Annotated in this window: 46 protein-coding genes, 1 tRNA gene and 3 rRNA genes; 11 read left to right on the forward strand and 39 right to left on the reverse strand. The window is 64.7% G+C overall.

Features of this window, described 5'->3' with window-relative positions:
* Positions 1-65: 65 nt before the first annotated feature.
* From rrf to recJ, 14 genes are all read right to left on the reverse strand, one after another.
* A 5S ribosomal RNA gene (rrf, locus tag BN3789_RS08790) occupies positions 66-181 on the reverse strand.
* A gap of 98 nt (positions 182-279) precedes the next feature.
* Positions 280-3,258: ribosomal RNA gene (locus tag BN3789_RS08795) — 23S ribosomal RNA — on the reverse strand.
* Between the two features lie 373 nt (positions 3,259-3,631).
* Positions 3,632-5,139 (reverse strand): 16S ribosomal RNA (locus BN3789_RS08800).
* The 16S, 23S and 5S rRNA genes sit together here, the layout of an rRNA operon.
* Before the next feature lie 670 nt (positions 5,140-5,809).
* Positions 5,810-6,169, reverse strand: coding sequence for a 50S ribosomal protein L20 (rplT, locus tag BN3789_RS08805; RefSeq protein ID WP_066833112.1), 360 nt, complete (start codon positions 6,167-6,169; stop codon positions 5,810-5,812).
* A gap of 49 nt (positions 6,170-6,218) precedes the next feature.
* Complete coding sequence (rpmI, locus tag BN3789_RS08810; RefSeq protein ID WP_066833114.1) at positions 6,219-6,416, reverse strand: 50S ribosomal protein L35; 198 nt, start codon at positions 6,414-6,416, stop codon at positions 6,219-6,221.
* Between the two features lie 27 nt (positions 6,417-6,443).
* Positions 6,444-7,052, reverse strand: a complete 609-nt coding sequence (infC, locus tag BN3789_RS08815) for a translation initiation factor IF-3 (protein ID WP_066833116.1) — start codon at positions 7,050-7,052, stop codon at positions 6,444-6,446.
* A gap of 237 nt (positions 7,053-7,289) precedes the next feature.
* Entirely contained in the window at positions 7,290-7,631 is a 342-nt protein-coding gene (locus tag BN3789_RS08820; RefSeq protein ID WP_066833206.1) for an arsenate reductase family protein, read from the reverse strand.
* Between the two features lie 303 nt (positions 7,632-7,934).
* A tRNA-Leu gene (locus BN3789_RS08825) sits at positions 7,935-8,021 on the reverse strand.
* 36 nt (positions 8,022-8,057) lie between these two features.
* Positions 8,058-9,482 (reverse strand): transglutaminase-like domain-containing protein, encoded by a 1,425-nt coding sequence (locus BN3789_RS08830; protein ID WP_066833208.1) that lies wholly within the window; start codon positions 9,480-9,482, stop codon positions 8,058-8,060.
* A gap of 169 nt (positions 9,483-9,651) precedes the next feature.
* Complete coding sequence (gene fba, locus BN3789_RS08835; protein WP_066833210.1) at positions 9,652-10,518, reverse strand: class II fructose-1,6-bisphosphate aldolase; 867 nt, start codon at positions 10,516-10,518, stop codon at positions 9,652-9,654.
* 123 nt (positions 10,519-10,641) lie between these two features.
* Entirely contained in the window at positions 10,642-11,322 is a 681-nt protein-coding gene (locus tag BN3789_RS08840; RefSeq protein WP_066833213.1) for a hypothetical protein, read from the reverse strand.
* Positions 11,323-11,581: 259 nt separating this feature from the next.
* Complete coding sequence (locus tag BN3789_RS08845) at positions 11,582-12,289, reverse strand: MBL fold metallo-hydrolase (RefSeq protein WP_066833216.1); 708 nt, start codon at positions 12,287-12,289, stop codon at positions 11,582-11,584.
* Positions 12,290-12,322: 33 nt separating this feature from the next.
* Positions 12,323-14,710, reverse strand: coding sequence for a RelA/SpoT family protein (locus BN3789_RS08850; RefSeq protein WP_079989226.1), 2,388 nt, complete (start codon positions 14,708-14,710; stop codon positions 12,323-12,325).
* A gap of 13 nt (positions 14,711-14,723) precedes the next feature.
* Positions 14,724-18,035, reverse strand: coding sequence for a single-stranded-DNA-specific exonuclease RecJ (gene recJ, locus BN3789_RS08855; protein WP_066833219.1), 3,312 nt, complete (start codon positions 18,033-18,035; stop codon positions 14,724-14,726).
* A gap of 330 nt (positions 18,036-18,365) precedes the next feature.
* On the opposite strand from recJ, the gene BN3789_RS08860 reads away from it, so the two are divergent.
* Both BN3789_RS08860 and BN3789_RS08865 read left to right on the forward strand, forming a co-directional pair.
* On the forward strand, positions 18,366-19,385 hold the full coding sequence (locus tag BN3789_RS08860) for a bile acid:sodium symporter family protein (protein WP_066833222.1): 1,020 nt from the start codon (positions 18,366-18,368) through the stop codon (positions 19,383-19,385).
* A gap of 39 nt (positions 19,386-19,424) precedes the next feature.
* Positions 19,425-20,429: a bile acid:sodium symporter family protein gene (locus BN3789_RS08865; RefSeq protein ID WP_066833224.1), complete on the forward strand. Its 1,005-nt coding sequence runs from the start codon at positions 19,425-19,427 to the stop codon at positions 20,427-20,429.
* 370 nt (positions 20,430-20,799) lie between these two features.
* Here BN3789_RS08865 and BN3789_RS08870 read toward each other — a convergent pair whose 3' ends face one another.
* From BN3789_RS08870 to BN3789_RS08925, 13 genes are all read right to left on the reverse strand, one after another.
* On the reverse strand, positions 20,800-21,609 hold the full coding sequence (locus BN3789_RS08870; RefSeq protein ID WP_066833227.1) for an HAD hydrolase family protein: 810 nt from the start codon (positions 21,607-21,609) through the stop codon (positions 20,800-20,802).
* 112 nt (positions 21,610-21,721) lie between these two features.
* Entirely contained in the window at positions 21,722-22,342 is a 621-nt protein-coding gene (locus tag BN3789_RS08875; RefSeq protein WP_066833230.1) for a recombinase family protein, read from the reverse strand.
* A 147-nt stretch (positions 22,343-22,489) separates the two neighbouring features.
* Positions 22,490-23,506 carry a toxic anion resistance protein gene (locus BN3789_RS08880; RefSeq protein WP_079989228.1) on the reverse strand — a complete coding sequence of 339 codons (1,017 nt, stop codon included), beginning with the start codon at positions 23,504-23,506 and terminating at the stop codon, positions 22,490-22,492.
* A gap of 94 nt (positions 23,507-23,600) precedes the next feature.
* Positions 23,601-23,747, reverse strand: coding sequence for a hypothetical protein (locus BN3789_RS12790; protein ID WP_154018723.1), 147 nt, complete (start codon positions 23,745-23,747; stop codon positions 23,601-23,603).
* Positions 23,748-23,795: 48 nt separating this feature from the next.
* Positions 23,796-24,890 (reverse strand): hypothetical protein, encoded by a 1,095-nt coding sequence (locus BN3789_RS08885; protein ID WP_147569648.1) that lies wholly within the window; start codon positions 24,888-24,890, stop codon positions 23,796-23,798.
* On the reverse strand, positions 24,887-25,576 hold the full coding sequence (locus BN3789_RS08890; RefSeq protein WP_066833235.1) for a hypothetical protein: 690 nt from the start codon (positions 25,574-25,576) through the stop codon (positions 24,887-24,889). Before BN3789_RS08890 ends, BN3789_RS08885 begins: the two co-directional genes overlap by 4 nt.
* Before the next feature lie 10 nt (positions 25,577-25,586).
* Positions 25,587-27,332 carry a VWA domain-containing protein gene (locus BN3789_RS08895; protein ID WP_066833237.1) on the reverse strand — a complete coding sequence of 582 codons (1,746 nt, stop codon included), beginning with the start codon at positions 27,330-27,332 and terminating at the stop codon, positions 25,587-25,589.
* A gap of 155 nt (positions 27,333-27,487) precedes the next feature.
* Positions 27,488-28,174, reverse strand: coding sequence for a copper homeostasis protein CutC (locus BN3789_RS08900; RefSeq protein WP_324608435.1), 687 nt, complete (start codon positions 28,172-28,174; stop codon positions 27,488-27,490).
* 282 nt (positions 28,175-28,456) lie between these two features.
* The gene (locus BN3789_RS08905) at positions 28,457-29,158 is read right to left on the reverse strand and encodes an ABC transporter ATP-binding protein (RefSeq protein WP_066833242.1); all 702 of its coding nucleotides are present in this window, start codon (positions 29,156-29,158) and stop codon (positions 28,457-28,459) included.
* Positions 29,158-30,033, reverse strand: coding sequence for an ABC transporter ATP-binding protein (locus tag BN3789_RS08910; protein WP_066833244.1), 876 nt, complete (start codon positions 30,031-30,033; stop codon positions 29,158-29,160). Before BN3789_RS08910 ends, BN3789_RS08905 begins: the two co-directional genes overlap by 1 nt.
* Positions 30,026-31,114 (reverse strand): branched-chain amino acid ABC transporter permease, encoded by a 1,089-nt coding sequence (locus BN3789_RS08915; RefSeq protein WP_066833247.1) that lies wholly within the window; start codon positions 31,112-31,114, stop codon positions 30,026-30,028. The genes BN3789_RS08910 and BN3789_RS08915 overlap by 8 nt, the downstream gene beginning before the upstream one ends.
* Before the next feature lie 8 nt (positions 31,115-31,122).
* On the reverse strand, positions 31,123-32,004 hold the full coding sequence (locus tag BN3789_RS08920; RefSeq protein WP_066833249.1) for a branched-chain amino acid ABC transporter permease: 882 nt from the start codon (positions 32,002-32,004) through the stop codon (positions 31,123-31,125).
* Positions 32,005-32,094: 90 nt separating this feature from the next.
* Complete coding sequence (locus BN3789_RS08925; RefSeq protein ID WP_229254300.1) at positions 32,095-33,354, reverse strand: ABC transporter substrate-binding protein; 1,260 nt, start codon at positions 33,352-33,354, stop codon at positions 32,095-32,097.
* Positions 33,355-33,722: 368 nt separating this feature from the next.
* Between BN3789_RS08925 and BN3789_RS08930 the strand changes: the two genes are divergently transcribed.
* Positions 33,723-35,060: a homoserine dehydrogenase gene (locus BN3789_RS08930; protein WP_066833252.1), complete on the forward strand. Its 1,338-nt coding sequence runs from the start codon at positions 33,723-33,725 to the stop codon at positions 35,058-35,060.
* Between the two features lie 295 nt (positions 35,061-35,355).
* On the forward strand, positions 35,356-35,736 hold the full coding sequence (locus BN3789_RS08935; RefSeq protein WP_066833255.1) for a hypothetical protein: 381 nt from the start codon (positions 35,356-35,358) through the stop codon (positions 35,734-35,736).
* A gap of 24 nt (positions 35,737-35,760) precedes the next feature.
* Here the strand turns inward: BN3789_RS08935 and BN3789_RS08940 are convergent, their stop codons facing one another.
* From BN3789_RS08940 to BN3789_RS12795, 5 genes are all read right to left on the reverse strand, one after another.
* Positions 35,761-36,156: a metallopeptidase family protein gene (locus BN3789_RS08940; protein ID WP_222704302.1), complete on the reverse strand. Its 396-nt coding sequence runs from the start codon at positions 36,154-36,156 to the stop codon at positions 35,761-35,763.
* Positions 36,156-36,980 (reverse strand): alpha/beta hydrolase, encoded by an 825-nt coding sequence (locus tag BN3789_RS08945; protein WP_066833258.1) that lies wholly within the window; start codon positions 36,978-36,980, stop codon positions 36,156-36,158. The genes BN3789_RS08940 and BN3789_RS08945 overlap by 1 nt, the downstream gene beginning before the upstream one ends.
* Before the next feature lie 63 nt (positions 36,981-37,043).
* Positions 37,044-37,400 (reverse strand): hypothetical protein, encoded by a 357-nt coding sequence (locus BN3789_RS08950; RefSeq protein ID WP_066833260.1) that lies wholly within the window; start codon positions 37,398-37,400, stop codon positions 37,044-37,046.
* A gap of 65 nt (positions 37,401-37,465) precedes the next feature.
* Positions 37,466-40,483 (reverse strand): LuxR C-terminal-related transcriptional regulator, encoded by a 3,018-nt coding sequence (locus BN3789_RS08955; protein WP_066833262.1) that lies wholly within the window; start codon positions 40,481-40,483, stop codon positions 37,466-37,468.
* Positions 40,480-40,710: a hypothetical protein gene (locus BN3789_RS12795; protein ID WP_161938999.1), complete on the reverse strand. Its 231-nt coding sequence runs from the start codon at positions 40,708-40,710 to the stop codon at positions 40,480-40,482. Before BN3789_RS12795 ends, BN3789_RS08955 begins: the two co-directional genes overlap by 4 nt.
* A 205-nt stretch (positions 40,711-40,915) precedes the next feature.
* Here BN3789_RS12795 and BN3789_RS08965 point away from each other — a divergent pair, with 205 nt between their 5' ends.
* Together BN3789_RS08965 and BN3789_RS08970 are read left to right on the forward strand one after the other, a co-directional pair.
* On the forward strand, positions 40,916-44,659 hold the full coding sequence (locus BN3789_RS08965; RefSeq protein ID WP_066833266.1) for a phosphoribosylformylglycinamidine synthase: 3,744 nt from the start codon (positions 40,916-40,918) through the stop codon (positions 44,657-44,659).
* Between the two features lie 710 nt (positions 44,660-45,369).
* Positions 45,370-46,119, forward strand: a complete 750-nt coding sequence (locus BN3789_RS08970; protein WP_066833267.1) for a cyclase family protein — start codon at positions 45,370-45,372, stop codon at positions 46,117-46,119.
* Between the two features lie 481 nt (positions 46,120-46,600).
* Here the strand turns inward: BN3789_RS08970 and BN3789_RS08975 are convergent, their stop codons facing one another.
* A complete protein-coding gene (locus BN3789_RS08975; RefSeq protein ID WP_187119135.1) occupies positions 46,601-46,816 on the reverse strand; it encodes a helix-turn-helix domain-containing protein in 216 nt (71 codons plus the stop codon).
* Between the two features lie 492 nt (positions 46,817-47,308).
* Positions 47,309-47,794 (reverse strand): ATP-binding protein, encoded by a 486-nt coding sequence (locus tag BN3789_RS08980; RefSeq protein ID WP_079989230.1) that lies wholly within the window; start codon positions 47,792-47,794, stop codon positions 47,309-47,311.
* A 118-nt stretch (positions 47,795-47,912) separates the two neighbouring features.
* On the opposite strand from BN3789_RS08980, the gene BN3789_RS08985 reads away from it, so the two are divergent.
* Together BN3789_RS08985 and BN3789_RS08990 are read left to right on the forward strand one after the other, a co-directional pair.
* Positions 47,913-48,203: a type II toxin-antitoxin system RelB/DinJ family antitoxin gene (locus BN3789_RS08985; RefSeq protein WP_066833271.1), complete on the forward strand. Its 291-nt coding sequence runs from the start codon at positions 47,913-47,915 to the stop codon at positions 48,201-48,203.
* 2 nt (positions 48,204-48,205) lie between these two features.
* Positions 48,206-48,514 carry a type II toxin-antitoxin system RelE/ParE family toxin gene (locus BN3789_RS08990; protein WP_066833273.1) on the forward strand — a complete coding sequence of 103 codons (309 nt, stop codon included), beginning with the start codon at positions 48,206-48,208 and terminating at the stop codon, positions 48,512-48,514.
* A 688-nt stretch (positions 48,515-49,202) separates the two neighbouring features.
* Here BN3789_RS08990 and BN3789_RS08995 read toward each other — a convergent pair.
* The 4 genes from BN3789_RS08995 to BN3789_RS09010 form a co-directional block, all read right to left on the reverse strand.
* Complete coding sequence (locus tag BN3789_RS08995; RefSeq protein WP_202615111.1) at positions 49,203-49,964, reverse strand: Fic family protein; 762 nt, start codon at positions 49,962-49,964, stop codon at positions 49,203-49,205.
* 580 nt (positions 49,965-50,544) lie between these two features.
* Positions 50,545-52,575, reverse strand: coding sequence for a PTS fructose transporter subunit IIABC (locus tag BN3789_RS09000; protein WP_066833275.1), 2,031 nt, complete (start codon positions 52,573-52,575; stop codon positions 50,545-50,547).
* Between the two features lie 105 nt (positions 52,576-52,680).
* Positions 52,681-53,619, reverse strand: a complete 939-nt coding sequence (gene pfkB, locus BN3789_RS09005) for a 1-phosphofructokinase (protein ID WP_229254302.1) — start codon at positions 53,617-53,619, stop codon at positions 52,681-52,683.
* A gap of 16 nt (positions 53,620-53,635) precedes the next feature.
* Positions 53,636-54,397, reverse strand: a complete 762-nt coding sequence (locus BN3789_RS09010) for a DeoR/GlpR family DNA-binding transcription regulator (RefSeq protein ID WP_066833282.1) — start codon at positions 54,395-54,397, stop codon at positions 53,636-53,638.
* Positions 54,398-54,741: 344 nt separating this feature from the next.
* Here BN3789_RS09010 and BN3789_RS09015 point away from each other — a divergent pair, with 344 nt between their 5' ends.
* The 3 genes from BN3789_RS09015 to BN3789_RS09025 are packed head-to-tail and all read left to right on the forward strand — an operon-like array spanning position 54,742 to position 56,653.
* Entirely contained in the window at positions 54,742-55,488 is a 747-nt protein-coding gene (locus BN3789_RS09015; RefSeq protein ID WP_229254304.1) for an AzlC family ABC transporter permease, read from the forward strand.
* The gene (locus BN3789_RS09020; RefSeq protein WP_066833288.1) at positions 55,485-55,808 is read left to right on the forward strand and encodes a branched-chain amino acid transporter permease; all 324 of its coding nucleotides are present in this window, start codon (positions 55,485-55,487) and stop codon (positions 55,806-55,808) included. Before BN3789_RS09015 ends, BN3789_RS09020 begins: the two co-directional genes overlap by 4 nt.
* 32 nt (positions 55,809-55,840) lie before the next feature.
* The gene (locus tag BN3789_RS09025; protein WP_147569652.1) at positions 55,841-56,653 is read left to right on the forward strand and encodes an HD domain-containing protein; all 813 of its coding nucleotides are present in this window, start codon (positions 55,841-55,843) and stop codon (positions 56,651-56,653) included.
* 177 nt (positions 56,654-56,830) lie between these two features.
* Here the strand turns inward: BN3789_RS09025 and BN3789_RS09030 are convergent, their stop codons facing one another.
* Positions 56,831-57,622 (reverse strand): electron transfer flavoprotein subunit alpha/FixB family protein, encoded by a 792-nt coding sequence (locus BN3789_RS09030; RefSeq protein WP_229254305.1) that lies wholly within the window; start codon positions 57,620-57,622, stop codon positions 56,831-56,833.
* Between the last annotated feature and the right edge of the window lie 49 nt (positions 57,623-57,671).

Raw genomic sequence — 57,671 nt, forward strand, 5'->3', positions numbered from 1 at the left:
AATAAGGGGAGGGCCCCGTCGGAAAATCCCGACGGGCCCTCCCCTGCGACGAAGCGCCGTCCACCGGTCAGCGGCGCCCTGCTCTCCCACTGGGCTTCCTCGCAGTATCGTCGGCGCTGGCCGGCTTAGCTTCCGGGTTCGGAATGGGACCGGGCGTGCCCCGGCCGCCAGGACCGCTGACCGGTGGGCGGCGCTCCGCCCCGGGGGCGCCCGCGTGCCCCTGAGGGCCGCACAGCGAGTCTCGGGAGCGTCCGCGGTCCGATGCGGTCGGAGTGATGTGTTGAGAAGAGCTCGGGCGATTAGTACCCCTCGGCTGAGCGCGTCGCCGCGCTTGCACCTGGGGCCTATCAACCAGGTGGTCTACCTGGGCCCTTACCGAAAGGAGAACTGATCTCGGGAACGGCTTCCCGCTTAGATGCCTTCAGCGGCTTATCCGCGGCGAGACGCCGGTCGATCATGCCGTCGGTCGACAACCGGTTCACCGGAGGTCCGTCCACCCCGGTCCTCTCGTACTAGGGGCAGCCTCCCTCGATTCTCCTGCGCCCACGGAGGATAGGGACCGAACTGTCTCACGACGTTCTGAACCCAGCTCGCGTACCGCTTTAAACGGCGAACAGCCGTACCCTTGGGACCTGCTCCAGCCCCAGGATGCGATGAGCCGACATCGAGGTGCCAAACCTTGCCGTCGATGTGGACTCTTGGGCAAGATCAGCCTGTTATCCCCGGAGTACCTTTTATCCGTTGAGCGACGGCCCACCCACTCGGGGCCGCCGGATCACTAGAGCCTGCTTTCGCACCTGCTCGACTCGTGGGTCTCGCAGTCAAGCCCGCTTGCGCTCTTGCACTCAAAAGGACGGTTGCCGACCGTCCCGAGCGGACCTTCGCGCGCCTCCGTTACCCTTTAGGAGGCGACCGCCCCAGTCAAACTACCCACCTGGCACGGTCCCCGGGCCGGGTCACGGCCCCGGGTTAGGACGCCGGGCGCGCGGGGGCGGTATTCCAAGGTCGGCTCCGCCGGGGCTGGCGCCCCGGCATCTCAGCCTCCCGCCTATCCTCTACGCGCGCGTCCAGCGGCCAATGCCAAGCTGCAGTGAAGGTTCACGGGGTCTTTCCGTCCTTCCGCGGGTAGGTCGCATCTTCACGACCAGTGCAATTTCACCGGGTCCATGGTCGAGACAGCGCCCAAGTCGTTGCGCCTTTCGTGCAGGTCGGAACTTACCCGACAAGGAATTTCGCTACCTTAGGACCGTTATAGTTACGGCCGCCGTTTACCGGGGCTTGGCTTCGCCGCCTCGCTTGCGCTAACGGCTCCGCGTGACCTTCCGGCACCGGGCAGGCGTCAGACCCTATACGTCGCCTTGCGGCTTCTGCAGAGTCCTGTGTTTTTGGTAAACAGTCGCTTGGGCCTCTTCACTGCGGCCGGCCTCCGCTCCGGGGGCGAAGCCCCTTCACGTACGCGCCGGCACCCCTTCTCCCTAGGTTACGGGGCCATTGTGCCGAGTTCCTTGACCATGGTTGACCCGATCGCCTCGGTATGTTCTACCCACCCACCTGTGTCGGTTTGCGGTACGGGCGGAGGGGCCCCTGCCTAGGGGTTTTTCTGGGGACCTCGGGCTCACTCGCTTCGCTTGAGTCGCTTCGTCCGGAGCCTCGCCCTCGCGCGGGACGGATTTCCCTGTCCCGCGGGCCGCGCTCCATCACGGGGGCGTCCAGAACCCCGCCGAGCCACCCCGATCCGTCGCCCCGTCGGTCGTGACGGTTCCCCTCCGGTGCAGGAATGTCTGCCTGCTGCGCTTCGGCTACGCCTGCCGGCCTCGCCTTAGCCCCCGACTGACCCTGGGGGGATTAGCCTCGCCCAGGAAACCTCGGGTTTACGGCGGACGAGTTACTCTCTCGTCTCTCGCTACTCATGCCAGCATTCTCGCTCGCGCGCGGTCCACGGCCCGGTTCCCCGGCCGCTTCGCCCCGCGCGCGACGCCCCCCTACCGATGAACTTAGGTTCATCCCGCCGCTTCGGTACCGCGCTTAGCCCCGTGTATTGTCGGCGCGCGCCCACTCGACCAGTGAGCTGTTACGCACTCTTTGAAGGGGTGGCTGCTTCTAAGCCAACCTCCTGGTTGTCTGCGCGAGCGCACATCCTTTGCCACTCGGCGCGGATTTGGGGACCTTGGCGGGCGGTCTGGGCTGTTTCCCTCTCGAGCACACAGCTTAGCCCACATGCTCTGACTGCCGGGATCTGGGCCTGCGGCATTCGGAGTTCGGTTCGAGTCGGTAGGCGGCGAAGCCCCCTCATCGATCCGGTGCTCTACCTCCGCAGGCGAACTCCCGACGCTAGCCCTAAAGCTATTTCGGGGGGAACGAGATATCTCCGGGTTTGATAGGCCTTTCACCCCTATCCCCAGGTCATCGGGGCACTTTTCAACGTACTGCCGTTCGGCCCTCCACGGGGTCTTACCCCCGCTTCAGCCTGCCCAGGGATAGCTCACCCGGCTTCGCGTCCGCGGCACGCGACTGGAACGCCCTGTTCGGACTCGCTTTCGCTACGGCTCGCTTCCCAGCTTAACCTCGCCGCGTGCCAGCGACTCGCTGGCTCATTCTACAAAAGGCACGCCGTCACCCCGCGAGGGGGCTCCGACTGCTCGTGGGCGCGCGGTTTCAGGTACTGTTTCACTCCCCTCCCGGGGTGCTTTTCACCTTTCCCTCGCGGTACTCGTGCGCTATCGGTCACAGGAGAGTGTTCAGGCTTGGATGGTGGTCCACCCAGGTTCGGACCGGGTTTCACGTGCCCGGCCCTACTCAGGCGCCGCGTCCGCGCCCGACCCGAGGGTACGCCTACGGGGCTGTAACCCTGTGCCGCCGGCCGTCCCATGCCGTTCGGCTCCCCTGGATCGGTGCGCGCCGGGGGCGGCAGCCCCCGGGCGTCGCGGCCCTACAACCCCGGCGGCGCGAACGCTGCCGCGCGCATGCGCCCGCCGGTTTGGCCATGGCCCCCTTCCGCTCGCCGCTACTCGGGGGATCTCGCAGTTGATTTCTCCTCCTCCGGGTACTTAGATGTTTCAGTTCCCCGGGTTGTCCTCCCGGGGGCTATGGATTCGCCCCCGGGATGCCGGAACTCCTTCCGGCGGTGTTCGCCCATGTGCCCGCGAGGGCCGCGGGGCGAAGGGTGTGTGCCCCTAACCGCGGATTATCGCAGCTTGCCGCGTCCTTCATCGGCTTCCTGTGCCAAGGCATCCGCCGCGCGCCCGTGATATCTTCTCGTTGCCGTCTGATATCCGCGCCCCGGGGGCGTCCCCCGGGGCGGCGCGAACATACCGGCCGGGGCGGTATCCGCCCCGGCGACCAGATGCTCATTGCTACTACCCATATATAAGGATCGTTTCGATCAATCCGTGTACATGTCGCAGAATCGATATCCGTTCTTCACTCTGTCAATATCGCTATCGAATCGTATTTCGCTCTCGCCGGACGCCGTGTCGGCGTCCGGGCTCGCTATGCGGCTCTCAAGGTACGCGGGGCGACCCCGGGGACCGGACGCTGCGGGGAAACCGGGGAAGGCCGAGCGGGCACACCTGGCCGTAGCAATTGTGAGATATTCACTTCGTCTCTTCCCATGGAAGCTGTCTCTCCCTAGAAAGGAGGTGATCCAGCCGCACGTTCCCGTACGGCTACCTTGTTACGACTTCACCCCCCTCACCCTCCACACCTTCGACGCCTCCCCCCCTTGCGGGTTGGGCCGGCGGCTTCGGGTGCAGACGACTCGGGTGGTGTGACGGGCGGTGTGTACAAGGCCCGGGAACGCATTCACCGCGGCATGCTGATCCGCGATTACTAGCAACTCCGACTTCATGGGGGCGGGTTGCAGCCCCCAATCCGAACTGGGGCCGGCTTTCAGGGATCCGCTCCCGCTCGCGCGGTCGCATCCCGCTGTACCGGCCATTGTAGCACGTGTGCAGCCCAGGGCATAAGGGGCATGATGACTTGACGTCGTCCCCGCCCTCCTCCGGCTTGACGCCGGCGGTCCCGCATGGGTGCCCGGCACTACCCGATGGCAACATGCGGCGGGGGTTGCGCTCGTTGCGGGACTTAACCCAACATCTCACGACACGAGCTGACGACAGCCATGCACCACCTGTGTCGGCTCCTTCCGGCCACGGGGTCTCCCCCGCTTCACCGACATGTCAAGCCCTGGTAAGGTTCTTCGCGTTGCTTCGAATTAAGCCACATGCTCCGCTGCTTGTGCGGGCCCCCGTCAATTCCTTTGAGTTTTAGCCTTGCGGCCGTACTCCCCAGGCGGGACGCTTAATGCGTTGGCTGCGGCACGGGGGGATCGTCCCCCCACACCTAGCGTCCATCGTTTACGGCTGGGACTACCAGGGTATCTAATCCTGTTCGCTCCCCCAGCTTTCGCGCCTCAGCGTCGGTCTCGGCCCAGAGGGCCGCCTTCGCCACCGGTGTTCCACCCGATATCTGCGCATTCCACCGCTACACCGGGTGTTCCGCCCTCCCCTACCGGACCCAAGCCGCGCGGTTCGGGGGGCGGCCCGGGGTTGAGCCCCGGGATTTGACCCCCCGCCTGCGCGGCCGCCTACGCGCGCTTTACGCCCAATGAATCCGGATAACGCTCGCCCCCTACGTATTACCGCGGCTGCTGGCACGTAGTTAGCCGGGGCTTCTTCTGCAGGTACAGTCTCGTCTCGTCCCTGCTGAAAGCGGTTTACGACCCGAAGGCCTCCGTCCCGCACGCGGCGTCGCTGCGTCAGGGTTGCCCCCATTGCGCAAGATTCCCCACTGCTGCCTCCCGTAGGAGTCTGGGCCGTGTCTCAGTCCCAATCTGGCCGGTCGGTCTCTCAACCCGGCTACCCGTTGTCGGCACGGTGGGCCGTCACCCCGCCGTCTACCTGATGGGCCGCGGAGCCATCCCCCTCCACCGGAGTTTTGCCCGCGCCGGGATGCCCTGGCGCGGGGTCATCCGGTGTTCCCCGCCGTCTCACTCTTCTATCCCCGGGAGGGGGGCGGGTTCTCCACGTGTTACTCAGCCGTTCGCCACTCGCTTCCTTCCGGAGAAGGGTGCCGTTCGACTTGCATGTGTTAGGCGCGCCGCCAGCGTTCATCCTGAGCCAGGATCGAACTCTCCGTCCAATTCAAAGGCCCGCGCGAGGCGGGCCGATCAGGCCGGGGTGCCCGTCCGGCCGGCATGACGCCGATCGGATCCATCTCGTATGCGTTCGCATCTTCTGGAGTTAAAAGGAACTTCGCGGGGCCTGGCGTCAAGCCAGACCTCACTCGTCACTTGGTTCTTCTGGTACACGATCGCACCGGGATCGGTGCTCGTCTTCCCTAAAGTTCCTCGCAGTATCCGGTTCTCAAGGTGCCCGCCTGCGCGGCCCCGCCGCGCGGCAAGGAGTTAATTTAGCCGAATCGACTTGAGGCGTCAAGGAGTAACTCCATCTCCATATCCGCTCCACAACCCCGAGGCCGCTGCATCGCCGCTTTCGCGTGCGTCGCTCGCCCGGGTCGTGCGCTTCGGCGGGTTCATATATTAGGCATTTGTCCTGAATCCGCAAGGCCCAATCCTGAAAACATCCCGGACCCTTGGGCACGGGCCGCGCCCCGACCGTGTATCCCCTGCTTAAACCACCCGTTTATGCGCAGGGCCGCCCATGTGCGGCTGTGGAGGGAATGTGGAGCGGGGCCGGAAAGGAGATTCGGCCCTCCCCACAACCCCTGAGGAGCATGTCCGCGCTCATAAAAAACGGGACCCTATCCAGGATCCCGTTCATATGCCTCGATATATGTCGCTGGCGAGAGATTAGGCCTCGAGCGCCTTCTTGGCGATGGCGGCGAGCTCGTTGAAGGACTCGATGTCCTCGTAGGCCATCTGAGCCAGAACCTTGCGGTCGAGCTCGATGCCGGCGAGCTTCAGGCCGTGCATGAACTTGGAGTAGGAAAGGTCGTTCATGCGGGCAGCGGCGTTGATGCGGGTGATCCAGAGGCTGCGGATCTCACGCTTCTTGGCGCGACGGTCGCGGTACTGGTACTGCAGGGAGTGCTGGACCTGCTCTTTAGCATGCTTGTACGTACGCGAAGCGGCACCGTAGTAACCCTTCGCGCGGCTCATTACGGTACGGCGCTTCTTCTTGGCGTTCACAGCGCGCTTGACACGTGCCATATCTGATCAACTCCTAGTCGGTCTTAGTTGGTATAGAAGGAAAAACGGCTTAGCGGCCAGCGAGACGAGCGTTGACGAGCTTCTTGTCGGCAGCGTCGATCTCGGTCTCCTGGCGGAAATTGCGCTTACGCTTCGTCGTCTTCTTGGTGAGGATGTGGCTCTTGAACGCCTTAGCGCGCATAAGCTTGCCCGTACCGGTGCGGCGGAAACGCTTCTTGGTGCCGCTGTGGGACTTCATCTTAGGCATGAACTTCTCCTTAATCGGTTCCTACTACTATTTCTTGGTTGCAGCCTCGTCGCCCTCGACGTTGTCGAAAGCGCCCTTGATCGGGGCGAGGAGCATAAGCATGTTACGGCCCTCAAGCTTGGGGGCGGATTCGACCGTTGCGTACGGCTTCAGGTCGGCTGCCAGGCGCTCGAGGACATTCAGGCCCTGCTCGGGATGCGCCATCTCGCGACCGCGGAACATGATCGTGATCTTGACGCGCGCGCCCTTCTTGAGGAAGCGCAGAACGTGGCCCTTCTTGGTCTCGTAGTCGCCCACGTCGATCTTGGGTCGGAACTTCATTTCCTTGACTTCGACCCTCGACTGGTTCTTACGAGCCTGCTTGGCCTTCATGGCCTGCTGGTACTTGTACTTGCCATAATCCATGACCCTGCACACCGGGGGCTCCGCGTTGGGCGCGATCTCTACCAGGTCAAGACCCTGTTCGTCGGCAACGCGCTGAGCGTCGCGGATGCCGAAAAGGCCCAGCTGCGAACCATCGACGCCAATCAGACGGCACGTGGTCGCGGTGATCTCCCCATTGATGCGGGTGGCATCAGACTTAGCTATTGTCCCAACCTCCTTCGTTGCTGACACATGAAAATACCCGGTTGCCATGCAGACAGCAGCCGGGTACACCAAACGAAGAACAGGCAGCATTGTGCCCAAGATCTTATGTTGTGTGACCAGACAGCAGCCATGCAGGCGCCGAAAGGTGGGGGCGATTGCCCCGCTTTCGAAAACACACTGGAATCAGTGCGTTGGTTATACTAACACAACATGCATCGCTCGGCCGCGCTTCACGCTTTCACCACGAGTGGGAGCCCCGGGAGCCCGAACGATGTCATGCATCCCCTACTCCCAGCCCTTCCAGACATCGGGTTGATACCCGACCGTTGCCTTGCGGCCGTTGCGCACGATGGGCTCGCGCAGCACCTGCTGGTTCTCGAGGAGCTTGTCGAACTTCTGGCTTTCAGCGAGGTAGGTGATGAGCGAGACGGTATCTTGGTCTTTGGCCTTGGGGTCGATCACCTCATCGAGACCGCCGACTGCCTGGACGACGCTTTGCAGCTCGCCCTTGCTCATCTCCTTTTCCTTCAGGTCGATGAACTGGAACTTGATACGACGCTCCTTGAAGTAGCGCTGCGCCTTCTTGGTGTCGAAGCTCTTCTTGGTTCCGAAGATCTGGATGTTCATGGATCGCGTGCCTTTCGTCGCAGGGAGCTTCAATCATACCGGAAGACTCGAACTGCGGCCTGCGCACAGGAAGACCCCGTCGCCGGGGCCCTGGTTGCTCACTATGGCGCCGGGAAGAGAGCCGTCCGACCTCATCGAGCGCGACGCGGTCGTCTACTGGATCGAGAAGATGCTGAAGGAGAAAAACATAGCGGCCCTCGCGAGGTCCTTCGCTTCGCGCATCACGCTCACGAAAGACGGGCTCGTAAGAGCCGCTTTCAATGCAAACTACCAGGTCGGAAACGGTGTTTGCTTCGTTTCATCTGGTGCCCGAGGCGAGACTCGAACTCGCACGATGTCGCCATCGGTGGATTTTGAGTCCACTGCGTCTGCCAATTCCGCCACTCGGGCACAGCACGCGGACTAGTGTAGCATACGCGGCGGCGGTTATGCCTCGCGCATTTCAATCAGCTCGATGCCGCGGCGCATCTCGTTCTCGTCGCATCCGCGCCCATCGACGCTCGCTTCGCCCATCTGGTTGTCGAAGGGATCCCAGCGGACGCCGTCGCACGCCGGCTCGAGCTCCGCCTGGAACTGCGTGTTCGCCACCATGCGCCACGGATCGAGGTTGCCGAAGTAATGCAGGCGCCTGGCCTCGTCGCCCTCTCGACGCGCCGAGGACCCGAACGAGCAGTCGGCCCACAGCCAGCCGTACTCTTCGGTATAAAACATCGCCCAGTCATGCGGCCCCACATGGTCGGGCGCAACGTACAGGCCCGACTGCCAACGCGCGGGGATGCCGGCGATGCGGCACATCGTGATGAACGTGAGCGCCATCACGCCGCAATCGCCGCGCAGGGATTTCGCGCAGGTGTCGGCGATGCAATCGAGCTGGGCGTACGAGGGCTGGTAGCGGTAGTCGACGTTCTTGGTGATGTAATCGTAGACGGCGCGCGCCCGGTCGATGGGCCGCTCGATGCCTGCGACCACACGCTGGGTCAGCGTGACGAGATAGGGCGTGAACACGATATGGGGAGCGAGCTCGCACAGATCGGCATCGGTCACGGTATCGTCCGACACCACATGCTTCTCCGGAGCGGGCGCCAATGTGTCCACATACGGCGCGCGAATGCGGTAGGTGTACGTCGCCTCGAAGTCGTGATGCTCGCGCGAGCCCCAAAACGCCGTGCGGGAGGGCGCTCCCTCCTTCGCCACCAGCACGCCGGGGGTCCAATCGGTCACCTCGATATCGGACTGCTGGGGGCATGCGGTGGGAACCGGCAGCCAGGCGCGCAGCATCTCGCCCGGCTGAGCACCCGGAACGGAGATCGACGCCTTGAGCGTGATGACGCGCTCGGCGCCCCCGCGCTCATGCATGCCCTCGAGCATGGCGGAGCGGGCGGCGGTATCCACGGGATCCGCCGGCTTGAGACCAGGGACCTCCTTGGGATAGACGCGCAGCGAGTCGATGAAATTCTCGAGGAAGCGCTGCTCCCCATCGATATAGCGCCAATCGATGCGCCTGCGCGCGATCAGGCCGTCAAGCTGGCCCTCGGTGAACTCCGGCCACTCCCTGCGGATCGCCTCGAGCGCCGCGGCACGGGTCACGCAGAACTGCTGCGCGAGGCGTCCCATGCGATGCCGTTCGACGCGAAGGCAGGCCGCCATCTCCGACGTCGGGCTCTGCGCGAGCAACGCGTCGCAGGCCTCGATCGCCTGGGTGAGATGGCCCGCCGCCTTGAGCCGCTCGACCTCGGGCGGAAGCCCTATCACCAGATACGGATAATCCGCGTTGGAAACCTCATCCATGCAGCCCACGGGCCCCGACGTCACGAGCTTCCCCTCTTCTGGCCATACCGTTTGAACAGCCATGTTCTCCCCCTTATGCATGTGCGCCCCCGGCGCACGTATTCCTGACCGCCCCATTGTACGCAACGGATCTGAGCAACAACGACCCCGTCCCAAAAAGCGCCAAGAGACGAGAAAGGCCCGTCGGAAAATCCCGACGGGCCAAGATGCGAGCTCAACGAACAGGCGGAATCTACGCCTTGTTGACGGAACCGAACTCCTCCATGAGCTCCTTGGTGCGCGCGACGATCGCGTCGCGACCGGGCTTGAGGAGCTTGCGGGGGTCGTAGCCCTTGCCCTGCTGGTCCTTGCCGGCCTCGATGTACTCGCGCGTAGCGGCGGCAAAGACGAGCTGCAGGTCGGTGTTGACGTTGATCTTGGAAACGCCCATGGAGATGGCCTTCTGGATCTGGTCGACGGGGATGCCGGTGCCGCCGTGAAGGACGAGCGGCAGGTCGCCGACCTTCTCCTTGATCTCGGCCAGACGGTCGAAGGACAGGCCCGCCCAGTCGGCAGGATAGACGCCGTGGATGTTGCCGATGCCGCAGGCGAGGAAGTCGACGCCCAGGTCGGCGATCTGCTTGCACTCGTCAGGATCGGCGAGCTCGCCGTTGGAGGCCACGCCGTCCTCGACGCCGCCGATGCCGCCGACCTCGGCCTCGATGGAAATGCCCTTGGAGTGGGCGAGCTCGACGAGCTCCTTGGTGCGGTCGAGGTTGATCTGGAAGGTCTCCTCATGGGAGCCGTCGTACATGATGGAGGTGAAGCCCGCCTCGATGCACTTGAAGCAGTCCTCATAGGAACCGTGATCGAGGTGCAGGGCGACCGGGACGGTGATGCCCAGGGCCTCGACGGCGGCCTTGACCATGTCGGCGCAGACCTTGTAGCCGCCCATCCACTTGGCGGCGCCGCCGGTGCACTGCATGATCAGCGGGGACTTGGCCTCCTCGGCGGCGGCCAGGATGGAAAGCGTCCACTCCAGGTTGTTGGTGTTGAAGGCGCCGAGCGCGTAGTGGCCGGCCTCGGCCTTCTTGAGCATGTCTGCTGCATTGACGAGCATGTAAAACCTCCCTGTAGGTTTGCTCTGGTACTTCGATTGATTTTACCACTGTCCAAACTGGCCAGATATCGCAATTGAAGAACCAAGGACCGGATAACACCTACCATGTTGCGACCCGCCCCGTCAAGCGGCGACCTCTTTGGCCCGCATGCTCTCGTGGTACCTGCCCTCCACACCGATCACGTCGCGCACGAGGCGCATGTAGAAGCCGGCGAACTCCGCTTCGGGCTTGCGCAGGTAGTCCTCCGGATGCATCTCCCCCGGGCCGTCGGACTGGTACGCCGACGGGCTTGAGCGGTCGTAGAGGTACACCTGCCCGACCGCCTGCCACGCGCCGTCCACGCATGCGATCCGCACGCCGATCGACCCGTCGACCCAATGCTCCACCTCGCAGATATGGGGGTCGTACACGTCGTAGCGCCTGTCGGTCCGCACGTCCACAAGGACCACCATGCCCGTCTCGCGGTCCTTGTCCTTGATGGCGAAGCGCGAGAACAGCTGTGTCTCGTCGATCTGGCGCAGCACGTCGGCAGCGCCCGCGGGCGCGTCCGAGGGAGGCTCGTCGGCGAGCATCTGCAGCGGCGTCCTCCCCCGGCGCAGCGGACGCTCGAACAGGACCCATTCGGTGAAGCACATGTTGAGGTAGACGACGTCGCCCTCCGTCAGGCAATCCTGATAGCAGACGGCCGGATCGACGAACTCCATGAACTCCTCGTTGGCCTCGTTCAGAAACGTCCATTTCCGCTTGACCCACCACTCCGCAGCAAACTGAACGGCATCTTTGACATCTTGATAATTTCCCATGATTCGTTCCTTTCGCTTTGGATTAATTGGGTATCCAAAGCTTACGTGCCTGACGATGGAACGAACCGAGACTGGGATAATTAGGGATGTGGACGCTGACGCATCTCGCATGCATCCTTGCGCGCATCCGACCCGCATCCGACAAGGACCCTACAAGCGCGGGTCAGACGATGAGGCCCGGCATCTCGCAACCGAGATGCCGGGCCCCGCCTCATGGAACCTATCGAATCTGCACGCAGGCACAAAATGCCGGCGGCGGTCAGTAGCCCATGCTGAGGGCGCGCCGGACGAAGACGTTGTTCTCGAGCTCGGCGGACACGGTCGTGTTGTCGTTGTGGCCGACCAGGCAGAGCGTGTCGGGCGGCAGCAGGCGGAACATGTGCGCCAGCGAGTGCATGATGGTGGTCTCGTCGCCGCCGGGAAGGTCGGTGCGCCCGTGGCTGCCCGGGAACAGCGTGTCGCCGCAGAAGGCCACGTTGCCGGTCTCGGTCGCGGCGAACAGCACGATGCCGCCGGGCGTGTGCCCCGGGGTGGCGATGACCTGGAGGCGCACATCGCCGAACGCGACCACGTCCCCCTCGGCGAGCAGGCGATCGGGCTCCGGGGGCTGATCGGTCGCGATCCCCCACATCTCGCGCAGGGAGGCGGGATGCGTGGCGGCCGTCTCGACATCGTCCGCCGAGATCATGAAGGGGATCTTCTCGCCCAGGACCCGACGCAGCCCCGCCAAGCCCCCGGTATGGTCGGCATGGCCGTGCGTGCAGACGAACGCCACCGGGCGCACGTCGGGATGGCGCGCCGTGAAACGGCGCGCGAGCTCCTCGCCCTCCCACGCGGGATCGATGATCACCGCTTCGTCGCCGGAGATGACGAAGTACGTATTGGTCTGGATGGGACCGTTCACGACGCGCTCGACGGCAAGCGAGCCGTGCGGCGCCATATCGAGCTCGAACGGCGTGGTATCCATGGAAATCCTTTCTGATGGGACGACGCGGCGGCGCTACCCGCGGCGGCGCATGGTGATGTTGCCCTCGCCGGGCATGAGGCGGCGCACGTCGTAGACGCTTTCGACGGCGGAGATGGCGGAGAACAGCGGCTCCAGTCCGCTCGCGTCGGAAATCTCGACGAGGAAGCGCAGCGTCGCGATGCCCTCGCGGTCGGTGGCGGTCGCCGCCGACAGGATGTTGCCGCCCGAATCTCCGATGGCGATCGTCACGTCCTTGAGCAGCCCCATGCGGTCGAGGCACTCGACCACGATCTCGACCTGGAACAGGGCGTCGGCGTCGTTATCCCACGCCACGTCGATCATGCGCTCGGGATGCTCCATGAGGCCCTTGACGTTCGGGCAGTTGGCACGGTGCACCGACACGCCGCGACCGCGCGTGATGAAGCCCACGATGTCGTCGCCCGCCACCGGGTTGCAGCAGTGCGCCAGGCGCACGAGCAGGTCGTCGCCGTGCTCGCCCTTGACCACGACGCCGCTTTTGGACTTGCCGGCGCGGGGCTTGCGGTTGGAGCCGCGCGGGGGCTGCTTCACGGTCTCGGCGATGGCCTCGGCCTTGCTGACGGGCGCCTCGGGCTTGGGGTCCAAGATCTGCTCGACCTTGTTGCCCACCATGCGCACGGCGAGCTTGCCCGCGCCGATGGCGGCGAATATGTCCTCGGGGCGCTTGTAGTTGAGCTGCTCGGCGACCGTGTTGAGCGCGCGCGTCGTGCGCTGCGTGGAGATGCCGTAGCCGCGCTTCCGCAGGTCCTTCGCGAGCATGTCGCGGCCGGCCGCCGCGTCCTCGTCCTTGGTGACCGTCGCGAAGTAGCGGCGGATCTTGGACTTCGCAGACGGCGTGCGCACGATGTTGAACCAGTCGCGCGAGGGCTTGGCCGCCTTGTTCGTCATGATCTCCACGCGGTCGCCCGTCGTCAGCTTGTGCGATAGCGGCGCCACCACGCCGTTCACCTTGGCGCCGACGCAGTGGTTGCCGACCTCGGTGTGGACGGCGTAGGCGAAGTCGAGCGGCGTCGACCCGGCGCGCAGGCTCATGACCTCGCCCTTGGGCGTGAACACGAAGATCTCCTGGTCGTACAGGTCGGTCTTCAGCGTGTGCAGAAACTCCTTGGGGTCCTCGATTTCGTCGGAGGCGACCCAGTCGAGCGAATGGCGCAGCTGGTTGATCTGGTCGTCGAGGCGCTGCGCCTCGGAGGTCTTGGATGCCGACGAGCCGCCCGAGCGCTTGTACAGCCAGTGCGCGGCGATGCCGTACTCGGCCTGCTCGTGCATCTCGTAGGTGCGGATCTGGATCTCGAGCGGGCGCGCGGTGGGACCGATGACCGTCGTGTGCAGCGACTGGTAGTTGTTCAGCTTGGGCATGGCGATGTAGTCCTTGAAGCGCCCGGGCATGGGATGCCACAGGGTGTGCACGGCGCCCAGAGCCGAATAGCAATCGCCCACCGAGCCGGTGATGACGCGAAGCGCGACGAGGTCGTAGATCTCGGAGAACTCCTTGCCCTTGCGCTTCATCTTCTGGTAGATGGACCAGTAGTGCTTGGAGCGGCCGTTGATCTGGTAGCCGGTGAGGCCCACGCGCTTGAGCTCGTCATCGAGCGTCTTGATGGTGTCGGCCAGGAAGCGCTCGCGCACCTCGCGGGACTCGGCCACCATGCGCGCGATGCGCTGGTAGGCCTCGGGTTCCAGATAGAAGAACGACAGGTCCTCGAGCTCCCATTTGATGGAGGAGATGCCCAGGCGGTCGGCGAGCGGCGCGTAGACGTCCATGGTCTCGCGCGCCTTGAACAGGCGGCGGTCTTCGCGCAGGGCCGCCAGCGTGCGCATGTTGTGCAGGCGGTCGGCGAGCTTGACGATCACGACGCGGATGTCGTGGCTCATGGCCAGAAACATCTTGCGCAGGTTCAGGGCCTGCTTCTCGTCCATGGTGTCGACGTCGATGTTCGTGAGCTTGGTCACGCCGTCGACGAGCTCGGAGACCGTGTCGCCGAAGATGCCGGCCACGTCGGTGAGCGACGTCTCAGTGTCCTCGACCGTGTCGTGCAGCAGCGCCGCGCACACCACGTCGCAATCCATCTTGAGCTCCGCCAGGATGATGGCGACCTCGACGGGATGGTTGATGTACATCTCACCGCTGCGGCGCCGCTGCTTGGCGTGCTTCTCGGCCGCAAAGCAGTACGCGCGCTCGGCCTTGGCGCAATCCGCCTCGCTCATGTACTTGCGGCAGAGCTCAGCCAGACGGTCGTAGTTGTCCGCCATGATCTCGTAGGGCAGGTCGTCCGCATGGGTGTAGTGCACAAGTGCGGAGTTGGGCTGCAGCGAGCCCCGCTGGTTGGTGTGCTCGACCGGGCGCGCGCCCGTTGCCGTCTTGTTCGCAGAGGCGTCCATGGCGAATCCCCTCTTACATGGTTCGAGGCGTGATGGGTTTGTTCACTCGGTCAAGCATATCAGATGCAGGCGCGCTCAGCGCCCAACTCCTGAACGCGGCGAACTCCATGCGGGCATGGAGCCCCTCGAGGTAGCGGATCGAGCAGGTGAGGTCGACGCGCCCGGGATGCTCGGTCATCTGGATGCGCCGCCGCTCGTCGGCACCCGTCACGCGGGCGAAGCCGAGCTCCTCGAACACCGCGAGCCCGCACGACACCATCCGCTCCTCGACGGGGCGGCGGGCATCGATGGCGAGGCACATCTGGGCGATATCCAGATCGGACGCCTGGAAGCTGTCCTCGCCGGTGCGCGAGCGGTTCGCGCGCCACATGGTCTGCAGGGCGCGGTACAGCGTCACGAGCTCCTCGCGCTCGGGCGCCGCCGAGTCGAGCAGGCGCTCGTTGATGCGCGCGTCGCGCGTGGAATAGAGCAGGTGGATGCGCGCCGGCTTGCCGTCCCTGCCCGCACGGCCGCTCATCTGATTGAACTCGATCGACCCGAACGGCATGTGGTAGAGCACCACATGGCGGATGTCGGGGAGGTTGACGCCCTCGCCGAACGCGGAGGTCGACACGATGCAGGACAGCGCGCCGCTGCGGAACGCGTCCTCCACCCGCCTGCGGTCCTCGCGCGGAAGGCCGGCGTTGTAGAACGCGATCGAGGCGGCGAGCTCGGGGACGCGGCGGCGCAGCATCCGGGCAAGCGACATGGACTGCTCGCGCGAGTTGACGTACACCACGCACTTCTCGCCGGTCGCGACGATGGACACCAGCCGGTTCTCGCGGCTCGACAGGTCGCGCTCGTCCTCGAGCTCGAGGTTCTCGCGCACCGTGTCGTCCACGATGACCCGGTCGATGGGGATGAGACGGCGGATCTCGTCGCACACGCGGTCGTCTGCCGTCGCCGTCGCGGCGAGCACGGTGGGGCCGCCCATGCCCTTGAGGACTTCCGGGATGTCGAGATACGCGCTGCGCTCTCCCCCGCGGGCGAGCCCCGCGTGGTGCGCCTCGTCGATCACCACGAACCCGATGCCCGCGGCCTCGGCGAAGCGGCGGCCGTTGACAACCAGGAACTCCGGCGTCGTGAGGATGACGTCCACTTCGCGGCGCGCCAGGCGCGCGAAGGCGCGATCGCGCGCGGGACCCAAGGTCTCCCCCGTGAGCACGACGACCCTGAGCCCCAGGTCGGCCAAGGCCGAGATGAGGTGGAACGACTGGTCGGCGACGAGCGCGCGCAAGGGGTACACCAGCACGCTCGAGCGTCGGCGGGCCAGGGCCTCGCGGGCGGCGTGCACGTGGAAGATGAGCGATTTGCCGCGGCCCGTGCCCATCACGGCGAGCACGTTCTCGCCCGCCGCGAGGGCGTCGAGGGCCTCGACCTGCGCCCGATGCGGGCGCGCCGTCCCGATGAACGCATGGATGAGCGTGCGCGTGAGCTCGTCGTAGGAAAGCTGGGACAGGATGGAGCGCCGGTCGAGAGCCAAGACGGGGTCCGCCTCGCGGGGCGCCGCGTGCACGCGGCACGCCTCCTCGAGCCGCCGCTCCGTCTCCTCGTGCTCCGACGCGTCGGGGCTGTCGCACGAATGGCACAAGATGTCCTTCACCATGAGCTTGGGCTTGACGCGCCCCTGCCAGTGCTCGGCGACCGCCTCGAAGACCAGGTCGACCACCGAGTCGCAGCAGACGCGCTCGGCGATGTCGGGCACGCGGAACATGATGGCGGGCACGCTCGAGACGCCATCGGTCGCCGTAAAGCGCATGTGCTCTCCCCCGCGGCCGACCTGGGCGCGATCGCACATGGTCACGCCCGTGGCGGCGAGCAGAGGGACCTTGTTGCCCTGGCCGAACGGCTCGAGCCGGCCGATCTGCTCGATGGTGTCGATGTCGAGCTCGGACAGCGAGACCGTCGCGGCGACCTCGTGCTTGTCCTCGAAATCCTCCGCGGGGAGCCGGCCGAGCACGTCGGACAGGCGGGCGCGCAGATCGTCCAGACGGTCCGCCTCGACGGTGACGCCCACCGCGCCCGCATGGCCGCCGAACCGGATGAGCAGGTCGGAGCACTGCTCGACGGCGTCGAACAGGTTGACCGACCCCACCGAGCGCCCGGAGCCGCGCGCGACGCCGTCCGCGATGGAGAACAGCAGGACCGGCACGTGGTAGCGGTTGGTGATGCGGCTCGCCACGATGCCCTTGACGCCCTCGTGCCAGCCCTCCCCGCCCACGACGATCACGCGGCCGCCGTCATAGGTGCGCTCGACGAGCGCCATCGCCTCGTCGGTGAGCTTCGCCTCGATGTCGCGGCGCTCCTGGTTGATCTGCTCGAGCTCGGCGGCAAGGCGGCCGGCCTCGACGGCGTCGGTCGCGAGGAGCAAATCGAGCGCCAGCGTCGGGTCGGCCATGCGCCCCGCCGAGTTCAGGCGCGGGATGAGCGAGAACGACAGGGCGTCGGCCGTGATGGTCGCCAGGTCGGTACGCGAGATCCCGGCGAGCGCCAGGTAGCCGGGGCGCGAGGTGGCGCGCATGTGGGCGATGCCGTCGGCGACGAGCGCGCGGTTCTCGGGCGTGAGCGGCATCATGTCGGACACGGTGCCCAGAGCCGCAATCTCGGTATAGGAGCGCCACAGATCGGGCATGCCACGGCGCGCGCCGAGCACCTGCACGAGCTTGAGCGCCACGCCGGCGCCGGCGAGCTCGCGGCTCGGGCTTTCGGCGGCGAGCTTGGGGTCGGCCACCGGGATGCCGCGCGGGACGAGATCCGAGGGCTCGTGGTGGTCGGTCACGGCGATGTCGATCCCGAGCGCCGTGAGCTGCTCGACCTCCTCACGGGCGGCGATGCCGTTGTCGACCGTCACGATCAGCGAGGGGCGGCACTTCTCCGCCACGCGGGCGAGCGCGGCCGACGTGAGGCCGTAGCCCTCCTCGAACCGATGCGGGATGAACGGGTGGACCGTAGCGCCCATGGTGCGCAGGGCCTCGGTGAGAAGGCAGGTCGACGTGATGCCGTCGACGTCGAAATCGCCGAAGACCGCGATGGACTCGCGCTCGTCGAGCGCGCGCTCGATGCGGTCCGCGACCTCGGCCATGCCGGGGATGATGGCGGGGTCGGCCCAGTCGCGCTCAAGCGACGGGGTCAAGAACAGCCGACCCTCCTCGGGCGTGCGGATCCCGCGCGCGACCATGATGCGCGCGACGAGCGGCGCCACGCCGAGCTCATGGGAGAGTTTCTGCTCCAGGTCGGGATCGTTTTGGGCCACCGTCCAGCGGCGCGATGTCTTAAGCGATGCCATGGTTCACCGCCGATGGCTGAAGCGGCATGAACATGCCGCGCGACGAAAGCATGCTGTGCATGGGAACACGTCCTTGGAATATGGCCCGCTGCGGCAGGCCGTGCTGTTGAACGCCTTCCATTATACGCATGGCGCGGACAGCTGCGCCGCGCCTCCGGCCGGCGGTGCCTTTTGGGGCGGGGTCGTGCCCACGCCGGTCAAGCGGAGGCAAGAAAACGAACAGTTGAAAAATGTTCGCTGAGACAACACGGGGACGGCGCGTTCGCGGCAGCGGTGCGGTAGCATGACTCTTGCTGCCTTTTTTCGTTCATATGGAAAGGTCATCCGTCCATGGCAAACCGCTATCAGCAGCTGGGGTCGTTTCTCCAGAGCCACATGACGATCTGCGTGCCCGCATGCGTCGCCGTCGGCGTGCTGCTGCCGCAGGTCTTCGGCCCGGTTTCGGCCGTGGGCCCCCTCATGTTCGCCATCATGACGTTCCAGGGCTCGCTCAACAACACGTTTCTCCAGCTCATGCAGGTGTTTCGCCATCCTTTGCACCTGCTGATCATCCTCGGCGTCATCATGGTCCTCATGCCGGCGCTCGCCTTTGCGTGCGCGTCGGCGCTGTTCGCCGGCAACCCGGACCTCATCACCGGTATCGTGCTGGAATACAGCGTCCCCATCGGCGTGGTCAGCTTCATGTGGGTCGGCATGTACCGCGGCAACACCTCGCTCGCGCTGGCGGCGATCCTCGTCTCGACGGTCGTCTCGCCGCTCACCATCCCCGCCACGCTCTCGATCCTGCTCGGCGCCACCGTGCACATCGATGCGCTGGGCATGGTCGTGGACATGATCTTCATGATCGCCGTGCCCGCGATCGCCGGCATGGCCGTCAACGAGCTCACCCGCGGCTGGGGCCATGAGAGGCTCTCGCCCGCCATCAGCCCGGCGTGCCGCGTGCTCATGCTGCTCAACATCACGGCAAACTCCACCAAGATGAGCGCCTACGTGCTCGATATGAATCTGCAGCGCATCGAAGCCGCCTTGTTCGTGCTGGTATTCGCCACGTCCGGGTTCATGATCGGGCTCGCCATCGCCCGCCTGCTGCACGGATCGCAGGACCTGCTCGTCACCATGAGCTTTGACTGCGGGCTGCGCAACATCTCCTCCGGCGCGACGCTGGCGGCGCAGTATTTTCCCGGCGAGGCGGTCTTCCCCATCATGTGCGGCACGATCTTCCAGCAAGTTCTCGCGGCCACGTTCGGACGCACCATCGAACGCATCTGCAGCGAGGACACCGCCGAGCGCGACCGCAAGATCGGGATCGCCAAGGCGCTCGTGAGCAGGCACCGGCAGCAGCGTCGATAATCGAGAGCACGAACCCTACGAGAAAGGCGGATGGACCCAATGGAACAGTGGAAGCAGATGGGCGCGTTCATCGGCAGGCACATGGCATACTTCGTCCCGCTCTGCGTGATCGCTGGCGTCATGTTCCCCAGCGTGTTCGGGCCGCTGAAGGCCATCGTGCCGTTCATTTTCGCCGTGATGACGTTCCAGGGAGCGCTCAACAACACCTTCAAGCAGCTTGTTGCCGTATTTCGCCATCCCTTGCGCCTGCTGGTCATCCTCGCGGTTGCCGAGATCTTCATGCCGTGTCTGGCCTACCTGCTCGGCTCGCTGCTGTTCGGCGACAACGTGAACCTGCTGACCGGCGTCGTTTTGGAGTACAGCGTGCCGATCGCGGTCATCAGCTTCATGTGGGTCGGCATCTACGACGGCGACGGCCCGCTGTGCCTGGCATCCATCCTGGTATCCACCGTCATCTCGCCCGTCACGATCCCGGCCACCCTGTCGATCCTGCTCGGCGCCTCCATCCATATCGACGCGATGAGCATGGTCAGCGACATGGTGGTCATGATCGCCCTGCCCGCGCTCGCCGGCATGCTCGTCAACGAGTTCACGCGCGGCTGGGGCCACGAGAAGCTCTCGCCGGTGCTCAGCCCGGCAAGCCGGCTCATCACCATCGTGCTCATCACGGCCAACTCGACGTCTATGAGCGAGTACATGCTGAACATGAATTGGCAGCGCCTCGAGGTCGCCCTGTTTATCCTCGTTTTTGCCACGAGCGGCTTTTTCTGGGGCCTGCTCGCCGCTCGCATCCTGCACGGCTCCCAGCCGCTGCTCGCCACCATGAGCTTCACCTGCGGTCTGCGAAACATCTCGTCCGGAGCGGTGATCGCCGCGCAGTACTTCCCGGGCGAGACCGTGTTCCCGGTCATGTGCGGTACGCTGTTCCAGCAGATCCTCGCCGCCACGTTCGGCCACATCATCGAACGGCTGTGCGCGGAGGACACCGACGAGCGCGAACGCAAGGTGTCGATCGCCCAGCGCATCCTCAAGCGCAGGCGCTGAGGACGCGCCGTCGCCGACCCGAGACAAGGTCGGCGGCGCCGTCCTGCCCTCTATTGAGCCGGAGGGCCCCGGACGGCACCCTCTCCTGGGGAAAGTGGCTAGAAATTTCTGTTTTGCTGTTGCGGTGCCGCGCAATCGGGCCCAAAGACCGTCGTCGGCGCCGCCTCTCCCCTCGCCAGGGCCGTATCTGAGGCATTTGAGGTCATGCCGGGTGCATCATGAGCGGCCAATACAGATATACCGGTCAAAACGAACACCCTTATCCGAGCCGGCTGACAGCAGAATAGAAATTTTAAGCCACTTTTCCGGAGTGAAGATGCGGCCGGAGCGGCGCGAAGATCGCGGGTGCCCGCTCCGATACCGCAGGACATCAGATCAGGTCGAAGTGCTCCAGTGCACGGGCCAGCCCGTCGTCATCGATGTCGCCGCACACGTAGTCGGCGGCGGCGCAGGCGGCGGGATCGCCGTTGCCCATGGCGACGCCCGTCGCGACGAAGCGCAGCATGTCGGCATCGTTCTCGCCGTCCCCGAAGGCCATGGTCTCCTCGCGCGCGATGCTGTACAGGTCGAGCAGGGCCCTCATGCCCGCGACCTTGCCGCCCCGGGCGGGAACGATGTCGTACGCGCCGCGATGCCAGCGGGTCGCCTTGCAGCCGGGCAGACGGCGCATCAGGTCGTCCTCGCGCAGGGAGTCCTCGTAGACGATGGCCTTGAGCACCTTATGGCCCGGCAGCGGCACGTCGACGGGCGGCACGGGCGTGGACACCTCTTCCTCCACCCTGCGGACATGGTCGTTGATGAAATTGGCGTACATCCGGGTCGACTCGTAGAACAGGATGGGACGGCGCCGGGCGGAAAACTCCTCGAGCAGCACGTCCAGGTCACGTCCCCCGATGGGATCGGAGAAGACCACGTTGCCCCGGGCGTCTCGGGCCTCCTGGCCTCCGACCAGCACGTATCCGTCGAAGTCGAGTCCGTCGAGAGGAAGGAAACCGAATTCCGGCAGCGAGCGCCCCGTCGCCACGAAGACCTTGCACCCGCGGCGGTGCAGCTCTGCCAGAGCCGCCACGGTACTCGGCGGAACGCGCCCGGCGCGATGGGAGACGAGCGTCCCGTCGACGTCGAAGAACACGGCGCGGGGCGCCGGGGCCAGCTGGCACCGCTGTTCGTAATCGGTCATGAGACGGCCCTCCTGCCTGCTCGATCCTGTCGCTGCGCAGATTATAGCGTGCGCGCCGGGAACGTGCGCCGCCGTTCGCCTCGCCCCCTTGGCGGACATCCCGCGAACCGCGTCACGCCGTCGCCGGCCGAGGCGCGCGGTCGTCTTTGATCCAGCGGTCGAACGTGCTCACGCACACGCCGAGCTGCCCCGCGGCGGCCTGGCGCGTCGTCTCCCCGCGCAGATACGACGCCTTGACCGCCGTGTACGACGCGGGCCTCGCCTTCCTCGGCCTGCCGAATTTCACGCCGCGCGCATGCGCCGCGGCGATGCCTTCCGCCTGCCGTTGCCGGATGTTCTCGCGCTCCACCTGCGCCACGTAGGAGAGCAGCTGAAGCACGATGTCGGCGATCAGCATGCCCGTCACGCCATCGTGCTCGCGGCGCGTATCCAGAAGCGGCATGTCCAGCACCACGATGGCCGTGCCCTTCACGCGCGTGATGATGCGCCATTCGTCGAGAATCTCCTCGTAGTTGCGCCCCAAGCGGTCGATGCTCTTGATCACCAGCACGTCGCCGGGCTCCAGCGCGTCGAGCAACCTGCGGTAGGCCGGCCGCGCGAAATCCTTTCCGCTCGCCTTGTCCGCAAACACCCTCTCCTCCTCGACCCCAAACGCGCTCAGCGCGTCCATCTGCCGATCGAGGTTCTGCTCGCGCGTAGAGACGCGCGCGTATCCGTACACCCTGTCTGCCATGGTTCTTCCTTCCTTACGCGGTACACGAACAGGGGCGGTTGCTCGGCGTATTCGCCAAGCAACCGCCCCTGTGCAACAGCGTAGAAAGGGCACCTGCACTGGGTGGCATGGCAGTGAGGCAAAGGGATTGTCGCCCCGGCCGCTTGATTACTGGCCGGCGGCCTCGAGCAGGGCGGTCTTCAGGTCGGACTCGATCTGGCGCATACGGCCCGCGGCGTCCTCGCGGGCGGCGCGGCCCTCCTGCTGGATCTTGATCGTCTCGTTCAAGGTGTCGATCAGGCGCTTGTTGACCTCCTCGAGCGTCTCGATATCCACGCTGCCGCGCTGCGTGGCGCGCTCGGCGTCGACCGCGCCCTGCTGCAGCGCCTCGGCGTTGGCACGCAGCAGCTTGTTCGTAGTGTCATCCACATGGTTCTGCAGGTCGAGTGCGGCGCGCTGGTTGGCCAGGCCGAGCGCGATCACCATCTGGGACTTCCAGAGCGGAATCGTGGTCGAGATGGTCGTGTCGATCTTGTCCGAGATGCTCTTGTCGGCGTTCTGCAGCAGCTTGATCTGCGGCGCCATCTGCAGGCTCACGATGCTCACACGGTCCAGATCGTCCAGACGCTTGTCGAACCGGTCGAGCTTGTCCTTGAAGTCCTTCAGCACCTGCGCGCCCATGGCGTCGCCGGTGGATGCCGCCTCGGCCTCGAGCGCGGGGAGCTGCTCGGCGCGGAGATCCGCCAGCGCCTGGCGGCCGGCGGCGATATAGACCTTAAGCGAGCGGTACTGGTCGACATTGCGCTGGTACATGGTGTCGTACATGGCGATATCGGCGATCATCTGCGCCTGTGCGCGCTCGAGCTTCTCCACCACCTCGTCGACCTGCGGGGCCACCTTCTGGTAGGTCCGGCGCAGCTTGTCGATACCCACCACGACCTTGCCGATGATGGGGATCTGCTTCACGCCGGAAAGCTCGGCGCTCTCCACGTCGACCAGAAGCTCGCGCAGCAGCGCCCCGGCCTCGCCCGTAGCCTTGTTCGACGTCTTGGCGAGCACGTTGTCGGCGAAATCCGACATGGACCGCTGGGCGTCGCGCGCATAGGTGCTCTCGATGCCGCTCTTAGTGAAGTCGATCGTGGCGGCGAGCTCGCGGGCGCGCTGCTGGTCGGCAGGCGAGAGCACGACCGAGGGGGGTTGCCCTCCTGCCCGGCGGCCAGAATCTCGGCGGTCGTGGGCGAGGTCGTCTCTCCGTCCTCGTCCGCCCAGCCGCTGTCTCTTATACACATCTAGATGTGTATAAGAGACAGGCCGGCGGCGGGCCCGCACGCGCGGCCCCCTGCGAGGCCGCGATATCGGCCAAGCTGACCCTCTTTGCCGGCACAGCCTGCGCCTCGACGGGCATGACCTCGTTATTCGTATCCATAGCACTCCCCTTTCGCGAGAGGTTCTCCAGCGTATCGAAGCGGGCGCGTCACGACCCGCTGACCACCTCGATCAGGCGCTGCATGGCCGCGGGCGCGGGAAGCTCGACCGCCGCGGGCACGCGCTCGGCAATGCCTGTCACCTCAAAGCGCTCGGCGCCGTCGGTGCCGAGCTGGGACGCGCCGCGAAAACCGTGCCGTTCCCAGGCGAGCTTCTGCACCTCGTCGCTCATCAGAAACTCGCTGAGCTGCTCGCCCGCCTCGTCGAGCGCCATCAGCACGTGCGTCGACCAGACCGTAGGCGTGGTGTAGGCCACCACGAGCGTATCGGCCACCTGCTCGAACAGGTCCGGCTCGTTCACGGACAGGTCGAGCACCTGGCTCTCGTAGCCCACCATCATGGGTTTGGACCCCTCGCCCAGCGTGAGGAACTGGCGAAACGAGTCCTCTGAGCTCGTCTCCATCCAGCCGGATTTGGAGAAGACCTTGCGGATGGACTCCGCGTCGCGCTCGACGGTCTCCACCGTGGCGGGCTGCCCGCCGGCAAGCGAGTTGGCGATCAACGCCGCCCATTCGTTACCCGAGTTGGACTCGGCCGGATCGGTGCTGTCGATGCGGAACTGCCCATAGCCTGCGGCGTAGCCGAGGTCGACCCATGTCTTGTCGGCGAGCATGGCGGAAACCGCCGCGTCGACATCAAGCGTGTAGATGTCGCCGTCTTTGGCCATGATGCCGGAGCCCACCAGCGCGTCGGCAACGTCGCGATAGGTGTAGATCACGATGGGCGAGTTGAGCACGATCTGCTCAGAGACGGGCTCGATCCCCCGCTCGTGGCCGTACTCGACCGCCGCCTGCGACGAGGGGAGCAGATAGCTCATGCCCTCGATCGAAGCGTCCATCATGGCGAGCGAGCCCGCCTTGCGGTAGTCGATATCGAGCCCCGCAGCAGCTGCGAGCTCGGTAAACTGCGCGTCCTCAAACAGCGAGACCTTCTCGCCACCGAGGTATCCCGAAACCGTCGTGGGCTCCGCCACGGGCTCCGGTGCGGGCTGGGCCTGGCGCATGACGAACACACCGCCGATGATCGCCACCGCGGCGAGCACGCAGACCAGGCCGACGATCTTGCCCTTGGACCCCTTCATCATCTCTCCCCTCTGCCGGCACGCGCGGCCCCGGCAGCCGTATCGGTATCGCCTTTCACGTCGGCGCCGTCTGGTGCAGCCGGCTCGTCCGGGCGGTAGCCATCCATCTCCATCAGGCGTTTGATGGCCTCCGAGCTCGCCTCGAGATCGGCCGCCTTGGCGCCGGTCGCCCGCGCGAGCTCGCCTTGCGCCGCGCCCTGCAGCGCGCAGAGCGCCTCGATCGCGTCTTCGCGCGCACCGTGCACGAGCTCGGGCGTGGCCAGGCGCTCGACGCTCAGGTACCCGTCGAGCATGCGCACGCACTGCTCGCCGTAGGTAGACAGGAAGTGCGCGAGCCTACGGTAGGTCGCCGGCTGCTCCTCCACGCAGGCGATAAGCGCCTGGATATCGTGCTGCAGATCCTCGGTTTCGCGTCCGACCTGCGCATCGCAGATCTTGGCGCGACGCCGGCCGATCTGGCGATCGAGCTCGCGCGCCGCGTCGATGCGCTCCGTGGCGGCCTCGCCGTCGGGCAGCATGCTTGCCACCACGCCGCCGAGCTTGCGCTCGGGCTTCAGCAGTTGGCCCACGCCGACATAGAGCAGCGCGGCCGCGGCCAGACCGGCCACGATGCCGACCACGCCGCCCACCGCGACGATGCACGCCGCACCCGCGACAACACCCAGAAACGCCCCCAGTACGTACCCCACGGCCGCGTCCCTAGTTGTAGCCCTTGACCTGGCGGAACACATCGGCCAGGTCGCCCTCGCGCCCGTCGAACGTCCGCCCGTTGGTGAGCGTCGTCAGCTCGTCGAGCTGGGTGGGATCCGCTTCGCCGAACATGATGGAGAAGATCGGCACGTCAACGCCCGCCTGCTCGTAGGCGGACACGAACTCGTCGCGCGCGTATGTGTCCGACTGACCGTCGGTCATGAGCACAATCGCCACTGTGTAGCCACCGTCGGCCACAGCCTGGCGCGCCAGGTCGAGCGCAGTCGAGAGGCCCGAGTACATGTCGGTGCCGCCGATCGCCTCACGCGAGCGCGCGTAGTCGAGCAGCGCCGCCGTATCGGACCCGTTGGCGGTAATCGGGCTATCGACCACATGGGTGAACGGGATGAGCACGTTGACGTCGCCCTCGTTGGGCTGGATGAGCGCCTCGGCGGCAAGCGTCGGGTCGAGTGCCTGCTCAAGACCGGCGACGACCCCCTCCTTACCCGTGCCGAGCATCGAGCCGGAATAGTCGACCACCCACAGCGTGTAGGAGGGCTTCTTCAGGCCGGTCTGGTAGAGCGTGAGCGCCTGCGAGATCACCTCGCCCGCAGGCAGCGGGATGGACTTCAGCACACTCGCGTCCGGCACGATGCCCCATGCGGGGTTGAAGGCCGCCGCGACCTCGTCGTCGTCCGCGTGGACCACCTTGCCGCCCAAGCCGCAGCGCCTGCCCACGCGCTCGAGCTCGAGGGTCGCCGTGTCGTCGGCCAGCGCCTGCTGGATTGCGGAAAACGCCGCTTCGACCTGCTCGCCCTGCCCGTGTTCGACATAGGCGAGCGGACTGTCGGACACCGCGATGCCGTCGGCCGGGTACACCACGACCATCGGCTCGTGCCCGGCCTCCTTAAGCTCGCGATTCGCCTGTGACACGAGCGATTCGTAATTGACCATGGCCTGATGCGTGTCCGGATCGGCCACGACCATCTCCTTCAGCCAGTCGGAGGAGCCCGACGAGCGGTCCACGCCCGAAAGCAGGCTCGCAACCTGCCCGGTGAGCTGCCCGTTGGCGAGGTCCTCAGCGGTCAGCGGGCCGTCGGTTCCCGACAGCGCCGTCAAAAACGCTAGGTAGGCCGACGCGCCGCTGTTGGACTGCGTGGCCGATGTCATGGCAAAGGTGAGCTTGCCCTCCTGCACGGCGGCCAGAATCTCGGCGGTCGTGGGCGAGGTCGTCTCTCCGTCCTCGTCCGCCCAGCCGAGCTCGATCGCCTTCGATTTCGCGATGCCGAACACCACCGGCGTGGTCGAGGTCGACTGCGCGTCGCGCACGATATGGTGCGTGTCGCCCATGGTGATCCACATGGAGGACGCCGGCCACACCGCGTCGTAATCCTCGCCGCCCGCCTCGAGCACATCCATGATGTCGAGCGAGCCCATGTAGTGCATCTCGAGCGCCACGCCGGTCTTGCCGACCGCGTACTCGATGGCCCGCGCGGCCTCTTTGTTCTCCGATCCGGACGCGACCCGGATGCGCGTCTTCGCCGACCCATCGGCCGGTTCGAACAGCTGCACGGTGCCCGAGGTCTGCACGTCCACGTCGGCCACGTCGGCTTCCACCTCGTGCGTGGCCTCCTGCTCCGCAGCCTCGGAACCGCTCGTATCCGGCGCGCCCGAGCACCCGGTCAAAAGCCCCAGCGCCAGACAGAAGACGAACATGCAGGCAATGGCGACAATGCGCGATACGGACCGCTTCATACGAGACCTCCGAACGTTGTGGTCAGGCCATCGTATCAAACGCACATCAGGGCAATGTAAGCCGGCGTGACCGTAAGGCAGAGAAATAGTCACCCCGGGGCAGTCGGTTAGCCGCCCCGGGGTGACCCTTCCTCTGTCTTGCCGTCACGCCTCAGCTAGCGGATGTTGACGATCTTGGTTCCATGGGCCTCGGGCGCGCCGATACCGGAGACAACCTCGTCCACGTTCTCGTAGGTGATACCGGCACCCGGCAGGATGATGAGGCGGCCGGCTGCATACTCGGTGAGCTTGCGCAGGCGGTCGATGTTGCCCATGATGGGGGTTCCGGCCACGCCGCCGTGGGTGAGGATGCGCGTGACGCCGAGCTCGGCCAGCGTGTCGATGGCGGGCTTTTGCGCCTCAGGCGGCAGCGCGTCGAAGGCCATGTGGAACGTCACGTCGAGATCGTCGAGATCGAAGGCGTCGGCAGCGCTGGCAGCCACCGTCATGAGGCGCGCGCAGGCCTCCTCGTCCAGCCGGTAGCCGCCCTCCTCGTCACCAAGCAGGCAGCCGAACACGATGCCGTCCGCCTCGGCTTCGCAGGCCGAGAAGATGTCGGTCTCCATCATGGCGAGCTCGACGTCGCTGTACACGAAATCGCCGCCGCGCGGGCGGATCATGCACATGACGCGCGCGCCGTTCTCATGCGCATAGGCCACCGTCTGCTCCACGACGCCGAGCGAGGGCGTGGTCCCTCCCACCGCGAGATTGTCGCACAGCTCGATGCGGCGCGCGCCCGCCTCGATGGCGGCCGGCACGTCCGTGAAGTTCTCGGCGCAGAACTCGCGCAGGATGTCGCTCATTAGATCCCCTTTCATGGGCACGGCAAACGTGAACGCGGCGCGTCAGCGCGAATCGTCCGAATGGTCGGCAACCCAGCAAATCGCCCATGCGATCGTCAAGAACAGCCAGTACGGAACATCCATAGCGCCTCGCCCGCCTCTCCCCCACAGTGTACCCCCAGCGGACGCGAACAGAAACCCACCCGGGAAACATCGAGCGGCCTCCCTCGCCGCGAAAAAAGGCGAGGCCCCATCCGAGGCCCCGCCCGCCTTGCGCATATGAAACCCGGAACGACCGCGCGATCAGCCGCCGAGGTACGCCTTGCGCACGTCGTCGTTGTGCAAAAGCTCCTGACCGGTACCGGAAAGCATCACCTTGCCGGTCTCCATCACATAACCGCGCGTGGCGATCGAGAGCGCCGCCTGGGCGTTCTGCTCGACGAGCAGGATCGTGGTGCCCGCCTCGTGTAGCGCCTGGATGATCTCGAAGATCTGCTCAACGAGGATGGGCGCGAGTCCCATCGACGGCTCGTCGAGCATGAGCAGCTTGGGGTTGGCCATGAGCGCGCGACCCATGGCGAGCATCTGCTGCTCGCCGCCCGACAGCGTGCCGGCAATCTGGCGACGACGCTCCTCGAGGCGCGGGAAGTGCTCGTACACGCGCTCGAGGTTGCCGGCGATGGTATCGCGCGGCTGCGTGTAGGCGCCCATGTCGAGGTTCTCCTCGACCGTCATCTGCTGGAAGATACGACGGCCTTCGGGCACGTGCACCAAGCCGTGCTCCACGATCTTCTCGGCAGACATGTGCATGATGTCTTGGTCCATGAACTTGATGGAGCCCGAACGCGAGCGCAGCAGGCCCGAGAGGGTCTTCAACGTCGTGGACTTGCCGGCGCCGTTCGCACCGATAAGTGCCACGATCTCGCCGTCGTTGACCTCGAAGGAGACGTTCTTGATGGCGTGGATCGCCCCATACCACACGTTGATGTTATAGACGGAAAGCACTACGCCTCCACCTCCTTCTGCTTGCCCAGATAGGCCTCGATGACGGCGTCGTTCTGCTGAATCTCCTCGGGCGTGCCCTTGGCGATGATCTTGCCGAAGTTGAGCACGCAGATGCCCTCGCAGATGTTCATAACGAGGTTCATGTCGTGCTCGATGAGCATGATGGCGATCTGGAACTGGTCGCGAATCTTGACGATGTTCTCCATGAGCTCAGCCGTCTCGGACGGGTTCATGCCGGCAGCCGGCTCGTCGAGCAGCAGCAGCTTGGGGTTCGTGGCCAAGGCGCGCACGATCTCCAAACGACGCTGGGCGCCATAGGGCAGGCTTCCCGCCTCATGGTCGGCCAGACCCGCCATGTCGAAGATGTCGAGCAGCTCGAGCGCGCGCTCGTGGTAGTACTTTTCGCTCTTCCAGTGGTGCGGCAGACGCAGGATGGAAGTCGCCATGCCGCAGTGGTGCTGGTTGTGCAGGCCCACCGCGACGTTCTCCTCCACCGTCAGCGTGTTGAACAGCCGGATGTTTTGGAACGTGCGCGCCACACCCAGACGGTTCACGCGTGCCGGGTCGAGACCGGCCGTATCGTGGCCGTCGACCATGATGGTGCCGCGCGTGGGCTGGTACACCTTGGTGAGCAGGTTGAACACCGTGGTCTTGCCGGCGCCGTTGGGACCGATGAGACCGCAGATCTCGGTGCGACCGACGGTGATGTTGAAGTCGTCGACCGCCTTCAGGCCGCCAAAGTCGATGCCCAGGTGCAGGCACTCGAGCGCAGGCGCGCGGCCGAGATCGCGCTCGGGCATGATGGAGACGCTCGGCACCGGCACCATCTTGGTGCCCTCGCGGCGCTGCTTGGCGAAATCGGTGAACTTACTCATCTGCCTCACCGCCTTCCGCAGCCGCAACCGGCACCTTGGGCTCACGGCGCAGCTTGGAGCGCACGGCATCGGCCAGACGCTGGTAGATCTTGGTGTTGGGCACGACCATCACGAGGATGAGCACGACCGCGTAGATGAGCATGCGGTAGTTGTTGATGGGGCGCAGGACCTCGGGCAGCACCGTGAGGAACGCGGCCGAGACGATGGAACCGGAGATGTTGCCCATGCCGCCCAGAACCACGTACACCAGGATGAGGATCGACTGGTTGAAGTCGAACTGCGACGGCGTGATGGTCGAATAGTTCATGGCGTACAGAACGCCTGCGGCACCCGCCAGGGCGGAGGCCACGGTGAAGGCCATGAGGCGGTACTTGGTGACGTTGATACCCACGCTCTCCGCGGCGATGCGGTTGTCGCGCACAGCCATGATGGCACGGCCGTCGCGGCTGTGCATGAGGTTGAGCACCACGGCCACGGTGATGAGCACGAGCAGGATGCCCAAGGCGAACGTCGAGATCTTATCGATGCCGACGGCACCCTTGGGGCCGTTGATGAGGATGGTGCCCTGCGTCATGCCGAGCGACGAGCTGTCGGTCATCGAGAAGTGCAGGCCGGCGTCGTCCACGCCGATATAGAAGTTGTTCAGCAGGTTCTTGATGATCTCGCCAAACGCCAGGGTCACGATGGCCAGGTAGTCGCCGCGCAGGCGCATGACGGGGATGCCCACCAAAAAGCCGATGATGCCAGCCGCGACGGCACCGATCACGGCAGCCGCCACGAACAGCAGGATCTCGGACTCGACGCCCATGCGCGTGAGGCAGCCGGCGGCCACGACGCCCGTGAAGGCGCCGACGCTCATGAAGCCCGCATGGCCGAGCGACAGCTCGCCCGACACGCCGACGACGAGGTTCAGCGATACGGCGAGCGACACGTATGCACAGATGGGAACGAGCTGGCCGGACAGCGAGTTGGAAATGAAGCCCATACCGTCGAGCACCGTGACCGCGAAGAACGCAACGATCACGATGGCATAGGTGATGATCGTCGAGCGCGTCTGCGGCTTCAAAGCCTTGATACCCATAGTCTCACCTACACCTTCTCGTTCACGGGCTTGCCGAGCAAGCCGGCCGGACGGATGAGCAGCATGACGATGAGCACCGCGAAGACCACGGCGTCAGCGAGCTGCGTGGAGATGTAGGCGCGGGCCAGGATCTCGATGATGCCCAGCAGCACGCCGCCGAGCGCCGCACCGGGAATGGAGCCGATGCCGCCGAGCACCGCCGCCGTGAAGGCCTTGATGCCGGGCATGGAGCCGGTGGTGGGCATGAGCGTGGGGTACGCGGAGCACATGAGGATACCCGCAATGGCCGCGAGGCCCGAGCCGATGGCGAACACCATCGAGATGGTGGAGTTCACGTTGATGCCCATGAGCTGAGCGGCGTCGCGGTCCTCGGAGCAGGCGCGCATGGCCTTGCCCATCTTGGTCTTCGTGGTGAAGAGCGTGAGCGCGACCATGATGATCACGCACGCGAGGATGGTGATTACCGCGGTGGCGCTGATGGTGAGACGACCGTCAAAGAGCTGCAGCGCAGGCAGGGCGATGATGGACGAGAACGACTTGGGGTCGGAGCCCATGATGATGAGCGCCGCGTTCTGCAGAAAGTAGCTCACGCCGATGGCGGTGATGAGCACGTTCAGCGACGGGGCGTTGCGCAGGGGCTTGTAGGCGAGACGCTCGACCACGATACCGAGCACCGTGCAGCCGACGACCGAGAGCAGAACACCCGCGAGAGCTGGGAGCCCCAGGTAGCTCACGGCGCAAAAGCAGATGTAGGCGCCCACCATGATGACGTCGCCGTGCGCGAAGTTGAGCATCTTGGCGATGCCGTACACCATGGTGTAGCCCAAGGCGATGATGGCGTACACACTGCCCAGGCTCGCGCCGTTGATGATGTTGGCGAGAACTTCCATGGCCCCTCCTTTCTTCCAATTCATAAACCGAAAGCGGAGGCCGCCCTGCGGCAGGCAGCCTCCGCTCAATCCGTACGTATGCGTTAAGCCTTAGGCATCGAGCGGCATGTAGACGCCGTCCTGAATGACCATGCCCATGGGCTGCTTGGAGATCTCGCCGGTATCGGACCAGGTGGCAGCCTCGCCGGCGGTGGTGAGGCCCGTGAACGAGAAGTCACCGGAAGTGAAGACCTCGACGAGCGCGTCGCAGATGTCGGAGTAGTCCGTATCGGGGGTGACACCAGCCTGCTCGAGCGCGCTCTTCAGCGCGTAGATGCAGTCGTAAGCGTCGGCGGCGAACTGATTGGGGGTCTCGCTGGCGACCTCCTCGAACTTGGCGACGAAGTCCTGGGTGGCCTCGTCCTCGGCGGTGGCGACGAACGGGGTCAGCAGCATGCAGCCCTCGGCGAGCGAGGTGTCGAAGCCCTCGACGGTCAGCAGGCCGTCCATGCCGTCGACGCCGAACCACTTGGGCGCATAGCCCATCTGGTTGGCCTGGGTGAGGATCAGCGAGATCGGGGTGTAGTAAATCGGCAGGAACACCAGGTCGGCACCGGCGTTCTTCGCGTCGTTCAGCTGCACGGAGAAGTCGGTCGCGGAGTCATCGGTGAAGGTGGTCTCGGACACGATCTCCAGACCGTCGGCCTCGGCCTCGGCCTTGAAGCTGTTGTAGATGCCGGTGGAGTAGGTGTCGGAGTTGTTGTAGATGATGGCGATCTTGGTGCCAAGCGCCTGCTCGGAGATGTACTGCGCAGAGGCCGCACCCTGGTTGGGGTCGGTGAAGCACATCTGGAAGACGTTCTCCTTGCGCGGCGTGGAGATGTTGCCGTCCGCGTCGGGCTGGCCGCCGATGACGTCGGTCGAGGAGCCGGACGGGGTGATCTGGAACATGTTGTCGGCGTTGGTCTCGGAGGACACGGCCACGCACGGGGTGGTGGTGACGGTGCCCATGAGGATCTGCATGCCCCAGTCCTTGAGGTTGTTGTAGGCGTTGACGGAGCGCTCGGCGTCGTTCTCGTCGTCCTGGAAGTTGAGCTCGAACTGGACGTCGCCGCCCTCGGCGTTGATCTCGTCGACAGCGATCTGGGCGCCGTTCTTCACCGCGTTGCCGTAGATGGCCGCAGCGCCGGTGGTGGGTCCGATGCCGCCGATCTTGAAGGTGGCGCCGGACGCGGAGCCCGACGAGCTGCCGGCGGACGACGAGCTGTCGTCGTTGGAACAACCGGCGAGCACGCCCGCGGCGCTCAGGCCGGCGAGGCCCGCGATCAGGGTCCTACGGCTCATCGACGGATTGAAAATACGGCTCGACATGTGCTTCTCCTCTCACATGAAGCCGGGCCTCATCGGCCCTGCGTTATCCCCTACAGATGCCACGGCGAGCCGAGAGGCCATCTTCCCGAAATCTCGCGTCTCGTGGTTCGGTTTACCTTACTCGTTTTGTGGAAAAAACGTAAGGTGGCTTTTGACAAAACGGCGTGTCCGCGCAGGTGAGTGCTTGCTCGCACTAAAGTCGACCTGCGGTTTTGGTGCCCTTATCATGCAGACCCCCTGTGTTACATCTTGGTTACGCGCGCGCGTACCTAAAAGACATTTGGGCGCCGGGCCGCTCAAATGGGTATGCGGCACGCAACACCGTCGTTAGAATATCAAGGACATCGAATCCGAGCGAAGGAGCACCTATGGACAGCACCGCACGCACCGTAAACGTCGGCCTCATCGGCCTGGGCACCGTGGGCGGCGGCGTTGCCCGCCTCATCGAGCGCCATCGCGACGAGTACCTCAAGGCCTACGGCATCGACCTGCACCTCAAGAAGGCCAGCGCGCTCGAGCCCGGCCGCGCCGCCGAGCTCGGCATCGCGCCGGAGAACTTCACGACCGACTGGCACGACGTCGTCGCCGATCCCGATATCGACATCGTGATCGAGCTCATCGGCGGAGACCACCCCGCCACCGAGATCTTCGAGGCGGCGCTGACCTCCGGCAAGCACATGGTCTCCGCCAACAAGGCGCTGCTCGGCCGCCATGTGGAGCGCCTGGCCAAGCTCGCCGCCGAGCACGGCGTCCAGATCCGCTGCGAGGCCTCGGCGGGCGGCGGCATCCCCATCGTGAACGCGCTCGAGCACGCGCTCGTGGGCAACGAGATCCTGACCGTGGCCGGCATCCTGAACGGCACGACGAACTACATCCTCACGCGCATGGCATCCGAGGGCCTCGACTTCGCCGAGGTGCTCGCCGACGCGCAGCGCCTGGGCTACGCCGAGGCGGACCCCACGGCCGATGTCGACGGCTTCGACGCCGCGAGCAAGGTGGCGATCCTGTCCTCCATCGCCTTCCACACGCGCGTCACGACCGACGACGTGTTCCAGGAGGGCATCCGCAACGTGTCGGCCGCCGACATCGCGCAGGCGAAGAGCCTGGGCTACGTGGTGAAGCTTTTGGGCATCGCCCGCAACACCGCCGACGGAGTCGACGTGCGCGTGCACCCCACGATGATCCCCGCCGACCACATGCTCGCCAGCGTGAGCGGCGCGATGAACGCCGTGTACGTGGTGGGCGACGCCGTGGGCGAGACCATGTTCTACGGCGCCGGCGCGGGCTCGTTCCCCACCGCCTCTGCCGTGGTGGGCGACGTGCTGGCGCTCGCCGACGCCATCTCCCACAACGACAAAGTCCAGGCGGAGATCGAGCCCTACCAGCGCGTGCTGCCGCTGCGCCCCATCGACGAGCTCGAGACCCGCTACTACGTGCGCCTGCTCGTGAAAGACGAGGTGGGCACGCTGGCGCCGGTGGTCGACGCCTTCGCCGCGCACGGCATCTCGATCTCGCAGATCAACCAGCTGCAGGACGGCGACGGCAGCCGCTGCTCGGTCGTGTTCCTGACGCATACGGCGCGCGAGCGCGACATGGCGGCCGCGCGCGCCGCGCTCGAGGCGCTCGACGCGGTGGAGTCCGTCGCGAGCGTCATCCGCATCGAGGACGTCGCCTCCTGGGCCGACGGAGCCGAGAAGAACGACTAGGCAGACGCTGCCCGGCGATTCTCGTTGATTCATGAATAAGCACGTGGGTCAATCAATAGCGACCTGGTGTTTTGATAAAGCAACCCCCTCTTTCGTTCATGAATGAAAGAGGGGGTTGCTTGATGAGAGAGGGTGAGCCGCAAGCTCGATACGCGATGGCGGCGGCGATCCATGCGGTTCGGGCCCTGGGTTCCGTAATCACATCACCATTATGGTACGCATACCAATTCCCGCGCATCAAAAGGAACCTAGAATGGTCTACTACTCTATGGGTCCGCACATCTCAAGGAGCACTATGGCCTGGATTCTCGCCGCCGTCGTCTACGTGCTGGTCGCCGGCGCCTCGGCATTCGCCGTCTTTTCCGGATCGCCGTTCAACCTGGTCACCCTCGCGGCGGCCTGCCTTGCCGCCGGCTTGCGCACGGCGTTCATGATGCACATCTACAAGATGCAGGGTGCGCTTCCCGCACGCCATCACGGGCTGTCGCTCAACGTTCTGGCGGCCGGCGTGTGGATCTACATCGAGACGGCCCTCGCCTGCGTGCTCGCCGTCTACGGCATCGGCCTGATCTGCGCGCACGAGACCACGAGCTCGGCGGCCATCGGCGTCGCCTTCGCCGCGTTCCCGGTGGGCCTCATCCAGCCCTGGAAGGCGCCGAGCGCGACCGAGGGATAAAGAAAGCGAATCGGAGACGGGCGCCTAATAGCCCATCGCCTCGAGAACCGCCTCGTCGTTGCCGAAGAAATGGCCGATCTCGTGGATCACGGTCTTGCGAACCTCGGCGTGGATGGCATCGCGCTCCTCGAAGCACCGCTCATGGGGCCCTTTGAAGATCGTGATCACGTCGGGCACGTCACCTTCGCCGTAATACACGCCGCGCTCGGTCAAGGGAATGCCGTCGTACAGGCCGAGCAGCTCGTCGTCGCACACCTCGGCCAGATCGCTGTCGATCGCGGCGAGCTGGTCGTCGTCCGGCTCGTCGGCAACCGTCACGATCACGTTGTCGAGCGCCTCGAACAGATGGTCGGGGATCTCGTCGAGGGTATCGGCCACGACGCCCTCGAACTCTTCGTCGGTCATGCGATACATCGGCATCAGCCCTCGTCCAGCCACTCGAGCGCCAGGTCGAGCCAGCGCGCCACGTGCGCATCCACGTGCTCCTCGTCGGCACCGGTCTGGTCGGTCGCGAGCGACAGGCCGTGGCGGCCATGGTGGAAGATGTGGCAGTCGACGTCCACGCCCACGCTGGTGAGCGCCTCGACGTACACCAGCGTGTTGGACACCGAGACGAAGCCGTCGTCGGCCGTGTGCCAGATGAACGTGCGCGGCGTGTCCTTCCCCACCAGCATCTGCGCCGCAGCGTATCCGGCGTCGTCGGTCAGCGCCTGCGCGTACACGTCGTCATTTGGCCAGCCGCAGGAGAAGTCGATCACCGGGTACCCCAGGATCTGCGCCGATACGGACAGGTCGCGCCCGAGTCGGCCCATCTCCAGCGCGAACGGCCAATCGTGGGCGACCGAGGCGTACACGGCGGCCAGGTGCCCGCCGGCGGAGAAGCCCGCGAGCACGATACGGTCCTCGTCGATGTCCCACTGCTCGGCGTTCTCGCGCACCTCGAGCACCGCATGCGCCAGGTCGCGCAGCGCATAGGGCAGAAGCGTCTTGTCTTGGGCGGCCTCCGCCGGATCGAGCACGGTGTAGTCGAGCACGAACGCCTGGAACCCGCGCGCCGCGAACGCGAGCGCCACCGGTTCGCCCTCGCGCTCGGAGCACATGTGGTACCCGCCACCCGGGCAGATGATCACCGCTGGGCGCAGCCGGCCCGCCTGGGCGGGGATGTTGTCCTGGAGATAGCAGGTGAGCGTCGCCACCTTGTCGCCGTAGTCCTGACGCGGCAGATCGATGGTCATGAAGCGCATGGGGTTTCCTCTCGTGTTGTCGACAGTCTAAGAATACCCGCTCGCGCCCCGCTCATTCCGAGGCTACTCACCCGTCCACATCACCTGTCCCGCCTCATCGATCAACCCGGTTGCCAGCGCCTCCCAATCACGCTGACGATACGCCTGGACGTGGCGCTCGACAAACTGAGCCGTGATGTCGTCACCTTCGTCATCCAGGACCTGAACGTCCCGTTCGGAAGCCTGCTCGAACACGATCTGCATCATCTCGCGAAACTTCTCGCTCTGAGCAATCTCGCGTGCCAGCTGCTCTTCGGAAACGGCAGGCGGCTCCCACGTCTGCCGCGCGGGCACAAGCACGTCGCGGGCCATGGCGCCGAAACCAATAACGATGGTGACGGCGATAAGAATCCCTATGATCGATTTCGCACGTTTCATCATCTGCCCCCCTTAAGCGAGATCTCCACTCATTTTGCTGCGCAAACACATCTCTATGATGCAAGGGCTCATCGACGACCCTGTTCGACCATGTATAGCAATGCCTCGGCAAGCTGATTTCTAGAATGAACACCCAGCGTGCGATATGCCGATCGAAGCTGGGACTTCACGGTGTTCCTGCTGACAAACCTGTCCGATGCGATGTCGTTTGTCCGAGCTCCACTGGCGTACGATACCGCGACTTCAGCCTCCGCCCAAGAAAGGCCTGCCTGCTGGGCGATCTCGACGAGCGCTACCCGACCCCGCCTCACTAAATCGCTGCGCACGCCCTCTTCTCTCAACAAGGAAACCAATGCCCAGCATCCCATGGGCACCGCAAGCGAGAACAGCGCATACGCCGCATTGCCGGCGCTTCCGGCAAACCATCCGAGAACAAGCGTTGCGAATGGAGAGGCTGCGGCACCTACAAGAAGGGGAATCAGCATCGGAAGCATGACCGCCCGCCCTGCGCCCTGAGGCATACTCTCGAATGCAAGGGCGCCCTGAAGCACGGCTCCCATCATCGCAATGGATATGATTCCCCATCCAAAAGCATCGATGAAGCCGCCTGATGCACCTAAAAGGACGAGCGCGCATGGGACCGCCAACAGGGAAACGAGCGCTGGGCGCGTGCGGAGCAGGCTCGTCTGAGCCAGCCGACCCTGAAGGAGAAGCATGACGATGCGGACCATCAATCCTATGACGCATGCAACGAGCAACGAGCCGATATCCGAGCGAAACGGCACCCCACCCCGGGCAATCGCCAATCCGACGCACCCCTCCCACATCCCACATGCAAGCAAGGCGAACTGCCGAAGCGCATCGATGCGCTTCCATTCCGTGAGACGGCACGGCATCGAACCTGTGGGCGATGCGGTCTTGTCCGCACAGTCAATCCCACCTTGAACGCTGCCAATCCCGCCGCAAGCGATGAGGCGAGCCGCAATCGAGCACATTCCAGACAGGGCGATACACGCGACCGAAACGAACATGTCTGAAGCGCCAAGCGCTCCCGCGATCAGCAGGGCGATAAAGGCAGAAGGGATGGAGGCGATCCAAGCCCAACAAGCATGGCGTGACACAAGCGCATTCGTGCGGATCACAAAGGCGGTGTGGAATCCTATGAGAGCAATCGACACCAGTGCAGCCAGCAGGCTTATCCCCGAGCGCACATGCGATATGTCAAAGAGGTTGCGCACGGCATCTTGCGTATCCAAGGGTCGATCCTCTGGAAGCAGCAATACCCATACCACCAGGCAGAGCAGCAGGCAGCACCCAAAGCATCCCATGAGGCGGAATCGACCAGTACTGTCACCCGTGATAATCTTGCCTCCCGTGCGCTTCGCGGAGACAAAATCCCTACCAAATATCGAGCACGCAATCACGAGAAGCATAAGACCGACCGGCACCTGCTCTGCAATAGCGCGGAAGTAGGAGGCCCCCTGCAGCGAAACTACGCGCGTCGCCGCAGCAAGCCATGAAACCGCCAGCGCTATCACCGCCACAGCGGAAAGGGCTTGCCCAACGCGCGTCGCATTCTCTGGAACCAACGTTTCCCTTGGCGCAACGAGGTTCTTCGCTGCCTCCTTGCACCATTCAGGCGTGCGATCTTCGACGTAAAGCGAAACGGCATCTTGTGGGATGTCTCTCGCCATCTTATCGATCGCCTCGGCCCGGTTCTTCACGCCGAGCTTTACATAGGCGCGCGACGCATAGCTCGCCACGGTCGACTTTGCCAGGCCAAGGCCCCGCGCGATAGCCGCGAGCGATTGTCCGTCACCGATGTAGGACAAAACTCGAGCTTCTCCGGAAGACAGCGCCCAGTTTTCCCTCATCCATTGCGCACGCGGCCCATCAGCGCCCTCGCCATCCGGCCCGGCCGTTCCCTCAACGTGACCAGGATCATCAACGCAGCCATCGGAACGACGACGTAACGCAAGCATTCCTATTGCACACAAGGCCAAAAACACAATTCCGCAGCTCAGGATATCGCGCGTCGTCGCCGCATAGAGCGCGGACGTAAGAAGCATCGCCGCAACTGAATATACGGGAAGCAGTATGAGGGCGCGCGCAACCGCTGGAGCGTCAATCCCGTCAGACTCGTCATGCATGGCAAGCCGCATCATCGCTACCGTCACCAACGAAAGAGCCGCATGAACAAACGCGGCGTCGTGCCCGCCGCAGAATCGCGCCACTTCGATTCCAAACGTCCACACCGCCACACAGCAAAACGTGCGCAGAACCGATGCGCCGTCCACCTCAACGTGCCAATAGCGAGAAAACAGGGTCATCGGCATGACCACCAGCAGCGCTCTGAGAACGATGAAAAGATACGGATGCGACTCTGCTCCCCACGGCATTTGCGCCGTGGCGTTCACCGCATATGCGACCTCACTATATGCAGCGCAAAGCATAAGCAGCGAGAGGCTCCGCAGCATGATATCGGGCACGTGCAGCACATAGCGAATTTGACCGTCAAGCGGCTGAGCGCGCCTCCGTCCCGCACCAATAGAAATCGCTCGGCACGCAAAACCGAATCCGACCACGTAATACGCCGACATTCCGCCAAAGAGGAGGAGGACTGACAGCCCTATGAAAAGGGTGGTCGCCGCAGTCATCAAGAAGCGCGGTCCACGCCCCTTCGCAATTGTCACCACGTCGCAAACCAGCACGCCCAACGTCAGCACGCGCAAGATTCCAGTGACCGCAACCATGTAGCAGGCAGCTGTCAGCGCCGAACCGATATGCGCTGCAGATAGCAGCACATACACAAACAATCGCGTGGCAGAAGCCGAGCCCCACGTCCTCACGCGGTACGAGCGCCACCAAAGCGTGCAGACGAGAAAAGCCGTCAGTCGAACGACAACATGGTAGGCGGGAAAATCAAGGTCGATGCTCCACGCCACAAAACCCGACAGGAAAAGATCCTGACCGGAGAGATTGACAAGCCCCACGCAAACCTGCGCAAGATATCCGACGACGAGGGCGAGATATACCGCATCGGGAACGTTCGACAACTTAGGCGACACTGCCCGAATCGTTCTCATGCTTTCTCCGCCCTTTCCAAAGCGCGCCATGATGGTGACAACATGCCGCCGATCAAACGCTCTATCAATATGGCAAACAGGAGCTCTTCATCTTCTTCATAAGTGTATTGATGTTCCAGCGCGCGTATGCCGTACGGCAAGGGTGAAATGCGGTTTTCCCAGACCTTTGCGAGATCTGCGAGTGGCCGCCGTCCTTGACTATCCGAAATCCCGCCTTGCAGATACATCTGCTCCGGCTCATCCCCGTAAAACGCCGGGCACCGCATGGGCTCTCCGCGCGAATGTCCGTGCGGGCGCACCGTGCCCGCAGCATCTGTCGTATCATGAAAGGGTTATCAAACCGCATGGCTGAAGGTACCGGGCGCCCGCGCGCCATCCGGCATCCGCCGCCCCGCGGAACAAGACCGCATCTGCACAGGAAGGCAGGAATCAATGGTCCAACGCATCTATGTGGAGAAGAAGCCGGGCTTTGACGTCGAGGCCGCGCAGCTCAAATCCGAGCTCGTGGGCATCCTGGGCGTCGCGCGCCTCGAAGGGCTCCGCCTCCTCAACCGCTACGACGTCGAGGGTGCCGACGAGGAGCTGTTCGCGCGCTGCACGCCTGTGGTGTTCTCCGAGCCCCAGGTCGACGTCACCTATGATGAGCTGCCCGAGGTGCCCGGCGCCACCGTGTTCGCGGTGGAGTTCCTTCCCGGCCAATTCGACCAGCGCGCCGACTCCGCAAGCGAGTGCATCCAGCTCATCAGCCAGGGCGAGCGCCCCGTCGTGCGCTCCGCCAAGGTCTACATCCTCACCGGCGAGCTCACCGATGACGACGTCGAGGCCATCAAGCACTACGTGGTGAACCCGGTCGAGGCGCGCATCGCCTCGCTCGATAAGCCCGAGACGCTCACCACCGAGATCCCCGATCCCGAGCCGGTCGAGGTCCTTCACGGCTTCTGCGAGCTCGACGAGGCGGGGCTGTCCGCGATGATCTCCGACCTGGGCCTTGCCATGGACGAGGCGGACATCGCGTTTTGCCAGGAGTACTTCCGCGGCGAGCATCGCGACCCCACCATCACCGAGATCCGCGTGATCGACACTTACTGGTCCGACCACTGCCGCCACACCACCTTCGGCACCGTGCTCGACGAGGTGAAGATCGACGACGCGGTGGTGCAGGCCGCCTTCGACCGCTACATGGAGATCCGCCATGAGCTCGGCCGCGACGAGAAGCCGGTGTGCCTCATGGACATGGGCACCATCGGCGCCAAGTACCTGAAGAAGACCGGCCAGCTCAAGAACCTCGACGAATCCGAAGAGATCAACGCCTGCACGGTCAAGGTGACCGTCGACGTGGACGGCGAGGACCAGGACTGGCTGTTCCTGTTCAAGAACGAGACCCACAACCACCCGACCGAGATTGAGCCGTTCGGCGGCGCGGCGACCTGCATCGGCGGCGCCATCCGCGACCCGCTCTCCGGCCGCAGCTACGTCTACCAGGCCATGCGCGTCACCGGCGCCGCAGACCCCACCGTCCCGGTGTCCGAGACGCTCGCCGGCAAGCTGCCGCAGCGCAAGCTCGTGACCACCGCCGCCGCGGGCTATTCGTCCTACGGCAACCAGATCGGTCTGGCAACCGGCCAGGTCTCCGAGCTCTATCACCCCGGCTACGTGGCCAAACGCATGGAGATCGGCGCCGTCGTGGGCGCCACGCCCGCCGACCACGTGCGCCGCGAGTGCCCCGCGCCCGGCGACAAGATCATCCTGCTCGGCGGCCGCACCGGCCGTGACGGCATCGGCGGCGCCACCGGCTCGTCCAAGGCGCACAACGTCGAGTCCATCGAGAAGGACGGCGCCGAGGTCCAGAAGGGCAACGCCCCGATGGAGCGCAAGCTGCAGCGCCTGTTCCGCCGCGGCGACGCGTGCCGCCTCATCAAGCGCTGCAACGACTTCGGCGCGGGCGGCGTGTCTGTCGCCGTGGGCGAGCTTGCCGACGGCCTGTACATCGACCTGGACCAGGTGACCAAGAAGTACGAGGGCCTGGACGGCACCGAGCTTGCCATCTCCGAGAGCCAGGAGCGCATGGCCGTGGCCGTGGCCGAGGACGACGTCGACGAGTTCATGGGCTATGCCGCCGAGGAGAACCTCGAGGCCAACGTCATCGCCGAGGTCACCCATGAGCCGCGCGTCCGAATGGCGTGGCAGGGCGTGGCCATCGTCGACCTCACCCGTGAGTTCCTCGCCTCCAACGGCGCCCCCAAGCACCAGGCCGCACATGTCGGCGCCCGCTCCGTGTGGCAGCCGGCCTGGGGCGGCGAGACGCTGTCCGAACGCATGAGGAACCTGGTCGGAGACCTCAACGTGTGCTCCAACAAGGGCCTCTCCGAGCGCTTCGACTCCACCATCGGCGCGGCGACCGTGCTCATGCCCTTCGGCGGGCGCACGCAGCTCACGCCGGCCGAGGCCATGGTCGCCAAGTTCCCCGTGGACGGCGAGACCACCACGGCGTCCGCCATGGCATGGGGCTTCAACCCCTTCCTGATGGAAGCCGACCAGTTCGCCGGCGCGTACCTGTCGGTCGTCGAGTCCGTCTCCAAGCTCGTGGCCGCGGGCTTTGCGCACGAGGACGCCTACCTCACGTTCCAGGAGTATTTCGAGCGCCTGCGCACCGAGCCCGAGCGCTGGGGCAAGCCCGTCGCGGCGGTGCTCGGCGCCCTCATGGCGCAGGTCGACCTCGGCATCGGCGCCATCGGCGGCAAGGACTCCATGTCCGGCTCGTTCGAGGACCTCGACGTGCCGCCCACGCTCGTCTCGTTCGCCGTGGCCGTGGGTGAGGCCTCCGGCGCCGTGTCACCCGAGTTCAAGGGCATCACGCACCGCGTGGTGCGCATCGCCCCGTCCGTCTACGGCGAGGACTGGCGCCCCGACGCCGCCCAGCTGCTCGACACGTTCAAGCTCGTCGAGAAGCTCGCCGACGCGGGCTGTGCGCTCGCCATCTCCACGCCGGGCTACGGCGGCAGCGCCGAGGCGCTGTTCAAGATGTGCCTCGGCAACCAGATCGGCCTGGAGCTCGCCGAGGACGTCGACATCGACAGCCTGTTCGAGCCGATGTACGGCAGCTTCATCGTCGAGCTTTCCGACGACGCCGACGAGGTGCTCGCCGGCGCGCCCGACGACCTCGTGATCGAGCCTATCGGCACCACGGTCGAGGCGTACGTGCTCGACACCGCCGACGAAACCATCGACCTCGCTGAGCTGCAGGAGGTCTGGGAGAGCGCCATCGAGGGCGTGTTCCCCTACCGCACGCCTGCCGACGAGGCCTCGCAGCTTCCCACAGTGGAGCCTGTCACCTTCAGGGCTTCCGCGCCGCATGTGTACACAGGCGAGAAGTTCGCACGCCCGCGCGTGATCATCCCCGTGTTCCCGGGCAACAACTGCGAGTACGACACCGCGCGCGCCTTCCGCGCTGCCGGCGCGGTGGCCGACACGTTCGTCATCAACAACCTCACGCCCGAGGCGGTCGCCGATAGCACGCGCGAGCTGGCGCGCCGCATCCGCGAGAGCCAGATCGTCATGATCCCGGGCGGCTTCTCCGGCGGCGACGAGCCCGACGGCTCCGCCAAGTTCATCACGGCGTTCTTCCGCGCGCCTGAGGTAACCGAGGCGGTGCGCGAGCTGCTGCAGAGCCGCGACGGCCTGATGCTCGGCATCTGCAACGGCTTCCAGGCGCTCGTGAAGCTGGGGCTCGTGCCCTACGGCGACATCGTCGACGCCACGCCGGATGCGCCCACACTGACGTTCAACACCATCGGCCGTCACCAGAGCCGCCTGGTGCGCACGCGCGTGGCGAGCAACCTGTCGCCCTGGCTGTCCGCCTGCACGCCCGGCGACGTCTACACCGTCGCCATCTCCCACGGCGAGGGCCGCTTCGTCGCCAACGACGAGGTGCTCGCCAAGCTCGTGGCGGGCGGCCAGGTCGCCACGCAGTACGTGGGCGAGTCCGGCGTGCCTTCCATGAACCTTGACGTGAACCCGAATGGCTCCGTTGCCGCCATCGAGGGCATCACCTCGCCCGACGGGCGCGTCTTCGGCAAGATGGGCCATGTCGAGCGCCGCGGCGAGGGCCTGTACGCCAACGTCCCGGGCAACAAGTTCATGCCGATCTTCGAGAGCGGCGTGGCGTACTTCGCGTAACGAGGCGCTTCCTGCCGGCAGGGGTGTCGCAGGGGCGTTAGGGCGGTCCGGATGCATCCGGGCCGCCCTCTTTTTTGGCGCGTCGGGCTCGCGACGCCGACCCTGCGCAATGGGTTGGTTGGGGACGGGTTCGTTCCAACCCATATCGGCCCCGGAAGGCGCCCAGAGGTGGCTCCGCCGCCCAGAATTGCTGAAAAATCGACGTTATGAGCGAGTGGGATCCGAGGGCCGATGAATCCGCACCCGCCGCGCGGCCGCGACCTGCGGAAACGCCGGAGCTGATGGCGCCGTTTCCGGCGGGTCCGGAATCAACCCGCTCATAACGTCGATTTTTCAGCGATACTTCCGCCCGAAACCGCCGCTGGGGGCCACGGGCGGCATGCACCCCGCCCTGGGCATCCCGTTGGCGCCGGCCGCCCGCCGGACCGGCTGGGGCGAGACGGATCGAACAGCGTTTCCCAGACTGGGGCCGATGACACAGAGCGGACGGTCTGACACACTAACAGCAATTTGCAGACCCCCTATAGCGTGTCAAAGCGTCCGCTCTGTGACATCGGCCCCGTGGTGAAAACCTTAAGTCAGTGTTTCCCAAGGACATCGTTGAACACGCCGCCCCTTCTCAGGGCGGGAATCGATTCGGAAACACACGCCTGCTACCATCGTGATCAGGGGCCGATGTTGTGCCCGTTCCGCAAGAGAAAGGACGACCCATGAGCCTGTGGACCGAACTCGACAAGCTGAAGAGCGCCACCTGGGTGGAGCTCTCCCATCCGCTTACCGACGACAGCCCGTACTGGGCAGGCATCCCGGCGGGGTCGGTGGAGCTCTGCCGCACCGTGTTCGACTACGACGAGGAGATGCTCTCCTGCCGTATCCATACCTACAAGTTCCCGGGTCAGTTCGGCACGCATATCGACTTCCCCAACCACTTCACACCCGGCGCCGCCGGCGCCGAAGCATACGGCGCCACCGACATGGTGATGCCGCTCGTCGTGATCGACCTCACGCCCAAGATCGCGGCAGAAGGCCCCGACGTGGCCATCACGGTCGACGACATCGAGGCGTGGGAGACGGAGCACGGCCGCATCCCCGCCGGCGCGTTCGTGGCGCTGCGCACCGACTGGTCGAAGCGCTGGCCCGACAACGAAGCGCTCAACAACTTCGACGACGAGGGCGGCGAGCACTGCCCCGGATGGTCCATGGGGGCGCTGCAGTTCCTCTACAACGAGCGCGACATCGCCATGAACGGCCACGAGACGTTCGACACCGACGCGAGCTATCTTGCCGCCGAGGCAGGCGACCTCGCCTGCGAGCGATGGGTACTCGACCAGGGCCACCTGCAGGTCGAGGTGATGGACAACCTCGACAAGGTGCCGGCGACCGGCGCCATCGTGTTCGTGAGCTGGCCGCGCATCGAGGGCGCCACCGGCCTGCCTGCGCGGGTTGTCGCGGCTTATTAGTTTTTGCTTTGGTGAGATTGAGGACCGTCCCCGCCTCCGGAGCGCTTGATGCCGCCGGGGCGGGGCTTTTCATGGTTTGGGGCTTCCGAAACGCGTAAGGGAATCGCTGTACCCGCCCGTGCACGAAACCGCACCTTGGTAAAAGGTTTTAGCAAGGTGCGAGAGCACTTCGTTTTGAATTTGGTATCAACTCTTGGGCAATAAGGGCCGCTTTTGGGCGAATCGGAGGCGCCTCCCGGGCCCCCTGAGATAAACCAAGCAGAGAACCCGCAGGTCACAGTCTTGTCAGATATGGCCGTTTCCCATCTATACTTCCCGATTTGATACCAAATTCATTTTTTGAATATAGTAACCCCCTCTGTCCTGCGGTTTTGCGGCGCGATTTCCCCACCGCGCTCTTAACGGTAGCTTCGGATAGGCCTACAAGCCCTTTTGAACATCGCTCTCAGAAGCGATGTTCGGTTGCGACCCCGCTGCCCCATCACGCCCTCCGCTCTGCATACAAATCCATACCCAGCATCGTCAGCACGTTGAGGGCTTTGCCTATCTCGGCGGTCTCCTTGCCGTTTTCCAGCTGCGAGAGATACGTGATCCCCACGCCCGACACATCCGCAAGTTCCGTTTGGGTCATGTGCTGCCGTTTTCGCTCGTCTCTGATAAGGCGGCCGAGGTCGGCCGTGTCGGAAAGCGGGATCATGGGGACTCCTTATGCGTTCGCATAAACTGGCAGTGATTCGAGTTTAGTTTATGCGAACGCATAAGGCAAACTGATGCGTGTTGGCTGTTGAGATACTCCGAGATCCTCGGTGAAGTCTGTTGCGGTCCTCGTTTTTTTCAAAAAAGTCTTATGCCAACAATTCATTTTGTATATACTGCCGCGCACGACGGCAGCTGCGTCCGCCAAACGCATGCGAATCGAAGTTCACCGATTCTGGAGTATGGAGCACCGCCTGCCCAGAAATGTTATGGCATCATGGGCGATCTCACGCGCTGACTTCAATCAACAATCGGCTAAGTGATTGACACCCTATGCCAGTGGTATCGTGTTAATGAGTGCCCCGGTGCGACCGCTGCTTGCAAGTCCCCGGGGCCAAGCGCTATCTACAGAAAGCGCCTATACGCTGGAAGCAACCGAAATCGAGTAGTAACCCAATCTGGTAACGCCAATCAGCCCGAACGGTACCGCCTGTCAACAACCGGCGGTACCGCGAGCAGGCTCCCCTGGTACCGATGCGGCTTCCTCCGCTTCGCGAAATACTCGCGCATGCTCGGCCCGTCGAGGTCGATGCGGCGCGTTCCGGTCACCCATCATGTCGGCCAACCTGGCGAAGCACGCGGTGAACAGCCCGCGGCACACAGCGTCACCGAGCGTCCGTCCGAGGAAGCTCTTGCTGCACCCCATCTTCGAGATCATGGCGACGACCTCGCAGGCCTCGACCCGCTCGCACTCCGAGAGACGGGCGACGCGGCTGCGGCCGAGTTTTCGCTCCCTCGGGAACGCGACGCCCTCGACGCAGGTGGAGGGGGACTTGAGGCGGACGTCGCGCACGAGCTTGGCGACCTTGCGGTCGCGACAGGCGGAGGTCTCCGCCTCGATCGGCATCTCCATCCGCTCCTCGAAGGCATGGCGATCGCAGAAGTCGTCCTCGACCATTTCGCGGAGCCTTTCGTCCATCGCTTGAGTGGTGATATTGGCTGTTAATCAGCTCAATCGTTTGTTTCTAATGCATATGCATAGCGATTATAGGGTAGATTGCTATATAGCTAAAATAGTCCAGTAGAAGGAGCTGACCATGAGTACAACCACCATCACACTTGATGACGACGTTAAGCGCCAGACCGTCGAAATTCTCGACTCCATCGGCATGTCGCTGAGCGGCTACTTTAACCTCGCCGCGCGCCAGCTCTGCATCACCCGGCGCGTGCCGTTCGACATCGTCGCGCCCGAGCCCGAGCCCACCGAGAAGACGAGGCGCGCACTCGTCGCTGCAGAAGCCAAGGCCCTCGGCCTTATCCCCGATGACGCCCCCGGCTTCACCGATGCAGACGAACTCATCTCGTTCCTCGACAGCCAGGGGGAGTAACCGTGTATGAGGTCAAACCCGAACCGCAGTTCCAGACCGACTACCGGCGCGTGATGCGTGAACACCCCGAGCTAAAACCTGAATTCCGGGCCGCCGTCCGCGAACTCATGCAGACGGGCAGCGTCTCGGAACACTACCGGCCCCACGTGCTGCAAAACCCCGGAGGAAACTACAACGGGCATATTGATTTCCATCTCTCCGACGGCAAAACAGATGTGATCGTCCTCTACGTCCCCCACAAGACGAACCCGATAATCCGTCTCGTCCGCATGGGATCGCATGACGAGCTGTTCCGTGGCAAGGTGCGGTAATTGGACGAAGCGTTTTCGATACATGCATTCGATCTCTTCTAGAAATGCAAAACGAACCGTTGAAGCATCGGATCGAACTCGCCGGGAGTCTGCTACCCTCGCGAAGAATGGCGCTATTCGCCGTTTCCACACATGTTGCGCAAGTGCACAATAAAACAATCTGCCCCGTCTGGTTGCAGGCGTGTGCTCCTTAATTGGAGGTCTCCGAAAGTCTGCCTTTCGCAATGAATCCCTCGCCGCATAGGATGACCGGAGGCAGCAGGAAGTTGTTGGCATCATGGGCGACCTCACGCGCCGACATAATATGGTTCCATCTTCTGCAGCTCGAGCGTCGTATTGTCCGGCGCGATCAATTAATGCGTACTCCCACCCTAGGTTACCGCCCAACGTGGCAAGGACGGTCCGGGGGATAAAGCCACTCAATACGAGCCCTACGACGACGTCCCGACCATCGGTTTCATCGTTATATTTCGAGGAATACCTCCGCAGCAACGCGCACCTTATCTACCGGTGCGCCGCGAGCAAAGGGGTCGGAGTCGCCTAACCCAATTCTTGTAGAGCGATATCGTACCCGCTCCGGTGCTCACTCGCTGTCGTCGTCGCACAGCACGCGCTCACCATCCACCAAACTCAGCACCTCATGAAACAAGGCCGCTTCCTTTGTGGGCGCACCATAGCCGCATGGTCCTCATGCCCCCAGCGAGGGGTCGATTGCCAGATACTCATCCAGCCGAGTCTCCTCAAGCGCAGCCACCATATCCGCAAAGGGGCCGAGCTCGCCGTGCACGGCATGCGCCTCAAGCGCATCGTAGTACTCGATTCGCTGCTCCTTCGCAACGGGCACCGGCAGAAAGCCGGCGAGCATGAGCTGGTAGTTCATGAGCATGCGCGCCGTGCGCCCGTTGCCGTCCACAAACGGATGGATGCGCACGAGCTCAGCGTGGGTCCATGCCGCAAGCTCTATGGAGTTGCTGTCCGCCGTCCCGGCAAGACGCGCAAAGAATTCCTTGACCTGCGCGTGCATATCCTCCCCAACAGGCGGCACAAAGCCGGCGCCGGGTATACGCACCCCCACGTTGCGATATGTACCGCCCGGCAGGATATTCTCGAGCAGGAGCATGTGGATATCCTTGGCGATGTTCTCCGTTGGCGCATCGCCCTTGGCAACGTGTTCTTTCACGTAGTTGAACGCCTTGCGATGGTTTGCTACTTCGTAAATCTCGCGCAGGAACTTGCCGCCGACCGACAGTCCGTCCTCCAAGATCGCCTTGGTCTGCACGAGCGTAAGCGTGTTGCCCTCGATGGCGGTGGAGTTGTGCGCATATTCAACGTCAAAGCTGCGCTCGAAGCTCTCCAGCGCCACAGGATCGATAGCGCCCAAGATGACGTGCAGCCGATCACGCTTGCCGCATATGCGGCTGTAGTCCATATGAAGCGTGCCTCGTTTCATCGACCGGTTCCTCTACTCCATCATGAAGCAAAGCCCGCACCGCCCTGCCACCATTATGGAGACACGACGGACACAACCGCACCGGTTCTGCCGTCACGCAGAGGGTCATGAATATGTATGGCTCAACCCAGCGCTAGATTCAGGCAATTTGACAGGCATGAGATGGGGACCGGAAGATCAACGCTGGACCCAGCATGAAACGACCCTGTATAACGGAGAAAAGGTACACATTTTGAAGGGGTGTCCGTTTAACAAAAGGCAAGAGTGGGCCACGCGTGAGGAGCTGCGGTTTCTTTACACGCCGCATCGCGTCCGTGTGTATAATGGGGTCCGTAATATGAACCTAAAAAGGTGTACTTTTTGATGTCCTCGCCAGGCCCTCTACCTGCGCGAACACCTCGCTTCGCATGCCCGCGACCCAAAACAACGGACCGCGCATCCACCGGCGCGCCAAAAACTCCCTCACACACCGACACACAAAAAAGACCCGATCCGGCACATGACCGAATCGGGTCTTCCCCAACATATATCTAACGCGTGCCGAACTACGCGGCCCCGTTCGCACCAGGCTCAGCTGGTACTAACGCTCCAAACCGGACACCTCTGCAGGCAGCGGCTTCTTCAAGAAGGACAGGATCAGGCAGGCGACCACCGCGCCGACAACGAGCGCGAGAAGGTACATGACCGGGTTGCCGATGACCGCGATCACCCAGGCGCCACCATGGGGCGCAGGACTCGTGCAACCAAAGCCGGCAGACATCGCGCCCGCGATCGCGGCGCCGACGATGCAGGAAGGCAACACGCGCCCGGGATCGGCCGCGGCGTACGGAATCGCGCCCTCGGTGATGAACGACAGGCCCATGATGTAGTTCACGATGCCCGCCTTGCGGTTCTCGAACGTCCAGCGGTTCTTGAAGATCGTCGTGGACAGGGCGATCGCCAACGGCGGGACCATGCCGCCGATCATGACGGAGGCCATGATGATCTGACCGGTCGTGGTGCCGTCGGCGAGCATGGCGGTGCCGAACACGTACGCGGCCTTGTTGAACGGGCCGCCCATGTCGACCGACATCATGCCGGCGACCACGGCGCCCAGAAGCACGAGGTTGGTCGTGCCCATGCCGTTCAGGGCGGCCGTGAGCCACGAGTTGATGGCTGCAAAGATCGGGTTGAGGGCAAGCATCACGAGCCCGATCAGGAAGATCGCGATCAGCGGATACAGCAGCACCGGCTTGATGCCCTCAAGCGAGTCGGGCAGCTTATCGCACAGCCTCTCGAGGCCATACGTCAGGTAGCCGGCGGCGAAACCCGCGAACAGCGCCGCGATGAAGCCGCCCGAGATCAGCGCGGCCTGCGCGTCGGCGTCCATGGCGCTGGAGAGGTAGCCGAGCGTGAAGCCCTGCTTGGCGATCCAGCCGCCCACAAAGCCAGGCGCCAGGCCGGGGCGGTCGGCGATGGACATGGAGATGAAGCCCGCGAGGATCGGCAGCATGAAGTTGAACGCCTGGTTGCCGACGAGGTTAAAGAACGCGGCGAGCGGGGTGCTGGAGCCATAGGAGCTCGTGCCCATGCCGGCCTGGTCGAGCAAGAAGGAGATGGCCATGAGGATGCCGCCGCCCACGACGAACGGCAGCATGTGGGACACGCCGTTCATCAGGTGCTTGTAGACAGTGGAACCGATGCCCTCGGTCGAGGCGGACGCCGCCGGCGCGGACGAGCCGCCCTCGGCGTGGCAGATGGGCGCCTCCCCGTTCATGATGATGTTGATGAGACGCTCCGCGTCGTTGATGCCGGCAGAGACGTTGGTGGAGTACAGCGGCTTGCCGTTGAAGCGGGAGAGCTCGATGCCCTTGTCGGCGGCGATGATGATGCCGCGGCACGCGGCGATCTCCTCGGCTGTCAGCGCGTTCTTGGTGCCGACCGAGCCCTGGGTCTCGACCTTGATGGTGACACCCATCTGCTCGGCGACCTTCTCGAGGTTCTCGGCTGCCATGTAGGTGTGCGCGATGCCCGTGGGGCACGCGGTGATGGCGAGCACCTGCGGAAGGCCCGGATCTGCTGCGGCGTCTGTGCCGGCTGCGGCAGCGGCAGCCGCCTCGCGGGCGGCCTTGGCCTCGGCGGCCTTCTTCTCCTTCTCCGCCTGCTCGGCATCGTGGGCGGCCTCGGCCGTATCGATCACCGACAAAAACTCGTCGACCGTCTTGGCGGCGCGCAGGGCATCGGCAAAGTCCTCGTGCATGAGCAGCATCGAGAGCTTGGCGAGCACCTCGAGGTGCACGTTGGCCTGACCCTCGGGGGCCGCGATCATGAAGATGAGGTCGGAGGGCTTGCCGTCCGGCGCGTTCCAATCGACGCCCGCGGGAACCGTGATGGCGGCGAGACCGGGGCGCACGACGGCGTCGGTCTTGGCGTGCGGGATGGCGACGCCCTCGCCCACCGCGGTGCTGAACTGCGACTCACGCTCGAGCACCGCCGCGCGGTACTTCTCGCGATCGCTGATGGTGCCGCTCGCATCGTGCAGGTCGACCAGCACGTCGATGGCATCCGCCTGCGTGGCGGCCGCGACTCCCAGCTTTACCCCATTCTTACTGAACAACTCGGTTATTTTCATAGCGAACCCCTTTCCCCGGCATAAGCCAGCCCAGCCGCCAATATCTGACGGGCTCTGTAGGAACAGATTTGATATGGGCGACGCGCGAATTTTGCGCGCGAGCCGTTAACGATTGAAGGCGGCGAGCAGCGCCTCGACCTGGTCTCGCTCGGCGAGGCCCAGCGAGAACGCGCTCGCGGACCCCGTGCAGACGCCCATGGCAAACGCCCGCTCGACATCGCCTGCGCTCTCCAGCCAACCGGCAATGAAACCCGCGACCATCGAGTCGCCCGCGCCCACCGAGTTCACCACAGTGCCCGCGGGCGAGGGCCCTTCGACCACCTGGCCGTCCTCGGCGACCAGAACCGCGCCCTCCCCCGCCATCGAGACGAGCACGTTGCGCGCGCCGCGCTCCTGGAGCTTCTTCGCGTACGGAACCACCTCGTCACGTCGCTTGAGCTCAACGCCGAAGATCTCGCCCAGCTCGTGGTTGTTCGGCTTGATGAGGAAGGGCTTGAACGGAAGGACGTTGACGAGCAGGTCGCGCGTGGCGTCGACCACGATGCGGATGCCCCGGCCCTCCAGGCGCTTCATGATGCGCTCGTAGATGTCGCCGGGAAGCGCCGCGGGCACGCTGCCGGAGATGACCAGGATGTCGTCGGTAGCGAGCGCATCGAGCTTGGCGTACAGTTCATCGATGTCGCGCTCGTCGATATCGGGGCCGATGCCATTGATCTCGGTCTCCTCGTTCGACTTGACCTTGACGTTGATGCGGCTCATGCCGTGGCTGACCTCGATGAAGTCGGTGTCGATGCCCTGCAGCTGAAGGCGGCGCGCGATCTCGTCGCCGGTGAACCCGGCAAGAAAGCCGAGTGCGCAGCTCGGGTGGCCGAGGTTCTTGAGCACGATGGACACGTTGATGCCCTTGCCGCCCGCCATGACGGTCTCGCGCGTCACGCGGTTGACCGCGCCGAGCGCAAGGTCGTCGACTGCCACGACGTAATCGAGGCACGGGTTGAAGGTGACGGTGTAGATCATGGAAGGGCTCTCTTTCTTGGTCGACATGCCTGGTTTCTAGCGCCTAGCGCCCGTCCTGCCCGACTGCGGCGCAGATGATGTTCGCTGCGTCCGCGAGCTCGGGCGGGATGGACTCGGTGATGACGGTCGCATCGTCGAAGTCGGCGAAGGCGACCGGGGAGACGACGGAGAACTTGCTGGAATCGCAGAGCACGAAGGGGCGCAGGGTGCGCGAGAGCGCGATGCTCTTCACGACCGCCTCGCCGGTTTCGGGCGTGGTGAAGCCTTCGTCCGGCGTGGCGCCGTTCGTGCCGAAAAAGCCGATGGTGAAGCGGTAGCGGCGCAGCGCCTCGACCGTCTGCTCGCCCACAAGGGCCTCGGTGACCTGCTTGAGCTCCCCTGCCGGCACGAGCACGCGGCAGCCTTTGACGAGCAGCGCATGGGCGTTGGCGATGGAGTTGGTGAGGTAGGTGGCGTGCGTCTCCGTGATGAAATCGACGAGGCGCTCGGTCGTGGAGCCGGAGTCGATGTAGACGAAATCGTCGGGACTGATCAGCGAGGCGGCGCGGCGCGCGATCGCCGTCTTGGCCTCGGTGTTGACGCCATGCCGCTCGTTGACGGATTGATCGGACGCGACAACGGTGCGCGCGACGGCGGTGGCGCCGCCGTGCACCTTCACGATACGGCCCATCTGGGCAAGACGGGTCAGATCGCGGCGCACCGTGGATTCAGAGGCGTCCAGACGCTCCATCAGCTCGTTTGCCGTCATGGACCCATGCTCGTTGACCAGGTTGACGATGGTTTGAAGACGATCTTCCGCAAGCATCTGCGCTCCTCTCTATCGTGTCCAGCGAATGGCATCAAAACCATTCAAAAACATTCTAATTCGTTCACAACGAGAGCTTAGCACCAGAACCGTTCACTATCGGTCAAAATCGTTCATCGTACGTGAACGGTCGATTTCTCCAGGTGAACGGTTTTGAACGTCTCTGACCGATTTTGGTGCAAATTGGGGACGTACCTTGCGCGTGCATTCATGCACGCGCAAGGTACGTCCCCAATTTGCACCACGTCATCGGCCCCGGCAGCGTCCGACCCCAACGGCGCACCGCTTGCGCTATCCTTGTTCTTCGTATGCAACCCAACCGTATGGAAGGCAGGCGAATCCCCGTGACGAGACCCGGCACCAAGACCGCTGCGTTCAAGCAGGCCCTGCCGCTGTGCGTCCCCATCATGGCGGGCTTCGTCTTCCTCGGCATCACGTGCGGCGTGTACTCGAGCTCGCTCGGGCTGCCCTGGTGGATGCCGACGCTCATGTCCATCGCCATCTTCGGCGGCTCGGCGGAGTTCGTCGTCGCGTCCATGCTGCCGGGCGCGTTCGACCCGCTCACCGCCTTCCTCGTCGTCCTCGTGGTGCAGGCGCGCCACCTGTTCTACGGTCTGTCCATGCTCGAGCCGTTTCGCGGCATGGGCAAGAAGAAGCCCTACCTGATCTACGCCATGTGCGACGAATCGTTCTCCATCAACTATTCGGCCCACGTGCCCGCCTCGATCGATCGCGGCTGGTTCATGACGTTCGTGAGCCTGCTCAACCAGGGCTCCTGGGTCGTCGGGTGCACGCTCGGCGGCATCTTCGGCAGCATGATCCCCTTGCATGTCCAGGGCATCTCGTTCGCCATGACGGCCCTGTTCGTCGTCATCTTCATGGACCAGTGGCTCTCCGAGCCGAGCCACGCGAGCTCGCTGACCGGCCTTGCCGCCACGGCGCTCGCCCTCATGGTCTTCGGACCCGACAGCTTCTTGATCCCCGCCATGGTCCTCATCCTGGTCGTGGTCACCGCGGCGCGCGCCAAGCTGGAGCCCGTGTACGGCGATGCGGGCGAGGCGGGCGACGATTCGGAGGGTGAGTGCGCATGACGGTCATCCAGCAGATCATCACCGTGCTCGTGGCAGGCGCCGCAACCGTCCTCACCCGCTTTCTGCCGTTCGCGGCGTTTAGGCACGGCGCCCCGCGCTACATCCGCTACCTCGGCGACGTGCTGCCCGGGGCGGTCTTCGGCCTGCTCGTGGTCTACTGCGTGAAAGACGTCGACGTCATGGGAGGCTATCACGGCGCGCCCGAGGCCATCGGCATCCTCATCACCGCGCTTTCCTACCTGTGGCGCCGCGACATGCTGACGTCCATCCTCGCGGGCACCCTGTCCTATATGGTCCTCGTCAATCTCGTATTCGTCTGATGCGGGCGGCACGCGCAGCCCGCCTTGAGGAGATGACCGTCTTGCACATCGATCGCACGCGCGCCCTCGAGGCGTTCAACAGCTACGTCGCGCCCTACGACGCGGGCAATCCCCGCATCGCACTCAAGGTGGCGCACACCCTGCGCGTCGCGGACGTGTGCGATGCCATCGCACGCGACGAGGGCTTGGGCGACGAGGGCTGCGACCTCGCGTGGCTGTGCGGCCTGCTGCACGACCTCGGCCGTTTTGAGCAGCTGCGCCGATGGGACACCTTTGACGACTCCTGCAGCGCCAGCCATGCCGCGCTCGGCGTGCGCGAGCTGTTCGAGAGCGGCCCCGAGGCCGCGGGCAGCATCCGGCGCTTTAGCCCCTCGTCCGAGGAGGACGACCTCATTCGCGAGGCCGTCGGGCAGCACAGCGCACTGCGCGTGGACGATCGCCTCGATGCGCGCACGCGGCTGTTCTGCGACCTCGTGCGCGACGCCGACAAGATCGACATCCTGCGCGTGGCGAGCGAGAGCAGCGTGCAGACGATTCTGGGCATCGACGAGCACGCGTTTTTGGACAGCAGCATCTCGGACGGCGCGCGGCGCGCCTTTGCCGAGCGCCGCTGCGTGGCGCGCTCCGAGCGCACCGAGCCCGCCGACTTCCTCGTCGGGCTCATGGGGTTCATCTTCGAGCTCAGGTTTGCCGCGAGCCTCCGCCTCGTGCGCGAGCAGGGCTACCTGTACCGCATCCTCGACAACCCCTTCGGGCTCGGGCGCCCCTTTGCCGATCCTGCGACGCAGAAGACGTGGGAGCGCATGTGCGCCGAGATGAGGGAACTGGTCGAGAAGGACGCCTGACACCCTCGGCGGAACGGGTTGAAACGAACCCGTCCCCAACCGACCCCTAAATACCCGCTAAGTGTACCCAGCAAGTGTACCCAGAAGCAGCAGTGAGGGCCCTCTGAGAACGATCTCACTCGCACTTCTGGGTACAGTTAGCGGGTATTACACCCCATGTGCACCGTGGACAGCCCATCAGGCAAGTGCGTCGATCAGGGCCTCGGCCACCTCGATGCAGTCGCCGACCACCTTGTAGTGCGCCGCGCCGAATATGGGGGCCTCGGCGTCCTCGTTGACGGCGATGACGGTCTGCGCCCCTCCGATACCGGCCAGATGCTGGATGGCGCCGGACACCCCGAGGCTCACCAGCAGCTTTGGCGCCACCGAGACGCCCGTCTGCCCCACCTGATGCGGGTACTCCAGCCAGCCCGCCTCCACGAGCGGGCGCGTGCAACCGAGCTCCGCCCCGAGCGCGTCGGCGAGCCTGCGGGCGACCGCGAGGTTCTTCTTGGACCCGATGCCCCGGCCCACGACCACCAGGCGCTCCGCATCGGCGATCGAGCGGCCAGCGCCCACCGGCTCCGCGTCCACAACGCGCACGCGCGGCGCCACGGACGCATCGAGCGTCACGTACCTGATCTCGCCCGCGCGGGTCTCGTCTGCCGCGGGTGCGGCGAAGATACCGGGCCTCACCGTCGCCATCTGCGGACGATGGGCCGGGCACACGATCGTGGCCATGAGGTTTCCGCCGAACGCGGGCCTCGTCTGCTGCAGCAGGCCGGTTTCCGGATCCATCGCGAGCACCGTGCAGTCGGCCGTGAGCCCGGTCTTGAGGCGTACCGCCACGCCGGGCGCCAGCTCGCGCCCGAATGCCGTGGCGCCGTACAGGATGACCTCCGGCCGGAAGGCGCGTGCCAGATCGCAGATCCAGTGCGCGAACACCTCGGCGTCCGGGCGGGCAAGGCGCGCATCGCGGCAGACGAGCACCTCGTCGGCACCGGCGGCGACGAGGTGCCGCGGTACGGGTCGTGATGAT

The organism is Collinsella ihumii (assembly GCF_900046475.1).
GTDB lineage: Bacteria > Actinomycetota > Coriobacteriia > Coriobacteriales > Coriobacteriaceae > Collinsella > Collinsella ihumii.

Excerpts from the sequence above, each read along its gene's own strand:
- BN3789_RS08845 (WP_066833216.1), bottom strand. The coding sequence starts at position 12,289 with ATGGATACCACGCCGTTCGAGCTCGATATGGCGCCGCACGGCTCGCTT.
- BN3789_RS08935 (WP_066833255.1), top strand. The coding sequence starts at position 35,356 with ATGGCCTGGATTCTCGCCGCCGTCGTCTACGTGCTGGTCGCCGGCGCC.
- BN3789_RS08955 (WP_066833262.1), bottom strand. The coding sequence starts at position 40,483 with ATGAGAACGATTCGGGCAGTGTCGCCTAAGTTGTCGAACGTTCCCGAT.
- fba (WP_066833210.1), bottom strand. The coding sequence starts at position 10,518 with ATGCTCGTCAATGCAGCAGACATGCTCAAGAAGGCCGAGGCCGGCCAC.
- BN3789_RS08995 (WP_202615111.1), bottom strand. The coding sequence starts at position 49,964 with ATGAAACGAGGCACGCTTCATATGGACTACAGCCGCATATGCGGCAAG.
- BN3789_RS09020 (WP_066833288.1), top strand. The coding sequence starts at position 55,485 with ATGACGGTCATCCAGCAGATCATCACCGTGCTCGTGGCAGGCGCCGCA.
- BN3789_RS08915 (WP_066833247.1), bottom strand. The coding sequence starts at position 31,114 with ATGGGTATCAAGGCTTTGAAGCCGCAGACGCGCTCGACGATCATCACC.
- infC (WP_066833116.1), bottom strand. The coding sequence starts at position 7,052 with ATGGCAACCGGGTATTTTCATGTGTCAGCAACGAAGGAGGTTGGGACA.
- BN3789_RS08970 (WP_066833267.1), top strand. The coding sequence starts at position 45,370 with ATGAGCCTGTGGACCGAACTCGACAAGCTGAAGAGCGCCACCTGGGTG.
- BN3789_RS08860 (WP_066833222.1), top strand. The coding sequence starts at position 18,366 with ATGGCAAACCGCTATCAGCAGCTGGGGTCGTTTCTCCAGAGCCACATG.
- pfkB (WP_229254302.1), bottom strand. The coding sequence starts at position 53,619 with ATGTCGACCAAGAAAGAGAGCCCTTCCATGATCTACACCGTCACCTTC.
- rpmI (WP_066833114.1), bottom strand. The coding sequence starts at position 6,416 with ATGCCTAAGATGAAGTCCCACAGCGGCACCAAGAAGCGTTTCCGCCGC.
- BN3789_RS08875 (WP_066833230.1), bottom strand. The coding sequence starts at position 22,342 with ATGGCAGACAGGGTGTACGGATACGCGCGCGTCTCTACGCGCGAGCAG.
- BN3789_RS08840 (WP_066833213.1), bottom strand. The coding sequence starts at position 11,322 with ATGGGAAATTATCAAGATGTCAAAGATGCCGTTCAGTTTGCTGCGGAG.
- BN3789_RS08850 (WP_079989226.1), bottom strand. The coding sequence starts at position 14,710 with ATGGACGCCTCTGCGAACAAGACGGCAACGGGCGCGCGCCCGGTCGAG.
- BN3789_RS08940 (WP_222704302.1), bottom strand. The coding sequence starts at position 36,156 with ATGCCGATGTATCGCATGACCGACGAAGAGTTCGAGGGCGTCGTGGCC.
- BN3789_RS08925 (WP_229254300.1), bottom strand. The coding sequence starts at position 33,354 with ATGTCGAGCCGTATTTTCAATCCGTCGATGAGCCGTAGGACCCTGATC.
- BN3789_RS08985 (WP_066833271.1), top strand. The coding sequence starts at position 47,913 with ATGAGTACAACCACCATCACACTTGATGACGACGTTAAGCGCCAGACC.
- BN3789_RS08920 (WP_066833249.1), bottom strand. The coding sequence starts at position 32,004 with ATGGAAGTTCTCGCCAACATCATCAACGGCGCGAGCCTGGGCAGTGTG.
- BN3789_RS09000 (WP_066833275.1), bottom strand. The coding sequence starts at position 52,575 with ATGAAAATAACCGAGTTGTTCAGTAAGAATGGGGTAAAGCTGGGAGTC.
- BN3789_RS08865 (WP_066833224.1), top strand. The coding sequence starts at position 19,425 with ATGGAACAGTGGAAGCAGATGGGCGCGTTCATCGGCAGGCACATGGCA.
- BN3789_RS08895 (WP_066833237.1), bottom strand. The coding sequence starts at position 27,332 with ATGAAGCGGTCCGTATCGCGCATTGTCGCCATTGCCTGCATGTTCGTC.
- BN3789_RS08910 (WP_066833244.1), bottom strand. The coding sequence starts at position 30,033 with ATGAGTAAGTTCACCGATTTCGCCAAGCAGCGCCGCGAGGGCACCAAG.
- BN3789_RS12790 (WP_154018723.1), bottom strand. The coding sequence starts at position 23,747 with ATGGATACGAATAACGAGGTCATGCCCGTCGAGGCGCAGGCTGTGCCG.
- BN3789_RS08930 (WP_066833252.1), top strand. The coding sequence starts at position 33,723 with ATGGACAGCACCGCACGCACCGTAAACGTCGGCCTCATCGGCCTGGGC.
- BN3789_RS09010 (WP_066833282.1), bottom strand. The coding sequence starts at position 54,397 with ATGCTTGCGGAAGATCGTCTTCAAACCATCGTCAACCTGGTCAACGAG.
- BN3789_RS08980 (WP_079989230.1), bottom strand. The coding sequence starts at position 47,794 with ATGGACGAAAGGCTCCGCGAAATGGTCGAGGACGACTTCTGCGATCGC.
- BN3789_RS08820 (WP_066833206.1), bottom strand. The coding sequence starts at position 7,631 with ATGAACATCCAGATCTTCGGAACCAAGAAGAGCTTCGACACCAAGAAG.
- BN3789_RS08830 (WP_066833208.1), bottom strand. The coding sequence starts at position 9,482 with ATGGCTGTTCAAACGGTATGGCCAGAAGAGGGGAAGCTCGTGACGTCG.
- recJ (WP_066833219.1), bottom strand. The coding sequence starts at position 18,035 with ATGGCATCGCTTAAGACATCGCGCCGCTGGACGGTGGCCCAAAACGAT.
- BN3789_RS08870 (WP_066833227.1), bottom strand. The coding sequence starts at position 21,609 with ATGACCGATTACGAACAGCGGTGCCAGCTGGCCCCGGCGCCCCGCGCC.
- BN3789_RS08885 (WP_147569648.1), bottom strand. The coding sequence starts at position 24,890 with ATGATGAAGGGGTCCAAGGGCAAGATCGTCGGCCTGGTCTGCGTGCTC.
- BN3789_RS08900 (WP_324608435.1), bottom strand. The coding sequence starts at position 28,174 with ATGAGCGACATCCTGCGCGAGTTCTGCGCCGAGAACTTCACGGACGTG.
- rplT (WP_066833112.1), bottom strand. The coding sequence starts at position 6,169 with ATGGCACGTGTCAAGCGCGCTGTGAACGCCAAGAAGAAGCGCCGTACC.
- BN3789_RS08975 (WP_187119135.1), bottom strand. The coding sequence starts at position 46,816 with ATGATCCCGCTTTCCGACACGGCCGACCTCGGCCGCCTTATCAGAGAC.
- BN3789_RS08965 (WP_066833266.1), top strand. The coding sequence starts at position 40,916 with ATGGTCCAACGCATCTATGTGGAGAAGAAGCCGGGCTTTGACGTCGAG.
- BN3789_RS09025 (WP_147569652.1), top strand. The coding sequence starts at position 55,841 with ATGACCGTCTTGCACATCGATCGCACGCGCGCCCTCGAGGCGTTCAAC.
- BN3789_RS08945 (WP_066833258.1), bottom strand. The coding sequence starts at position 36,980 with ATGCGCTTCATGACCATCGATCTGCCGCGTCAGGACTACGGCGACAAG.
- BN3789_RS08950 (WP_066833260.1), bottom strand. The coding sequence starts at position 37,400 with ATGATGAAACGTGCGAAATCGATCATAGGGATTCTTATCGCCGTCACC.
- BN3789_RS12795 (WP_161938999.1), bottom strand. The coding sequence starts at position 40,710 with ATGTATCTGCAAGGCGGGATTTCGGATAGTCAAGGACGGCGGCCACTC.